The organism is Paraburkholderia sp. SOS3 (assembly GCF_001922345.1).
In the GTDB taxonomy this organism is placed as follows: Bacteria; Pseudomonadota; Gammaproteobacteria; order Burkholderiales; family Burkholderiaceae; genus Paraburkholderia.
On sequence record NZ_CP018811.1, the window covers coordinates 345010 to 402266 of the forward strand.

Consider the following 57257-nt stretch of genomic DNA (forward strand, 5'->3'; position numbering starts at 1 on the left):
GTCAGGCGTTTGGGCGGCGACTAAAGCGGCGCGTCGGCGACGATGTGGGATAAACGCTATTGGTAGTGATCCCACTTACTCAAAAAAACCCCACAAATTAATTTGATGGCCTACACTTGCGCGCTGGTACGAAGACCACCTGCCACAAACAGGCTGGTTGACGTGCTTGCCAAGTGCATAACGATGCATCCGGCGCAGTCGTCCACGGGATTTGAGCGACACGTGAAGGACGCGGGGCACAAGGGCGATTACGTTGATTTGGGACCGAAACTGGAGACTTACATGAACATCAAGATTCAAAAGCTGTTGCCGATTAGCGCTGCGGCGATGCTGTTTGCGACGTTGGCGACGGGCGCGGTGGCGGACCAGACCGTCAAGATCGGCCACGTCGCTCCGTTGACGGGCGGCATTGCACACCTGGGCAAGGACAACGAGAACGGCGCTCGCCTCGCAGTCGAGGAAATCAATGCGAAGGGGCTCACGATCGGCGGCCAGAAGATCACGCTGGTGCTCGATGCGCAAGACGACGCGGCCGACCCGCGTACGGCCACGCAGGTTGCGCAGAAGCTCGTCGACGACAAGGTCGTCGCCGTGGTGGGCCACCTGAACTCCGGTACGTCGATCCCGGCTTCGAAAATCTATAGCGACGCGGGCATCGTGCAGATCTCGCCGTCGTCGACGAACCCGGCCTACACGCAGCAAGGCTTCAAGACCACGTACCGCGTGGTCGCGACCGATGCGCAGCAAGGCCCGGCACTCGCGAACTATGCAGCGAAGGGCCTGAAGGTGAAGAGCGTCGCGATCGTCGACGACTCGACCGCTTACGGTCAGGGCCTCGCAAACGAATTCGAGAAGACCGCGAAGTCGCTCGGCCTGAACGTGATGTCGCACGACGCGACGAACGACAAGGCTGTCGATTTCCGCGCGATTCTGACGAAGATCAAGGGTGAGAACCCCGACGCGATCATGTACGGCGGCATGGACGCCACGGGCGGCCCGTTCGCCAAGCAGGCGAAGCAGCTCGGCCTGCGCGCGAAGGTGCTGGCCGGCGACGGCGTGTGTACCGACAAGCTGGCCGACCTCGCCGGCGACGCGACCGACAACATCGTGTGTTCGGAAGCGGGCATGGCGCTCGAGAAGATGGAAGGCGGCAAGGCATTCGAAGCGAAGTACGAAAAGCGTTTTGGCCAGCCGATCCAGATCTACGCGCCGTTCACGTATGACGCCGTGTACATCATCGTCGACGCGATGAAGCGTGCGAACTCGACCGATCCGGCCAAGATCCTCGCCGCGATGCCGAACACCGACTACAAGGGTGTGATCGGTGAAACCACGTTCGACTCGAAGGGCGACCTCAAGCACGGCGTGATCTCGCTGTACAACTACAAGTCCGGTAAGAAGACGCTGCTCGACGTCGTCAAGATGTAAGAGCAGAGACAAGACGGATGACGGATCTGCTCGCGCAGTTTCGTCATCTGTCAAACCGTCGGTTCGTTTGCGCGAACGGCGTATGCAAGGCACGCGGCTTCCGGCTCGCGTGCCTTTTTTGTTGAGCCGCCCGCGCGCTGTGGCGACATGGCGGGCAGCGTCGTCAGATACCGAGGCGCCGCAGCACCTTCGGTCCCGCAAACGCAATCAGCGCGGCGCAGATCGCGACGACTGAAAGACCGATCTTGAGGTTGGTCGCCTGCGCCACGCCGCCGATAATCACCGGCCCGAGCAGCAAGCCGAAGTAGGCGAGGCCCGCGACGTGCGCCAGTCCTTCGGCCGCGTGAATGCCCTTGACGCGCGCCGCCGCCGCGAACAGCACCGGCATCATGTTGGCGAGGCCGAGTCCCATCAGCGTGAAGCCGGTCATCGCGGTGATCGTATGCGGCAGCAGCAAGGCGCCGATCATCCCGACGCACGCGAGCGACGCGCTTGCCATCACGAGTTGCGGCGCGCCGAACCGCGCGCGTACCGCATCGCCGGCAAAGCGCGCCGCGGCCATGCCGCCGGAAAACGCCGCGTACGCGGCACTCGCGACAGCCGGCGTGGCGACGACGACGTCGCGCATATAGATCGTCGCCCAGTCGTACATCGCGCCTTCCGCGATCAATGCGATCAGCGCAACGATGCCGAGCGCCCAGAGCGCCGGCGAGCGCCAGCGGTTCGCACGCGGTGTGTGCGCATCCGGATGCTCTTCATGCGGCACGTGCGGCAGCACGGACGGGCACGCAACGAGCAGCACCGCGGCGCTCACCGCGGCCGCAAGCAGCATATGGACAACCGAGCTCATGCCGTGCGCGAGCAGTGCGCCGCCGGCCGCCGCGCCCGCCATGCCGCCGACGCTGAACATGCCGTGCAGCGCCGACATGATCGGACGGCCGAGCGCCTGTTCGACCGCGCTCGCTTCGGCGTTCATCGCGACATCGAGCGTCGCCATGCCGGCGCCGAAGCAGGCGAGCACGACGAGCAGCATCCAGTACGCGGGGACGAGCAGCATCAGCGCCGCGCAGACCGACATCGTCAGGCCGCCGGCGAGGCACGCGCGGCGCGTGCCGGCGCGGGCGATCCACGGACCGTTCGCCGTCATCGCGGCAATCGAGCCGCCCGCCACCGCGAACAGCGCGAGCGACAGCAGTGCCGGGTTCAGTTCGAAGCGGTCGCGCACCGTGGGCACATGAATCCCCCACGTGCCGTACATCATGCCGGCGATAAAGAACAGGGCCATCGTCGCGTAGCGCGCGCGGTTGCGCGCGGCCACGGGCAGATCGCGATGCGCGGCGGGAAGCATCGCGATGTCGGGCGGTCGGTCGGACACAGGTGGTCTCGTCGTAGAAGGGGGGGAAAGCGCGGTGAAAGCAAAGTCCCGATTCTAGCGAAGCGAGCCGTACCGCGCTGACACGCCGCCGCACTAATATATCGATCGGTTGTCTACCTCGTTTCGCGCGAGGACCGCGTATCGGCTGTCAGTTCGTACGCACGCGGTATGCGCGTACGAATGCTTGAGAAAAATCCGAGGCTGCCTTGAAAATTCCCGCTCACGCTCCGCTCAATTTGCTGCATCGTGTCGCGCTCGGCACGCTGGCCACGCATTCGCGTCAGCCGCAGGGTTTTCCGTATCCGACCATCCTGCCTTTCGCGCTCGATGCGCGCCATCGTCCGACCATTCTCGTGAGCCGTCTTGCCGAGCATACGCGCAACCTCGAAGGCGACGCGCGCGCGGGCTTTCTCGTTGCCGATGCGCCGGACGGCAATGTGCTCGACGCACAACGCGTGACCCTGCTCGGGACGTTCGAGCCGATCGACGCATCCCCGCTCTTCGTGCGCCGCTATCTGCGCTTTCAACCCGATGCCGAACGCTACCTCGCGCTAGGCGATTTCGCGTTCTGGGCGATGTCGATCGAGCGGCTCCGGTATATAGGCGGCTTCGGCATGATGGGCTGGCTGGACGGCAGCGAACTCGACCCGCTCGAACCGCTCGCATTGGACGAAGAAGCCGCGTTGCTCGAGCGCTTCGACGCGCATCCTCGCCACACAAGCGACGTGGCATTGCTTGGCGTCGACCGCTATGGCGCGGACTTTCGAATCAACGGCGTGCGTACGCGCCACACTTTCGAGTCGCCAGCGACCGAATTCGCAACGCTCGATGCGGCATTCATGACGTGTACTGCGGCCATCCTCGGCGGTTAAGAAGATTTACCGCGCAATGCTTAAACGATCTGATTGTCGCGGAAAGTTTTCACAAAATGAAATGATTTCCTGCCGCATGGTCGAATACGTTTCATTTTTCGACAATCAAAATGAGAATCTATTCATTTGGGACGCAACTTTTCTGACAAAATAACAATCAATGTGCGGCGTTGCCCGAGCCGCTTTCGTCACTTCGTTGAAAATTTAGGAAATCGCAATTAATTAATTTGGGCGAGCCCCTATTCGCGGCTTTATATTCTGTGTTAATCTCGCCTGCAAATTCCGAGGCATGATCACCTTCAAAGGACTAAATCGGCTCAAGACCGGCCCGTCCATTTTCCAAATGACAAGGGAACCTATGTCTTCCTACAAAGAACTCCTCGCGCAGCGCGAGAAGCTTGAAAAACAGATCGAAGAGGCGAAGGCGCGTGAATATGCCGAAGTGCTGAACGAAATCAAGCAGAAGATGTCCGACTACGGCATTACGCTCGCGGAACTCGGCGGCGGCCGAGGTGCGAAGAATGCGAAAGCCGGGCGTGTCCGCACGGGCGTCGCGCCGAAGTATCGCGATCCTGATAGCGGCAATACATGGTCGGGCCGCGGCAAACCGCCGCGTTGGATCGCCGGCCAGGATCGCGAAAAGTTTCTGATCCAGAAATAATCGCAAGACTTCGTGTAATCGAATTGTCGGATACGCGAACAATAAAACCGCGCTGCTGGAACCAGGCGCGGTTTTTTGTTTGCGCATGCACTATCGGCAGTTTGGGGCACGCCGATTGAGCGGTCCTTTGACCGATCTCTTTGCCAATCCGGTTTGCATGAGCCCGTTTGCGCGCACTTAAAAGAGAATTCAAATCGAGTCACTGTCAAGGCGTTCGGCGGTGGCGACGGCGCGCGCCGCGCTCGCCGGACACCCTGATACGAATGCTTCGCGTTTAGATAACCATCTGATTCGAAAGCATTTTTGGGTTGGCTTAACTGACGCAGAACGCGCCGGCGCGTAGAATGAAAGGGTTCAATCCTGCCCTATTCGTATGTCGCCGAGCACTACCCTCTCTCCCGCGGAAAAACAACAGGTCGCGCGCAAAAGCACGTTCGTCAGCATCGTGCTCAATATCGTATTGATGATCGCGCAGGTTGCGATTGGCGTGTTTGCCCATTCGCAGGCGTTGATCGCCGACGGCGTCCATTCGCTGGCCGATCTGATCTCCGATTTTGTCGTACTGTTCGCAAACCGCCATAGCGCCGCAGAGCCCGATGCCGATCACAACTACGGCCACAGCCGCTACGAAACGGTCGCGTCGCTTTTTCTCGGCGGCCTGCTGATCGCGGTCGGCGTCGGCATGCTGTGGCGCGCCGGCATGCGGCTCACCGATCTGCAGGACATTCCACCCGTGCATGTGAGCGCGCTCGTCGTCGCGGTCGTCGTGCTGGTGTCGAAGGAAGGGCTCTTTCGCTACATGCTGCATGAAGCGCAACGCGTGCGCTCCGCGATGCTGATCGCGAATGCATGGCATGCGCGCTCGGACGCGGCATCGTCGCTCGTTGTTGCGCTCGGCATCGTCGGTAGTCTGTTCGGCGTGCGACTGCTCGATCCGATCGCGGCGGCAATCGTCGGCTTCATGGTGGCGCGGATGGGCTGGTCGTTCGGCTGGGATGCGCTTCAGGACCTGTCCGACCGCGCGCTCGACGAGCCGGCCGCGGCCGAGGTGCGCGCGCTGCTGTTATCGACGCCCGGTGTGCGCGACGTGCATCAGCTGCGTACGCGCAAGATGGGCGACCTCGCGCTCGTCGATGCGCATATCCTCGTCGATCCGTTTATTTCCGTGTCCGAGGGGCACTTCATCGCGGAGTCGGCGCGCGCGCGCGTGCTGACCGACAACCGCGTGCTCGATGCGCTGATTCACGTCGATCCGGAAAACGACGCGGTCGCGCAGCCTCCCACCGGATTGCCGCCGCGCGAGCGCGTCGTGGAGCAGGTCGAGACGGCGTTTGCCGAACACGGTTTGAAAGCGGTGGCGGTGAACCTTCACTATCTGAGTACAGGGCTCGACGTCGAAGTGACGTTGGCGCCTGCGTCGTCCGGTGAGGCGCATGAAGACGAGGCGCACCGTCTTGCGCGCATCGATCTTACCGATCTGCAACGCAGGCTCGGCGCGCGCACGGTCGATGCGCGACGTGCGCTGGATTTACCTGTGGCAGATGCCGCCGCAAACGATGCACGACGCGAAATCGAACGATAGCGGGGAACCCCGGTAGGTCGCGCGACGCCGTTCGACCGGGCGCGAACGGAACCGACGCATCGCGCGAACCGCGCGGCGTTTGCCCGACCCGGCGACGCTGCGCTCAGTCGCGGCTCAAAGCGTCAATGCTTAAAGCGGCAATTGCGTATCGAACTTGATTTCGCGCAGTACGACACTCGTGCGAACCTGCGCGACAGCCGGAATCTTGAAGATGCGTTCGTGCAGAAACGTGTCGTAAGCCTTGATATCGGGCGCGACGATCTTGAGGATATAGTCCGATTCGCCGGTCGTGCTGTAGCACTCGGTCACTTCCGGGCACGTGGCGATTTCCCGTTCGAACTGTTCGACGCCGCCTTCGGTATGACGCGTCAGATGGATATGCGCGAGCGCGCAGACGTGCAGCCCGAGTTTCTCCCGGTCGAGCAAAGCCGTGTAGCGCTGGATGATGCCCGACTGCTCCATATCCTTGATGCGGCGCCAGCACGGCGTGCTGGACAAACCCACCTGGTCGGAGATCTCCTGCACGGAACGGCGAGCGTCCAGTTGCAAGAGGCGCAGGATCTTTTGCGAGAACGTATCGAGTGTCAACTGCGCCTCCGTTGGCGTCGCCGTATTCCGTCATGGTAGAGGCCGCGAAAACGAAACGCAATCGAATCGCCGGTTTGTGAGGCGTATTGTCTAATTTGCGGGTTAGTCGGCGGCGTTTCGTCCTGAGCCGTCCCCATCATTGGCGTCGAGCGCCGCCACGGAGCGCGCTTCGCGCAGATCCGCCAGCATGTTGCAGAAGAGCGCGCCCTGCTCGATTGCGTCGTCGAGCGCCACGTGCGTATGCGGCAGGTCGTCGAACCAGTGCTTCGGCAGCCGCGGTTTGATGCACTTTCGATACGGCAGGCCGGTCATCGCGAACGCGAGCGTCTTGATATCGAGCGCGGACCACGAGAAAGGACAGCGGCCCGCGAACCGCATCATGTACCAGAACATGAAGGTGAAGTCGAAGCCCGCGGGCATCGCGACGAACACCGGCTTGCCGGGCAGCGCCTCGACCCATTCGACGTAGGCGACCAGCGCTTCGGCTGGCTGGCGCAAGTCCTTGCGGCACGCCTCCCACGCTTCGGGCTGCGTTTTCCACCATGCTTCCTGGACCGGGTGCGGCGCCGAGCCTTCGAGCACTTCGAGGTTCGCCGAGAAGGTGGCGATCAGTTGCTTGTCCGCTGTGTAGGCGGCGGACGCAAAGCTCAGCATCGAATGCGGTCCCGGAATCGGACCGTCCGCTTCGACGTCCGTGCTCACATAGATCTCATCGTTCATACACCGACTCCGTCGGCAACATAGGGATTCGTGCGGCGCTCGTCGCCGAACGTCGAAGTGGCGCCGTGGCCGGGCACGAACGTGACGTCGTCGCCGAGCGGCCAGAGCTTGCCGCGGATCGAATTCACGAGGTCGTCGTGATTGCCGCGCGGAAAATCGGTGCGGCCGATCGAACCCGCGAACAGCACGTCGCCGACCAGCGCGAAACGATGCGCGCGGCTGAAGAACACAACGTGGCCAGGCGTGTGCCCGGGGCAGTGATAGACCTCGAGCGTCTGCGCGCCGACCTGCGCGGAGTCGCCATCGTGCAGCCAGCGGTCCGGCTCGAATGCAGCGGCGGCCGGGAAGCCGAAGCGCGTGCTTTGCTCGGGCAACTGGTCGAGCCAGAATCGCTCGTCCGGATGCGGGCCTTCGATCGGCACGCCGTAGTGCGACGCCAGTGCTTTTGCGCCGGCGCAGTGGTCGACATGGCCGTGCGTCAACAGAATCTTTTCGACACTGACGTTCTGACGCGCAACCTCGCGCTGGATGACCTCGAGATCGCCGCCCGGATCGACGACGGCGGCGCGTCCGGTCGTCTCGCAAACGAGCAGTGAGCAGTTCTGCCGGAACGGCGTGACAGGGATCAGGGTGACTTTCATGAAGGCGCCGGGTGCGGTGCGCAGAGAGCAAAAAATCGATTGTACCGGGGCCTGCTTTGCGTCGCGCAGAGCCTTGCCATCTGAATCGGCCGCCGTAACGGGACCGACGTTGAACAGCCGCCGCACAGTCGCGCGATCGGGTATTCTTACAAGGACGGTAAAGATTCTGTAAAGATTAGTGCACTTGCGCTACCCTTGATTTCGTTTTGGGTATAATGCGCCCATTGCGTGCGGAAGATCGCACCTTCACCGGTTGACCAAATCCCGGTTTCGACGTCTGCAGTATGGTCGTCAGAAAGCGGAATGAACGTTGCCTTCAAGTAAGTGCCGTTGTTGTCAGACGGCAAATCCGAGCATCGAAACCTTCGATGCACACGTCTTGTCCAGCCAGGCGCGATGCGCCTGCTACGGCCTTGCTGCCGTGACGCTGGATGGGGCCTACGCCGCCGTTCCTACGTACCGCTGTCCGGGTGCAAGAACGTGTAGCCATGTTCGATGGCGGCGTGTGGGGTCTGGCCAAAGCCTGCGGGGACAGGTTGTGTCAGACGTGAAAGCTAACCGTGCGGTAGCGGCCTGAATGGGCCGTGTACGGGCTTGATCGTTCCGTGCCATTGGCGCGGCGCGCGGTCTCGTCTTGCCGTCCGGGCCACAGTGCAACACGCCGTCAATCGCGTGATGTGGCTCGCCTTTGTAACATCGTTTGTCTTATGAAAACTCGGCTAACCCGACGTATTGGGGGTCTTTTTGCCTTTTCGATCCTGGCGGGCTGTGCGATGCCGCCGGGCTCGGGGGATCAGGTCGGCAGCGCGCCGCTCAGTACCAAAGCGACGCAGAATGCGACCGCCATGGCCCCGCAAGCTTATGGTTCCGCCAGCAACGTGCCGGCGCCCGCTTCGGACGCGGATTCGAACTCCGCTTCGAGCCCTAAGGGCAAGCTCGCCGACGCGTCCGCGCTGACCGATGACGGCCCCGATGTACCGAACTTCCGTCAGACGGGTCGCGCATCGTGGTACGGCAAGCTGTTTCACGGCCGCCGCACCGCGAATGGCGAACGCTTCAATATGAACGCGCTGACGGCCGCGCACCGCACGCTGCCGCTCGGCTCGTACGTGCGCGTGACGAATCCGGCCACGAACGATTCGGTCGTGGTCCGCATCAACGATCGCGGACCGTACGTGCGCGGGCGCGTGATCGATTTGTCGTTTGCCGCGGCGCGGATGCTGCATCTGCAGCACGCGGGCACCGGGCGCGTGCAGATCGCGGGTCTGACGCAGAGCGAGGCCAAGGTCGAACAGGCAGAACTGCTCGCCGCGAACGGCAATCCAAGCGTCGAGAAGTAAGCGACGGTCTTCGCGCTCACGCCTTGGTTGAGCGCGTTGCCGCACGAAGGGCCGCTGCGCGCGGCCCTTCAGTCTTTTTTGAGCTGCAGCGCGCGCGCGTATAGCGCGTTACGCGGTGCGCCCGTAATGGCGGCCGCCATCTTTGCCGCACTGCTCACCGATACCTCTTCGAGCAAGATGCCGAGCAGCGTGTCGTGTTCATTTTCGCCTGCCGCTTGCGGCGCGGCGCCTTCCACCACGAGCACGAATTCGCCGCGTTGACGGTTCGCGTCTTCCGCGAGCCATGCTGGCCCTTCGGCCAGGGTGCAACCGTGCAGCGTCTCATGTAACTTCGTCAGCTCGCGTGCAATCAGCAGACGTCGCGCGCCGCCGAATGCATCGGCCAGTGCGTCGACGGTTTCGACGATTCGATGCGGCGCTTCGTAAAACACCATCGCATGCGGGTGCGCGGCCAATTGCTGAAGCTGCGCCGCGCGTTGCTTTGTTTTCGACGGCAGGAAGCCGAGAAACGAGAACGTCGCGACCCAGTCGCCGGCCGCGCTGAGTGCGGTCGCGAGCGCGCTTGCGCCAGGCAGCGGCACGATCGGCAGGTTCGCTTCGCGCACGGCATCGACGAGCTTCGCGCCCGGGTCCGAGATGCCGGGCGTGCCCGCGTCCGACACATATGCCACGCGCTCGCCCGCTTGCAGATGTTCGACGATGCGCAAGCCTGCGGCGCGCTCGTTGTGCTGATGCACGGCCATCAACGGTTTCGAAATGCCGTAGCGCGCGAGCAGTTGACCGGTGTTGCGCGTGTCTTCCGCGGCGATGCGATCGGCGAGTCCGAGCACGTGGAGCGCGCGCAGCGTGATGTCGGCGCTGTTGCCGATCGGCGTGGCGACCACGTATAGCGCGCCCTGCGGATAGTGCTGCTGTTGCGCGAGTTCGGAGAGAGAGGTCATGAGACTGAAGACGCAGACTGACGGAAGGAGCACGCCATTGTGCCACCACGCCGATGGCGGGAAGGCGGCGGCCACGCGCGCGGGCGCCAAACGCATCGCGCGATCGAACGCGACCACGGCGAGCGTCGGCGCGAAGTTCGAAGCGCACGCGCTTGCCTATCTGCAGCGGCAGCGCTTGCGCTTTGTCGCGCGCAACGTGGTGTGCCGCGGCGGCGAGATCGATCTCGTGATGCGCGACAGGGACGGCACGCTGGTGTTCGTCGAAGTGAGGGCGCGCGCCCGGACGCGCTACGGCGGCGCGTCCGCGAGTGTCGGCCGGCATAAGCGCGAGCGGCTCGTGCGTGCCGCGCAGTTCTACCTCGCGCGGCATCCGCACGAAGCTGCCGCGTGCCGTTTCGACGTGGTCGCGTTCGAAGCGGGGCGTCTTGTCTGGTTGCGCGATGCGTTTCGCGCAGACGATAGCTGAACTGCGCAACTGCAATCGTCAATCGTATGACGCGGGCGGCATGCGCCGCGCCCGAAGGCATTTGCTGCGCGCGAGGTGTTGAGCTGCGCGATAGGCCTCGCGAGTACGTTAAACTTGCGCCACGCGCATCGGGTATCGAACGCCGCGCCGCGAAAGCGGTCTGATGCTCGCAAGCGCAGGGTGCTCGACAATCTGCGCGCGAGGCGAATTCGCGATCGCAACGCGCTTCGCCGTATGGGGTCCCGCGCGATGCTCGACGCCCGCCCGATGCACGGTGCCAAGAGACGCGCAGTACAGAACGCGCAGTACAAGATAGAGAGTCGATGTCAGTCGAACGTATTCAACAGCACTTCCGCGACAGCGCGGCAGTGAACCTTGCCGCGGTGGACACCCTCGCGCTGCCGATTGCCGCCGCGGTCGACACGATGTTCGGCGCGCTTGCGAACGGCAATCGTATTCTCGCGTGCGGCAACGGCGGCTCGGCCGCTGCTGCTCAGCATTTCGCGGCCGGACTGATCGGCCGCTTCGAACGCGAACGGCCGGGAGTTCCGGCCGTTGCGTTGACAACCGACACATCGGTGCTCACGGCGCTCGCCAGCAATTACGCGTACGACGAGATCTTCGCGCGGCAGATTCGCGCGCTCGGCCAGCCCGGCGACGTGCTGCTCGCGATCACGACGTCCGGCAATCCGGCCAACGTGCTCGCGGCGATCGACGCCGCGCACGAGCGGGAGATGGTCGTGGTCGCGTTGACGGGCAGCGGCGGCGGGAACGCGAACGGCGTGCTGACCGACATCGATATCTCAATCTGCGTGCCGTCGGAACAGACCGCGCGCATTCAGGAAGTGCATCTGCTGACCATCCACTGTCTGTGCGACGGCATCGATGCGATGTTGCTGGGCGAAGAATGACTTCGAAGGAGAGCTAGTTGATGAGCGCATATCGCGTGAAAAGTACGCTTGTGAGGACCACGCTCGTGGTGGGGCTGGTTGCGGGCCTTGCCGCGACGCTGCAAGGCTGCGTGCTGGCAGTCGGGGCCGCCGCGGGCGGCGGCGCGCTCGTCGCGACGGACCGGCGCACGCTGGGCGCGCAGACCGAAGACCGCGAAATCCAGGTGAAGGCGATCTCGCAGATCAATGACGCTCTCGGCGACGGGTCGCACGTCAACGTGGCGGTCTTCAACCGGCGCGTGCTGCTGACCGGCGAAGTGCCTGACGAAGCATCGAAGCAGAAGGCGGCGACGATCGTGCGCGGCATCAATAACGTGCATGCGCTCGTCAACGAGCTGACCATCGGCCAGCCCATCGATTTCTCTGCGCGCACGAACGATACGTATCTCGAAGGGCGCGTGAAGACTGCGCTGATCGCCGAGAAGGATCTGTCGGCGAACAATTTCAAGGTGGTGGCGGAGGGCGGGGCGGTCTATCTGATGGGCCTCGTGACGCCGGACGAAGGCGCGCAGGGTGCGAATGTCGCGAGCCGCGTGCCGGGGGTGAGCCAGGTCGTCAAGGTGTTCCAGTACATCGAGCCTTCGGAAGCGGTGGCTGCGGCGGCCGCGGCGGCATCGGCGCCGAGCGCGTCGTCGCCCGAGGCGGCGGCAGCGCCCGAGGGCGTGACGACGGGGGCGGTGCCCGATGCGTCGGTGACGTCGAAGCCGCTTGATCAGCAGCCGCCGGCGCCGGTGTCGAATTCGAATGTGCAGCCGGGTAGTTCGCAGGTGGTGAAGTGAGGCGTCTGGGAAGCTTGGGGGGCGTTATTGAGGCGATGCAGCGTGCGGTGGTCGTGAGTGTGAAGACTGGGGCGCGTGCTGTAGTTGCTGGGTCGACGCTGATGGTGTTGACGGCGGCGGGCGCGGCGCACGCGGCTGAAACGCCGCGCGGTCTGCAGATCGCGCAGCGCAATGCATGCCTTGGCTGCCACGCGATCGATCGTAAGCTCGTCGGTCCGTCGTTCCAGCAGGTTGCGAGCCGCTACAAAGGCAACACGCAGGCGCAAACGATGCTCGAACATAAGGTGAAAGACGGCGGCTCCGGCGTGTGGGGGGCGATTCCAATGCCCGCCCATCCGGCGATGAGCGATGACGATATTCGTACCGTCGTCGATTGGGTGCTGGCCGGGGCTCCTTTGAAATGAAGGTTCCGGCCGTGGTCATTCTAAAAAAGCTTGTGCTAGAATTGCGCGACTCGTTGGGGCGGTAGCTCAGCTGGGAGAGCGTCGCGTTCGCAATGCGAAGGTCGTGAGTTCGATCCTCATCCGCTCCACCAAGAATTTCCTTTAAAACCGGTCACTTAGGCCGGTTTTTTCTTGCCGTTTCACTGTATTAGCCTCGGTCTTTTTTGGTCCAATCGGGTCTATTGATGTCCCGGATTTGTCCCGTTTGAGACGCGTTGCCGTGGCAAGCGGTGTCCCACGTGTCGTCGACCATAGTGACTCTGCCTTGACTCATCTAGTCAGACCAAAGACAATCCAGCTCGTAGTTATCCTGTACCCATGTGCCTTGACTTGGATCGGGAGATCCAAGGCCCACGTTGGCAAGCGCCGCCTGCGGGGGTTAACGACATGCAAACCGGCTATTACGGACGGAGCCGGAGCGACAGCGAGACAACGCACGCGTGCATGTCGAGGGACCGACAGAGGGCCACTCGGCCCGCCACTGGTACAACGCTTCTGCGTCTAGGCCGTTGGCTGGCGCGCACGTTCGGTAGCTCGCACGCTTTTGGCGTGTGGGCCGCCGGAGTTCGCCCATGTCAACAAAATTTCCCGTCGAACTGCTGACGCTCGGTCAGCTGTGTCTTCTTCTTCACAGAAAGCCCGCAACAGTCTATTCAGACATTGCAGCGAAACGCTTCGATCGTTTGCCGCCGATCGTGCGATTGCCCGGCCAACGGAAGTTGTTCTGGCGCAAGCAGGACGTGCATGACTGGATTGATCGACACGTTCAACCAGCAGTGGCGGCTACCGTTGATGTCCTCAGATCCCGCAAAGCGGCGTCGAAGGCCGACGGAGCAGCCGAGCCACAGGAATCACGTCGAAGCGGACGACCGACGAAACAAGAGCAGCTTAAACGTCGGGCAGCCGCGCGGGAGGGCCGATGAACTCCCCGGATGAGCAGACCTTGCCCCTGGTCCACGGGAGTGTTCGTCCTCGTCTTTCTCATCGTCAACAGATGAGCGCCGTTGTCGACCACGCGACGTGTCGCGAGCGAGCGGCGGCCGCGCCGATGAAATCTGCGGCTGATGCTATCTTCGCGAATCGGCCTGAGATCGTCCAGCGGGCCGCAGCACAAGAAGCGAAGCAGGCCGCGCAGCAAGCAAAGCTGGACGCGACTTTAGCTGAGAGTGTTGCCAACCAACAGCTTTCGCTCCCGTTCTGGCCGGCGAAGTGCCGCGCACTGCCGAACGAAATTTTCAGATCAGCTCTCTTCAACGCACGGAATAAGAGCAAGACACGCGAGCATCTGAAAAATTGTGAAATCTACGTCATAGGTGACGGTCGGATCACCTACACGGGAGAGGAGCTGCGGCAGGATGATGAGACGGTATGGCTTCAACTGATTCAGCTCGCGAAATCCCAGCCGCTTGGCGGAACAGTGAAGTTCACTGCGCGCTCTTTTCTCGTCGCGATCGAATGGCCGGTCAAAAGCCAAAGCTATACCCGTTTGCGCGACTGCCTCACGCGAATGCAAGCCACGTCCTTGCAAGTGATAGGAAAGCGCCTCGACAGCAGCGACGAAATAAGCGAGGAAAACGGCAAGGCGATGTCGATGATCCCCGCATTCGAGTGGCGTGACCCGCACACCGGTGCCGCACTCAAACAGTATCGGGTGCAATTGGCCCCGCAACTGGTCGACCTGTACGGCGGAAAGGGCTATTTCACCCGAGTTGAGTGGGCGCAGCGGCTCGATCTACCGCCTGGACTCGCAACATGGCTACACGGCTACTTTGCCAGCCATGAAGCGCCGTTTCCGATCAAGCTGGGGACCATCAAGGCGGGGGCGGGGCTGACAACCTCGACACAGAAACATCTGCGCGAACTCGTCAAAACCGCCTTGGACGAGCTCAAACGGGTCAAGTTTTTAAGAGACTGGTCTTGGGGTCCGGACGATCTCGTCAAGGTCGAGCGCCTAAGTCGGGACCAGCACCAAGTTTCGCCGCGTGACCTTTGACCGACCGACGTGTGACCTTTGGCCGACCGGGCATGACTCTTGACCGACTGGCGTGTGACCTTTGGCCGGCCGGACCATGACCTTTGACCGACCCTTGATCTCGTCAGACGACCTCTGGAAAAGGCTCGGCGGCCGCTTTCTCCAACCTCTAACCGTTTACTAACATCTCTTTAACCGTAAACCGTTAACGTGCTGTGGAAAAGCTATGGATAACTTATCGGTCAATTCCGCGCTGGCTTGCCTCGTCGCATCATGGGGAAAAAACAAGTGCGCGCCTTCGGCGCGTGGTGAGTCCCAGACGAAACACAGCTGGTCCGCAACCGCCCAGCCGGATTGCCCGGCCCTATGGGCCGGTCGGCACTCTCCCACCGCCCTGCGGGCGGCGGTGCCCGTGTGCCTCAATCCGGGCTCGTGGCACTCGCGATCCCGAATCATCGATCAACGGCTTGGGCTTGCAGAGAGGGGCCCATGGTCGGCAGACCTTCTCGCTAGGGCAAGCCGCATTGCGGCGCGTCAGGCCGAAGGCAACGGTCGCGGGGAGCCGGTGGGCGGGTGCAGCACGCCGGCTCCCAAGCCGGCGCTGTCCACACCCTTGTGGTGTGGGCAGTGCTCCCGTCCACGGGCGGGCGCGAGATCGACGACTGTCTCCGCACATCGGCGGGTTCTCGGCCTGACCTAATGGGACGGGCGGCCGGTGGCGTTGAAGATGGTGCGCTCCAAGCCAAGGCGCGACCACATAACCTCAGCCGATGGGCGGAGAGAAGGGAAGACATTCGATCGTCGAATGTGTGTGGTTCCCGCAGCGCACCAGTTGCACGAGCAAACGGGTGCACTGCGGGGTGGTGACATATGCGCGGCGCGCTCGTCCGATCCCCAGCTTCTTGCCAGCTCCTTCTCTGCCCGCGCTCTTTTCATACTTGCCCCACACGGCCGTGCAGTGCTTGTTGCTACGCAAAAAAAGAAATCTCTTCACAAATTTGTGAAAACATGTACAATTCTGTTATCTACAAAGACGGGTCACGTCCATGAGGAGCTGCCATGAAACTTACACCGTTTGGCGAAGCGGTTCGCCACCTTCGGATGCGGCATGACGCATCGCTGAAGTCGATGGCGGAGGCGATGGGTATCAGTTCTTCGTATCTGAGCGGTATTGAATATGGCGAACGAAGGCTGTCGCAGAAGCACATTGACGGAGCGTTGGCGTTCTTCAGCGACAAGGCGAGCCCGGCTGAGCTGGAGAAGATACGCGAAGCAGCCGAGCAATCGAAGGACTTTGTAGCATTGGAAAGCTTGTCGCCCGATGCGCGTGGACTGGTTGCTGCTTTTGCGCGCCGCTTACAGGAAGGCGGAGTGCCGACACCCGAAATTCAAGACTGGATCGAAAAGAAATCGAGGCGCAAATGACGACACTTGGAAACGCATCGCGCGGCGCCCGCACCCCTTCGGGAATGAAGGTCGCGCCGATGAGCTACGAAAAGTTGGAAAGCGTTGCCGACGACCTACGTCCGCTCCTACCGAAGCTGAACGGACGGGGCCGGTCTGGCGAAGCGATCGATTGCCTGCGCGTGCTTGAGACAACTCTGCCGAAGGCACGCTTTAACTATATGTACGTTGAAGTTGACGAGCTGCAAGATTGCGCGGCGTTCACTATCCCGGAGCGAAACATCGTGGTGCTGCGAGAGGACGTCTATGAGGGCCTGTTTGACGACTCTCCGTTTTCACGCAGCACTGTGATCCACGAACTGTCTCACATCGTTCTGCGTCATGCCGTTACCCTTCACCGGGGTGCAATTTTGGGGCAGCACAAGTTCTACGAGGATTCGGAGTGGCAGGCGAAGGCACTGACGGCAGCGGTGATGATGCCAATTGAAGTCTGCCGCGCAGCGCGATCGGCGCACGAGCTAGCTCAGATGTGTGGTACGAGTGCCCAAGCGGCAGGTTACCGCATTGAAAGCCTTGCCAAACGCGGCTTGATCGAACAACCAAGGGAACAAGGGCTATTCGACAACGAGATTTGATATGAGATAACGGGAAAAGATAAGGGCCGCGAGCGCTGCGAACGCTCAAGACCCTCTTGGGAAAATGCTGCGCTCAATTGATCCCATGAGCAATGCATCTTGACTGCTTGGTTGTAGCGACCTGCATGATAGTCACACATTAAGTGATTGTCAAACGTCAAGTTCGATGCTGGGATCGCCCTTGTGGAGCCAAACATGCCCAAGAGCGACAACGATGAGCAGGTCATCTACCGGATGACCATCACGGTCAAGGGACGAGTAATTCGTCGTCCCAATGGCCAACCGTTCCGGATCGTCCTGCGTAACAAGAAACAGAAGTAAGACGACCGTCCTGCGGCCCCGAGTCTTCAACTCGGGCGCCGCAGGTTATCTGCGGGATATCGCGAGATGACCCATAGCTTTCCCAACATAATCGAGTACTTGAATGTTTCATTTTTCTATCGGAACCTTGACGCTGCTAGCCCCAGTCGCCGCAGTAGCCCTTTACCTCCTCGTTTTCATGCTTCGACGCATCGAAGCATGGCTACGCCGGAACGACCCGCCCCGTGAGCGGGTTGGCGTAATCTGTGTCCTTGTTGCTGCGCTGGGCTTCTTCATCGGCGGTGCAGCACAAGGCATGTGGGATAACAGCGCCGCCTGTCGCGCGACAGGACAAGCTCCGGGCGTTTGCCTCTTCTTCCCGCCTAGGGCATAACGCACAGAAGGCTGCGTCGGCGAGCGTCCGAGCGCTCGCCGGACGCTTTCCATGGCTGCCGGAACAGCGGTCGCTTAACGCATGCTTCAGCGAGGCGGCGACCGGCTCGTTTCCGTTGTATTGAGAACGGTCACCGAGCGAAACGCCGTCATACTTTTGGCAAGGCTGCCAAAAACAAATCAAACACGAAGCCTGGTCAAAGGTCCATCGCTGGACCGAGGTAATCAACGGTGCAACACGCGTAGCAGTACCAGACATAACAGCGCTTATGTCAGATTACGACGCACCATCGTCATAAACATAACGTTGTACATGGTCGCCAGTTGCAACGTCTGGCCAAGCCTACTCGCGGGAACTACTACAGGCGCCGACGCGTGACCCGGCTGACGGCATTTGGAGGCGAGGTTATCTGGTCGCGCTAATCGCCTCGCGTCGAGCAAGGGATCTACCGTCGAGAAGATGGTTATAGCGGGATCGACTGATAACACCTGTTATGCCGGATCGCCAGGCGGCAGTAGCCCAAGCTGCTTGGCCGTGGTGGTTGGCAAGCGCAGAAGCACCGTGCCCGCCTTTGTCCATGCGCTGTCGATCATTATTACGTCGGCTAGCACGCCTTCCAGTTCGAGATAGACGACGTCGTCTTTCTCGAAGGCTTCCGCATAAAGATGCCAGGACGGCTCCCCGGCCTCGCCGTGGTGATATTTGATTGATGCCTTGGTGCTCATAGGATGACCGTCGCTGTAAGGGTGACGATTGCCAGTGTAGCGGGGGCCGGGCGCACAACCGACCGACAAGTTTCGTTTTTATCGATCTGCGTGGCGTATGTTGGCGTCGCCAAGTGCGGCGATGCGCCCAAGTCACGGCCGCCCGCTCGCAACTGCGCAACAGAACCCGCCAGAAGCTCAGCGTTAGCCGGAGAGCGCAGCATGTGGGCCGTCTCCATCGAGTCCCGATAATGCTCAACGAGAATGTTCAGTATCTCCGACCTGTCGACTTCCTGCGTGCCGGGTTACTGGGTCATGATCGACCAGTGCGGACACTTCCACCAGCGCCGCACGATAGTCATCTTCAGTGTGCAGAGGTCGAATGTCCATTTTTGCCCCGAAGTGTCGCATGCACCGCAGTGTAGCGGTTCCGGCTTGGCCACAGTCGGCGTGAAAAAGGCGCATGCGAGGTGATTGTGCCGACATGGACGGGATGTTCATCGGCCTGTGCGCAACCGTGAGGTTATTTGGTCGCGCCTGCGCAGCGCGGGAGGTGAAATCAACACTTTCGAGGCTCCGGGAAGCCGGCGTATGCTTGCAAAAAAGGAGAACACGCCATGCCAGCCGACAAACTAGGCCGCTATATGCGGAGCCCCGAGTTTCTGAAGCGAGCCAATGAAGCCGTCGCTGAAGCTGTGCGCGATCTGGAGGCGCACGGTATCCGGCCTGTTTATCTCGATCGGAAGACAGGCCGGATTGTCGGCGGCAGCGATGACGCGTTGCGCGAAGATGGCGCTTGCGAGGGTCGCCGGCTTCCCGATATATTGAAACGTCACGTCAAATCGGAAAAGGCCGAGGAATGATCGACAATGGAGCCGCCCTCGGTAGGGCGTTTGCGTCTGAACGGAACGCGCAGGACTGGAAAGCCTATGCGAAGAAACTGGAGCAACAGCTTCTGGTTGCCCAAGCCAACCTTGCAGGCCATAAAGCGCTCAAAGAAATCGCGATCCGCGAACTGACGAAGGTCGCCCCGTCCCATTTCTTGACGGTTCAACAGAACAGGCAACGCTTGTTCGATGAGCAGTTCGACGCCGTGGTGTTCGGCGATCGGCGCACGGCATAGGTCGAACGGACGGCCAGCCAAGACGGGATACAGTTGCTATGCGTTGTCTCGACCACCGATGTCCGCGGGTGATTTGGGAGGGCTGTCGGGACTCCCTCTTCCAAATGCAGAGGGCACTTGGCTGCGTGCAGTGCTGCCCCCTTGGCCGACGCCTGTTCCGAACAAACGGTTCACACGGTCTTCCAGTTCGGGCATCCGCGACGCCATTTGCCCGCCAACCCAGGAGAACACTTGGTCGGGCACGATATGGATGAGGCTGAACGTGTTGTTGCACAGCGTTTGGCACATACCGACGTAAAGGACGATGTAGCCGATGATGCTCACGACGCCGGTCGTGGAGTCATATTGGGCGTTCGCCATAGCAACGCCGAACATAGAATTCAGCAGCGTTCCAAGCACCACGATCCCCGCTGCTGCCAGTACGAAGCCGATTTCCATGAAGACCGGCCGAAACATGACGTTCAACAGGAAGATGTAGCCGTGCGTCGGCCTTTGTCCCAACCCTTCCCCTTCGCCATCGAGGTGCGTCATTGCCCAAAGTGGTGACGCGACCATCGACTCACCGACGACGGCGTACCACGACACGACTCCGCTAAACCAGATTATGAACGGCAGCATCGGAATATAGACCGACAGCATCGCGCCGAAGAAGAACATCGTGATGAGCATAACGACTAAGAACGGACCGAGCGCTTTCAGGGCACCGCTAGCGGCGCTTGATACGACGTCCGAGAGGCCAAAAGTGGCGACGGACATTGCAGTCGACACGAGCTTCCCGGCGGTGGTCTCCTTGGCCGCTGCTAGGCCTTCCAGCGCGATGTATCCGGCAAGTGCGGTCCACCCGGCATCAAGGATGTAGTCGCCGAGGTTCTTCATGCCGATGAGCGGATTGGTCGCGCCTCCCTGTGCCTGGCCGGAGTTCAAATTGACCACCCGCCTGATCCAGCCTTGGCCGTCGAAGATCTTCCCGAGGATGCTCTTCGCGTCGGTCATGCCCGTAATCCCGCTTCCCGACAGGTTGGCGGGACCTTGCGAAGTCGTCACCGATGCGTCCTGCTGGTTCTGCTGCGCATAGGTCGCGACGACCTTCCGATATACCTGTGGGTATGGCATGTTATCGGGATCGGTGCCCGGCACAGCGGTTGCCGTCGCGTTCGCGAGGCTCGTGAGCTGCGAGTTGGCCTGCGCGAACGTTTGGTACCACGCGCCCATCATGATCCAACCATCGCGTTGAAGGTTCGACTGGATGACGCTTGCGAGCTGACTGATGCCACTCGATGAGTCTGCGATCGCCTTCGTGATCGTGGCTTGGTATTGCAGCGCTGCTTGGTTGATGGCGTTCGCAGGGGCGGCGGGCAGAGCCTGCCCGTTGATAGCAGACACATAGGTCTGCGCGGCAGCGGCCAACGTTGATTGCATTGACGTGAGCGCGCTCTGGTGCGCGGCAAGCAGTTGCGAATATGCCAGGTTCGGATCGTTCGCATAAACGGCCATGCCGTCGTATTGCGGGATCGACGGCGGGGCCGCAATGTCGATTTCCGCTCCACCGCAGGAAAGGCCGCGCTGGTTCATCAAGACAATCTTCGTGCCGGTCGCGAACGGGGCGAAGCTTTCCGCGGGATCGACCGACACGCCTGTGTCGTTTGGCATGTTCGCGATTGCCGTATTTGCGGCCTGCGCACACAGATTTGCTTCGAAAAGCGCTTTTGCCAAGGTAGTTGCTTGCGGCGCGGCAGGGGTCGCGATCATCGAGCCGCCACTGTTGAGCACGGCTACGGCTGTGTCGAGCGACAGGTTGGCTATACCCACGCCGGCCATCGTTCCCCAAAGCATCGCCATCTGCGCGCCACAGTACCCGCCAAAGATCGGCACCAGACCCGAGAAGCCGACGCCTAGGCGGATGATGAACCAAGGCGAGGACTTCTTCTGTCCCATGAACTCACCGTCCTGTCCGGTTGCGATCATCGCGGAGCCAAAATGATACATGGCCCAAATTGTACCGACCGCAAGCATGCACGAGTTCAGCACGAGAAACAGTTGCGCAATCACGCCGCCCGAGCCGCCACCGGCTGCAAGCGGGTTGTGTACGATCGATCCGTAAACCAGCTCGAGCAGCGACATCGACTTGTCGCCGCTTCGGTTTGCGGCGTTCTGGATTTCTCCGATCGTCACGGATGATTGAGCAAATGATGTTGCCGACATGAGCGTGATCGATGCTGCTGCTGCGGTCCGCTTGACCTTATCGATTGAAACGACTTGGCGGAGGTAGCGGCCAGCATGCGCCAAACAACGGCCACTGAGGTCTTTGTTCAATTCCTTTCGGCTCATCATTGGATCTCCCTCGCCACTGCGTTTTCGAGCGCTTTGTATGCTTGTTTCAAGAGGAACCACCAGAAAAAGACGACCAACGCGATGGCCATAGCGACACCGAGCCAGTTCATCCAATTCATTGGGTCGTCGTCGTGGCTGCGCGCCCACCACAGCGAGGCGGGGACGAAGCAATGCACGAAGACGCAAATCTGAAGGATCAGGCAAGCGTCCTTGAACTGCTCATGAGTGAGCCCTCCACGTGCGCGGCGACGGCGCAAGACGCGCGGAAATGCCGCGAACACGCGGAATACATCGTTGATAGTTCGCGCCATCGCATCACCTCGCGTTCGTTGTGCGCACGCGCTGTAGCTGCGTTTCGATTGCGATGCGATCCGTTCCGCGCTCATTGGCTGCGAGCAGTTGCCCCAACAGCACATTCGCTTGCCGCTGCAACTCGACGTGCTCGTGCGTCTGGTCGGCCAGGAAAGCCGTTGTGAACAGCAGTTCCCGCATGAGCTTGGTAGGGTCGGCGATCGCACCAAACTCGATTTGCCAATAAGGGTTACGCCAACGGCGGCCGGCCTCGAAATCTTCGAGTTCGGCGAGACTCATCGTGCCGGTGCTCTTGGCGACGCTCGATGCGGTCGCGTTGAAATACTGCGCGGCGGCGTCCGACTGCTTGAGGTCCTGAATCAGTTGGTCGCTGCCTTTGAACGGTTGTCGTGAGGAAATCAGGTCATTGATCGGCTTGATCGCGCTCGACATGTTGGCTTGGTAAGCCTTCTGCATCGCGATATACAGCTTGCCTGTTTCGGTCCCTGCCTCGGCCTTGTTGATACTCTCGGGCGGTTGCGGGTCGATTGACATGCGCGCGTAGGCGCGTGCCGCGTCCTGTTGCTGCTGCGTGAACGTCAGATCGGCGCTTTTTCCTGGCATCCCCGCGCCAATGAGAACGGTGTCCACGTCCGCATCGGCGTCGGGCATCGTGGAAGGCTTGCAGCCCGGATAGCCAAGCTGCAACTCCAGAGGCGTGCAGTAGTTATCGGCGTGGATGCTCGCCGAAGCGCGACGTGATGCCTCCACAGACGGGGCCGGGGAGTTCAGCGCCTTGTCGAGTGGCGTATAGCCGACGTGTGAGCCACCCGGACGCAGCGACGAAGAGGCCGAGGCCGCGCCGCGAACAGCCTGCAAGGCGTAGTTGCTTGATGACGTGGCGCACGGGTCGAGCGGCAACTCTGTTTCGCGGGCAACCTGATCCATTTCCTGCTGCCGCTGGACTTCGAGCGCCATTTCGCGCTGCGAGTCGGACGCCTGCGTAACGGCGTTCGAGACCTTCGTGCCAATGCCCGCAATATCGGTGTCAATCTCGTTGAATAGCGTCGTGAACGATGTACCGAGCGCCTGGATGATGTTGCCGAGCGTCAGTGCCGATTGCTCGACGGCGCTCACCACGCACCCGTCGCACACGGCATAGGCGCTGCTGGTCGAAAGCATGGTCGAGCCGGCCAGCGCAGCGCATAGGACAGTTTTTCTCAACTTCATAGTGGCTTCTCAGTGGCAGGCTGAAAGCAGACGCATCGCGGTCGGCGCAGACACGAACGTTTCGAGCACCCCTGCCTTCATGGCAAGGGCCTTGCCTTCGTTCAGGTACTGCCGCACCGTCGTTTGACGGTAGACGGATACCCCGTTCATGCAGTCACACACCGTCACGACACGATCCATAGCCGTGTCGTCATGGGCGTTGAGTTGCGCGATTACTTCCGCGTGGTGAGCATCGGCCGCAGCCTGAGCGGCTGCGATCACATCAGAAACGCCCTGCTGGTCGGCAAAGGCCGACGCCGACGCGGCAACGAGCAGGCATGCGCAAATGACTCTTCTCATGTCAGCGCCCCCGCGTGTAGACCACGGCTCGGCGCATATCCAAAAGGCCAAATAGATACCCGCGCTCTTCGGTGCCGGGTTCCGTTTCCTCGATGAGGCTTTCGAGCCGATCGAGCGGCATATGAAACGGATCGCTCAACTCGAACGCGATTGATAATTCGCTGTCGCTCGAAAGGGAAGACAGGGGGTGACTTGCTAGAATGCTATTAGCCATTGCGGAGCCTCTCGTACAGGTGACGTGGTGGTTAGGTGCGACGGCCGGTGCCAGCCGATCGTCGCACCACTTTTTTAAGGTTTTCTAATTAAAGATAATCAATTATCACCCTTTCAGATAATCGGACAATAGGCGGGTTGCGCTATAGTTCAATGTCGGCCAATTTTTTTTCTGTCCGTTGTGAAATTGCCGAAGTTCCCCTGTTGTTAGATGCAAGGTCGACTCACGAGAGGCATCCTGTCCGCCACCGCAAAACTTAGGCGGAGGGCAAAGTGGGCTGACGTATGCATGCAGCCAAAACGCCTGATATCAGCGAAATGAGAGTTGATGAATGCGCACAAGTGCTCTTCGTCAACTATCCGTTCCGGGGCGTTGATCGCCGGACGGGTGCTTGCATTTGCGCAGTCGGTTTTGCGGTTTGGACTTGCCTGAATTCAGACCAAGCGCTGCGGCGCGGCGCATAGTGTCGGCGCGCAGTGCGGATCGATCGATGGCCGAGGAGAGCGGCAACCTCCTCTGCGGACGCGATAGCCTTCGCGTTCGCCGAAAATTGATGGCGAGCGGAGTAGAGCGCGTATGTTCGCTTGGCGTCGCTAGGCCACAGAGCGGCGCACGTTCGGCGAATTGCTTGCGTGCATCCCTTCTGAATCACGGAATACTCGAGCCCGCGAGCGAGAAGCTCTCGGAGTGACTCGAGGTGAGCGCGGACTACTGGGAAGTCATCGACGTTAACGGGGACCACTCGGCTTATGCCAATCGCTCGGCCGTTGGTAGCTTTTGCGTTCAGGACGTTGAGAGTCCTGCCGTCTTCGGACAGTTGTGCGTTTTCCCATTCGCAAGGACGCAACCCCGTCGCGAGTCCCGCCATTATCCAAAGTGCGGCGCGTTTCGAATAATCGCTAGCGCGGGCTGGATTGGCGAGGTTTGCTACCAGCAGATCGTAGTCGCGCTTGGGAATGCCTTTTCGTTTGCGCGATGACGTGTGACCGGGTTCGCGGTTCGACCGACAATCGGCGCACGGAAGGCTGCGGATCTCTTCTGCAGTCTCCTGGAACAGCGGATCTCGGTTTCGCTCGAATTCGATCTCGTATCTGCAAACGAGGCTGGCTTGGTACTGCCGAAAAGTCGCCCACTTCCAGTCTTTGGCGCGCCGCTTCATATAGGCAACGACATCGCTTGGTGCCGGATAGGCATCCTCAGGTAACTCCAATTCTTCTGCAATCCGACATAAGAGGCCATGGGCGCGCGCCAGGTATGCAGCGATGGTCGGCTTCGTCCGGGTTTGATTTCTGGCTGTTTGACGTGGGTCCTTCATGATGTGGATCCGGCTTCCCTTTCGGTGGCAGTTGGTGAGTGGTCGGCTTGGCGTGATCGAGAAGTTGCGGTTTCAAGGCTATCAGTTTTCGAATGAATTTTGCGTGCTGCCCGATCGTATTCTGGCTGCTTCGGGATTCGTTACACGGTGAGGTATCACGTAGCGGCTATATTTCATATAGCCGCGTTACAGCTTCACTTGCAGTGAGCTGTAACGACCATTAGGTGTCTAAAGGGCTTCAGATACCGAGTGAGATCGAATCCCGCAATAGTCGGCTTTCCTCTATATCTTGGTTCACGTCCAGATGCTGCGGTCGCGATGACGGGTAACTTGAAAAGGTGTAGACCGCGCATACCTGGATGCGTCGAAGTTGCGTCGTTTGACTTTGCTCCCAAGACTCGGCCGCTGGATCGTGTGAAAACGACGCAAACTTGCGTCGTTTGGCACTATCGGATTTCTGCCGGATGTGTGCGACGACGGAAAGTGCGTCAAATTTGCGTCGTTTTTGATCGTTCGGAGGGGCTCGGCGTGAAAGGCGGGGCATCTAGGACTCGCCGGAAGAGGGCGCACGCACGGGTAACGCCTGGCGCTGGTTTGGCAGGGGTGCCAAGAAAGCGACTGCGATTGCGGTAGAGTCCGAGTGCGATACACGTCGATTGATACCGACGGACCCACGATAAATCGGGCTGACCGCAGCGAGTACCAAGATCACCGAGTCCGTTCCACCCTGCGGCGGGTCGAAGGGGAGGTACCCGCTAGGGCTCGTGGTCGGGCGCGCGTGTACTGAAGTCAATACTGACGATCTTAGCGGACCGACCAAACGGCACGGTGAATGCGACGAAGCATCGTGCCAGGTGGCCTGAAGCGGCGAGAGTTAGCAACTCCTGAAAATGGCCCTCCGCCATATCGACGACTCCCTGCAATTCGGGATTGATCGATATGAATGCGCCAACTGTAGGCAGGTCGGTATTACCTATATCCGGCTTGTCTGTCGACGAGACTTGGATCAAGAACCGGGTCACTTCGCCCACCGGTTCAGTGAACTCCCCCTTCAACTGAATCGACGCGCGGCTTTCGCGCCTGGGAGGAACACCGCGAGGCCGTTCGGCACACTCCGATAGACTCGCGTGCCAACTCGTAACACGCCCGTACCGACTCAGCAGTTCGCGCTCACCGTGTTGATGCTTCCGACTGACCATGGCCTAGTATCCGGATCACCCTTGAACTAAGACATCGAATTCGGCCGACCGTGCGCCGACTTATGCAGTCCTCCGTCGTCGCGCCACAAGTGCTTTCGCGATAATCGCAACGTACGCAATTGATCGATCCACTGGATGCGGCCCGTCGGCTAAGGCCCGAATGTGTTCCCCGATAATCCTACTATCGAAATGAGAGTGGATGGCCTCGGTTGTAAGTAGGTCGAGATCGTCTAGGCTGTGAGCCGTGCCAGAGTTCGTTGTTGCGTTACCTTTCTCCTGCGCAAGCTTTATCTCGGGGCCGCTCGCATTTTCCACAGGTGCGTGTTTAGGCTCTCCACTCTGCGTCGAAGGACTGTCCGACACTTGTCCAAGTAGCTCCCCTTGTCGATGCGTTGCAGGCTGCCGCTCTGCGCCCGACAAGCGTCTCTTGACTAATGCTGTTTGCCCGAATTCGAATTTGATCCATTGATACCCATAGGCACCCTTTGAACTTGGGACATCGAGAGGCGGATCAATCGGAGTCGCCCTGCCGAGCGCCGCTACGATTAACGTGTCATCGTCAGTTGCGACAGCATCGAGCGCGCTCCTCGGCGGCTCCCAACCGAGCAAGCTAGGGTAACCAAATGACCCAACTGTCTTTCGACGAGAGATATCGAACAAACGCTGGGCGTCGCGGACTATCCAGTCCGCGTCTTGTGGCTGCTCTGGAGGCGGCTCCTGAGTTACGGCTCCGATGAGTGCCCCTGCCATAGTTCCAATTGAGTCGGTGTCCGTACCCAACGTGTTGACGATCTCGAACAGGATTTCGTCAGGCTTTCGATCGTTCAGGAGGATAGACATCGCCGACGCAGCCACCGCTGTCGCAGTACCGGACCCACGAGTCGAAGCATCGTCGAGCTTGAGGAGTTCCACTAGTTCGGCATACGGAGCGAGCGGAGCGCGTGACACCCAAGTGGTTGCCTGATCCACCTGTCGTTCGAGTTCGCGCACGACATCTTTATAGCCTTCGTCGACGGACTGTTTAGCTTCGTCCTCCCACCTAGGTAGCCAGAAATCCCTTAGATAGTTGTCTCGTCGAATGGTGGACGGAATATATCCAACGCACTCCACTGCCTCCGCGAGATCACTTGCGGAAAGCGGCGAGAGCCGAGTCATTGCACGTCCTAGGCAAGCCGCATGAAATACCGCTCCAGCGACGGCTCTCGGATGACCATGGGTGCATATTGCGTTCTTGACGACTTCTGCCAGATAGCTCGACGGAACTAAGGGCGATCGCGATGCCCAAACATGGGGCTGTATGCGCATAGCTGCGCCGTTACCACCACTCGTAACGTAGCTCAGCCCCTTTTCTTCATAGAAGTTTGCGAACCATTGCGTGTCACGCCGAGCGAGGTTGCTGGCCGCCGTCGTGGTAGCTCTGCCCGCACCGAGCGCATACGACAACCAGACGGGCAACTCCACCTTGGAGAATGCCTCGACGTCAAAGTGTCCGTCGCCTTGGATCGCTCTCGCTGTCGCTAACCTCAACTGAGTGTCATCCGAGTACGCACCCACCGGCAAGGGCGCCTCAATCCCGAAGCGGCCGCCAATGCGTCGCTTCCACGGACGCAAATTCATCACTGTATCCACACCGGTACGCCTGCGGACTAGGGAGCGATCGGCAAGTTCCGTCATGAAACCTAACGCGTCGCCGTAAGCGGCCCATAGGGCCGAGCACTGAATAGCTTCTATGATTTTGTCGGTCATGACGGCTGTTGAACAGCAATAAACTTGCTTGGGTCGAGAATCACAAGCAGATTGGGCTCGCCTACGGCGGCGAGAATCGCGTGCACCACGTTCTCCTCATCCTCTGTTCGGACGTAGATCGCCTTGAGATATTCTATCGACACCGCGCCAGGATAAAGCACTTCCGCTTGTGGACAGGTTGTCCACCCCATAGGGTGCGTCAGAGTGCGGCGAATCCGCTGTGAATAGCGCGCGGGGACCTCATCGGCGAACATCGCGTCGAATGCAGTCAGATCATCGCCGCGCCTGCACGCTGGATAGATGTTGTTCGTGGTCGTGAAATGAACACCGTTGTGTGTCATCAGGGCCGCGTCGAAGGAAAGGAGCACCCAGAAAACGTCGTTGTGCCATGCCTCAGATTGCTCGAAAAACGTATGATTGATCCTGCTTATCGAAAGGTTGACGTGATCGAGCCAAGCTGTGTCACGCCTAAACTTCGAATTTACCCGCAGGATGTACTCCAGGGTGAGTTCATCGCTAAGAGCTGATCTGGGGAGCAACTTCCCCGTCGACACGATTCCAATAAGACCCACGTTCGTCGTGAAGTGCACGAGGTCGGTGATCCCACGAGCTGCGATTCGGTCGGCAACTGTCATACTTTTTTCAGGGTGAATGTGCCCTGCTTCATAAGCTCAACAAGCTTCGGCCGGTTATCGGCTTTGTAGCCGATCGTCACCGTCTTTCGCGCACGCGTGATGCCCATTGCTACAAGCCGGCGCGCGCGTAGATACTCCTCATCCTCATCTTCTTGGCCGTGCGAGAAGCATTCATCGCTCAGTCCAAGCATAAAGACGTGATCGAACTCTAGCCCTTTCACCGAATGTATCGTGGACAGGGCAATGGCCTCGTCGCCGGGCGGCCATTCGTTCACTCGCGTCAGCTCGGCGAAGTCGAGCCCTGCGCCTTCAAGTGCTCCCCGAAGGTAGTCGAACCATCCGCCACCCTTTGCGTGCAAGAAGCCAACGGTCTCAGTGGCCAGATCGACCTCTGCATCAATGTACGCCAATGCCTGCGTGACTTGGGCACTGTAACGCCCTTCGAGGACGACCGGCAGCCGGCCATTCGCTGTAGCCTCCGTCGAAGACGGCAGCGTACCGTCTTCGTCGAGCCTCGTCCCGTGCAGCAATTGCGCCGCGAACACCGCAATCTCTTTTGAGTTGCGGTAGTTGCGACCGAGTGTCACAACGTTCTCCGGCCGAATTTCTAGTCCGACCTCGCGCCACGTAAAGCCCCGTGAGTAGATTCGCTGTGCCGTATCGAGGACGAACGCAGCATATGACGGCTGCGCGAGTTGACGGATGACCGCTCGAAGCTGGTTCGCAGAGAAGTCCTGCGTCTCGTCCGCGATAAGAATGTCGATAGATTCCGGCTCTTCCTCGCAGAGCATCAGTGCAACGTCGTTCCAATCAAGTCGCCGGGTAGACTTTTTGTAGCTGACGTACGGGGCGATCACGTCGTTCAAAATCTGCAGCCGCAGCTTCTCGTCAACTCGTGGTGCCGCGCCACGCCCTGTTCGATCAGCCTTGACATAGTCGGCGAGACTATCCGCCGGAAACCGACCCAGCAGGTACTGAACTTCCCCTGCGAGGAAAGAGGGATCAAGTTTAATCCCAGCCTTCAAAGCAGCGCGCACAACCCATGAAGCCTGGTCGCCATCGTTGATAACGTTGCTAGGATTGATCTTCGGCAACCTGTTCAATGCGTACTTCGACAAGGTCGTTACGGTCACATCCACGTCAGCTTCGCTGCCGCCCGCCGCGACCACCACATCATTCACGAATGCGGTAATGTAGGCCGCCAGTGTACGGTTGAACGTGAAGACGACAGCCCTGATCGGGGTATCGCGCTTCGATCGCTTCTTTTCTGAGAGGAGATACCCTAGCGCCATGCGTAGCATCAACATGGCGTGGGTGGTCTTGCCGCTGCCGGCCGCGCCTCGGACGATCCGGATTCCAGGCTTGGCCGACAGGATGAGCCTGAGCTGTTCAGGCGTCGGTTTTAGTACGGATAATGGTCTCATTGGTCTCTCGCTTTTTGTGATTCTGTCCTGCGAGCTGGAATTGTAAGGCCAATCGTCCAGACGCCTGAAAAGCCAAGTGCGGCGGGCTACGGGCAGCGGAGCAAAGTTGGGGGGCAGCTTTGGGGGCATCTCCGCGTTCTCGTTCGGGAGGCGGTTACCTGTATTGCGGTCGGGAGTTCGATCCTCGCGTTGAATCGGCCGATAAGTCCGCTGGAACTATTGGGTGGTGCTCGACTGATGCCAAGGGTCGACTTCTAATCAAGTTTTTTGGCGAGGTCTTCGGCTTTGGGGTGGTAATACCGCATCAGCATCTTCGTGTCGCGATGGCCTGTAATTTTCGCCAGCTCATGGAGGGGAAATTTCTCGGCAAGCCGAGAAGTGGCCTCATGCCGCAAGTCGTGAAAACATAAGTCGATCAGAAATTGGGGGTCGGGCGGCACGCCATTGTTGGCGCAATCCCCCTCATAAGTCTTACGTGCTCGTGCGACCGCTCTTTCGAAGGCCCGGGTCACTGCGTCGGCGCGAAGAGGGAAAAACAATTCACGCCCATCTTTGCTTAGCTCTTCAAAGACGGCAACCGCTTTGCTCGAGAGCGGAACGTCTCGCGCAGTGCCATTCTTCGTCATGGCGAGCCGAGCAACGCGCTTTGTTAAGTCAACTTGTGCTGGGCCGAGCGAGATCATCTCACTTCGTCGCATCGCTGTTTCGACTGCAATGTCGATGAGTGCTGGCAAGTAAGCAGACGCGGACGCTGCCTTTACGTAAGCAAGTTCGTCGGTCGACGTGCCCCTTTGTGTGTCTGGTTCGATGTTGGAAATTCGGCGGATGCGCTCATTCTTCACTGTCGGCTTGCGAACTAGCTCGACCGGGTTGGAAAGGCTTTCCAGTCCCCACTCCTTCCGCGCAATCGTGAATAGATGTGAAATGACCGCGAGGCGGCGTACAACGGTTGCGGGACTGTGCGTCTCGCACCATTCGTCGCGCAACTTCGCGATGTCGGCACGCCTTACTCCAGCGAGCGATCGCTTGGCCAGCCATGAGTCCCGCAACATGCGAATGATTGATTTCTCCTGTACTGCGCCCCGCTTGTTCGACGCAATCTCGCGCTCATAGCGGTCGAGTGCCTCTGTGAATGTCGTGCTTTCAGCCTCCGTGCTGCTGACGAAGCGACCGCGGTCCATCTCTCGTTCGATGGCACGTGCCCATTTCTCTGCATCAGCCCGGGTGTCAAACGTTTTTGACTGTTGGGGGTAGCCTTTCCGGCGTATCTTTGCTTGCCACTGAAGATCGCCGCGCTTGGTGAACGTTGCCATGGTCGCTGGGAGTGGATTGTCCCGCCAGTGTCCCAAAAATTCGAATATGGGTCAACAAGCCTTTAACACAGCGTGCGGCCTTCTGATTCGCAATGCGAAGGTCGGGAGTTCGATCCTCCTCCGCTCCACCAGAGAATTCCAAGGGTTACAGGTGATTTGCCTGTAACCCTTTTCATTTACGGGTGCTGTGTAACCAGCATGTAACCGGACTCGATCCGTCTGGAACCATCTCGATCTGCCCCTCTCAGCGGGCGGAGGGCGCCGGCGAGGGCGGGGGTGCCAACCCTGCGATGGCTTTGGTCAAAGTCATCGGCAATCCTGCGCGCCCAGTCCCGCCACTGCTCATAACCGTCTGTCACATAGCTTCCAGCCGATCGACGGTTGTCTAGGACGGAAAAGGTAGGCACGGATTAGCTCCGCTCGATGCCAGTCCTCGACTTCAGAAACAAGTGCTAGACGGCGGCGCGCTTCCTCGTCGGCCTTTTGCTGGATTTCTCGGTCCTTCACGTTCTGTTCGCGCCTCCTGTGCTCCGTCTCCTCGGTATCCCGCTTTCGTTGTGCTCGTTCAGCAACATTCGCTAGTGACCTTTTGGTGCTAATGGATGACTGCAGCCAGAATCTCCTTAAGTTGGCGGGAAAAGCGCTGAATCTACCGAAGTAGATGTTGAGATACCGATATAATTCAACGATTCTGGGGGAAGTCCGCCCGTCGCCGGCCAGTCTTGACAGCGATGGCTGTCCCCCATCACGAGCAAAGTCAAAAGTTGCACATATGGCCAACAACAACGAAGTCGCTTACACGGACACGCTTTGGAAATCGGCTGACGCCTTGCGCGGTCAAGTTGACGCCGCCGAGTACAAGCATGTCGTGCTTGGACTCCTGTTTCTCAAATATATCTCCGACTCTTTTGAGGCACGGCGCGAAGACCTCAAGGCCGAGCTGACGGCCGACGGAATCACGGGGGCTCAACAGGAGACGTTGCTCGAGAGCCGCGATGAATACACGGCTGAGCGCGTGTTTTGGGTGCCCCCGGAGGCACGCTGGGCTAGCCTTCAGAACCAAGCCGCCCGCCCGGACATCGCAACGCTTATCGACGACGCAATTCTTGTTATCGAACGCGATAACCCGAACCTTAAGAACAAGCTTCCACGCGACTATGCTCGCCGCGGGATCGAGCCGATCAAACTCAAGGGACTGATCGAACTCATCGCGGACATAGGCTTTAAGGGTGATCGCGCGAAGGCGCGTGACACCCTCGGCCGGGTATATGAATACTTTCTCGGGAAGTTCGCTCAGGCCGAGGGTAAGCTGGGTGGTGAATTTTTCACGCCACGCAGCGTTGTCCGGGTGCTCGTAGAAATGATCGAACCCTACGAGGGGCGGGTCTACGATCCTTGCTGCGGCTCAGGCGGTATGTTTGTGCAATCCGAAAGCTTCGTTGAAGCACATGGTGGCAACAAAACCGCCCTTTCCATTTTTGGTCAAGAATCGAATCCGACGACATGGCGGCTGGCCCACATGAACCTCGCCATTCGTTCAATTGAGGCCAACCTCGGTCCCCAACCTGCCGATACCTTTCTGCGAGATCTCCACCCGGATCTGAAGGCTGATTACATCCTTTCCAATCCGCCTTTCAACGTATCCGATTGGTCTGCCAAGCTACTACAGGACGACGTGCGCTGGCGCTACGGCGTACCGCCGGCAGGCAATGCGAACTACGCGTGGATTCAGCATTTTATTCATCATATTGCGCCGCCCAATGGACATGGTGGAGGCGTTGCCGGTTTCGTCATGGCCAACGGCTCGCTTTCCAGCAATATCGGTGGCGAAGGCGAAATCCGGCAGCGTATCGTTGAGGCGGACTTAGTAGATTGTATCGTTGCCTTACCTGGCCAATTGTTTTTTACAACTGGTATTCCCGTGTGTCTCTGGTTCGTGACCCGTGATAAGACCGGTCGGAATCTCAAATACGGTGGCCGTGATCGCAAGGGCGAAACGCTGTTTATTGACGCTCGTAAGCTGGGCACGTTGCAGTCCAAGACGCTGCGGGTGCTTAGTGGCTGCGAGGATGGGGAAACAACGTTGCCTGGTGGCTCGGGGGATCCTAATCGGGACACGGATATCGGCCGCATTGTTTACGCTTTCCGTCAATGGCGCGGTGAGCCGAAGCCTGATTGGTGGGGCGACGAGACCCACGGCCCGTGGAACTATCGAGACGTCCCTGGTTTCTGCAAGGCTGCCAACTTGGAGGACATTAAGAAGCACGGCTTCGTCCTGTCCCCGGGGCGCTATGTTGGTGCGGAGGCGCAAGAAGAGGATAGTGAGCCGTTTGTGGAGAAATACCCGCGACTACTTGCAGAACTGGAGGAGTGTTTCGCCGAAGGGGAAAGGTTGACAGCGGTAGTGCGTGAAACGCTGGGGAGATTGCGGGATGGCGAGTGAGAAAGTGGACAATTTTTTGAGCGATGTTTATGAATTTCGATCTGGATTATCAAAATCCGGATCTGAATTCGGTTCAGGGTATCCATTTCTCACTTTTAAGGACGTTTTCTACAATTTGTTCGTTCCGGATGAGCTTGGCGATTTGGTCAACTCAACGGATGCGGAGCGTATCGCCTGCGATATCCGACGAGGGGACGTTTTCCTCACCCGAACAAGCGAAACAATGGACGAACTCGGTATGAGCTGCGTGGCTCTCCGAGACGTTCCGTTCGCGACATTTAATGGATTTTCGAAACGATTGCGGCCCAAACCGGGGAGCAATATCGTGCCGGAATATGCTGGCTACTTCTTTCGCGGCCCGCAATTTAGGCGTGATGTCACGGCAATGTCCTCTCTCTCTACGAGAGCGAGTTTGAACAATGACATGCTTTCTAGGCTGCGAATTTCGTTGCCAAGCATGGAAGTGCAAGCTGCTATTGGTAATGCACTGAAAAATCTCGATGACAAAGTTGCTCATAACCGGAGGATTACGCGCTTATTGGATTATTTCGCTCGAGCGATTTTTCGTGCTTGGTTTGTCGACTTTGAGCCAGTAAAAATCAAGGCTGCCGGCGGAAATTCGTTTCCTTCCATGCCGCCATCCGTCTTCGATGCGCTCTCAACTCGCCTCATTGATTCGGAATTTGGACCGGTACCGGAAGGGTGGGAAGCGAAGCCTTTGAACCAAGTGGCCCACCTTACGATGGGGCAGTCACCATCTTCTGAGTTTTATAACTTGGATGGTGATGGATTGCCGTTCCATCAAGGCGTTTCAGATTACGGATTTCGCTTTCCGACACACCGTGTTTATTGCACGACTGACGGAAGACTTGCAGAACCACGTGACATTCTTCTTTCTGTACGTGCGCCTGTGGGGCGTATCAACGTCGCGGATCGCCGTCTTGTCCTTGGCCGTGGTTTGGCGGGCTTGCGGCATCGCAATGCTCATCAGACGTTCTTGTTTTATCAGCTCGCACATGTTTTTGCGGAAGAAGATGCGATTGGAGATGGAACGATTTTTAAATCTGTTACGAAGCAATTTCTCTCCAATATGCCGTTCCTTGTGCCCACTGAAAATATCGAGAAGGCATTTGAGGACCTGGTGCGACCATTTGACGAATTGGTCGCGACCAAGGAGGCGGAAACTTGTAATCTTTTGATTCTTCGTGATTATCTGCTGCCCCGACTTTTGAATGGAAATGTGCGTGTAGAGGCTGCTCATGGCTGATTCCATTACGGCACATTTTCGCTTTCAGATGACCGGGGCTCGTGCTGCTTTGGCAGAAGGCCCGATCGCAGAGGCGATTGAGCAGCAGATCACAGCGATCGAGAACACGTTGGAGAGCGTACCCGACTTTGCATTTGATCTCTCCAAAACACTAGTGGAGTCGGTTTGTAAGACTGTCCTCGCGGACATCGGTCAGCCGGCCGATCCTAACTGGGACGCGCCGAAGTTGTTACGCGAGACAACGAATCGGCTATCCCTTCTTCCGCGCAACCATCCAGATCCGCAAAAAGCGCGCGAGTCAGTAGAAAAGACCATTCGTGGACTGTTGCAAACCATCCAGGGGTTGTGCGAACTTCGAAACAACTACGGGCTGGCGTCGCATGGACGAGATACCTTTACTGCTCGACTTGACTTGCGGCAAGCCACACTTGCTGCCCAGGCCGCTGACACTATCGTCTCGTTTCTATACCGCATTCACCGGGATGCGCTGGTCCAAGCGCCCGGGGTACGTGTGTACTACGAGGATCACACGGACTTCAACGACGCCTTTGATCGTACTTATGAAGTTGTCAAATTCGGCGAGCTGGAGCTGCTGCCGAGTCGTGTGCTGTTCCATGCTGACCGTGAAGCATACAAGACGGCATTGAACGAATTTCTTGAGCGTGAAGGAATGAACGGCGGGGACGATGCCAACGCAAATGGGGCATTGGAATGACTATGACCTCACCAACTGAGCGACTCGTTGAGGATGTCGCTACGGCCTATTTCGGGGTGCTTGGGTATACGACAACAAGCGGCGCAGACGTCGATAACGCCGGCGAGCGCGGCGATTCGTCGCAATGTATTCTCCAAGGGCGGCTCAGCGCCGCACTCCATCGACTGAATCCGATGCTCCCACACGATACGTGTGAGCAGGTCATTCGGGCAGTGTTTCGTCACCCGCACTCGACACTCATACAGAACAATCGTTGGTTCCACTCGCTACTTACCGATGGTGTAGAGGTGGAGTACCGCGACAGTACAAGTGGCGAAACCCGCGGTAGGCGTGCGCGTCTGCTGGATTTGGAGGACCCCCGCAAGAATGATTTGCTGGTGGTGCGTCAACTTACGGTGGTCGCATCGTCGGGAAAGGTCATCCGTCCGGATCTAACCGTGTATCTGAATGGTCTGCCCGTCGCAGTGATCGAACTTAAGGATCCGACTGATCCCAGTGCAGATTTGAACGGCGCGATCGATCAGCTTAAGCGCTATATGCAAAGCGCTCCCGACTTGTTTGTGCCGAATCTGTTGGTGGTTGCTTCCGATGGCCTGCTCACCCGAGTGGGTTCGATTACTAGTGGTCCGAGCCGATTTATGCCTTGGCGCTCGGCTCAAGGCGGTCGCCCGACGCTAGAGGCTCTTATTCGAGGGCTGTTCGAACCTTCGCAGTTGTTGTATTACCTGCAGGGCTGCATAACTTTCGAAGAGGATGAACGCGGAGGGATCGCGAAGAAGATCGCTGGATATCATCAGTTCCGCGCCGTTCGCAAGGCGTGTGAGAGCGTGCAAGCAAACTTGAAGCCCCCCCTCGGGGTGGGTGATGGTCGCGGTGGCGTGGTTTGGCACACGCAAGGTTCGGGCAAATCATTGACTATGTTGATGTTGGCTGGTTCCTTGATTCGCGAACCGGTGATGGCAAACCCGACTATCGTTGTGGTTACTGACCGGAACGATCTGGATGACCAGCTTTTCAGCACTTTCGCTGCGGGTCGAGCATTGCTGCGACAAACGCCGATCCAAGCGGAAAGCCGAAAGCATCTGAAGGCGTTGCTTGACCGTGCTTCAGGTGGCGTAGTGTTTACGACGGTTCAGAAGTTCACGGAAGCTCACGGCAAAATCTCCGATCGCTCGAATGTGGTGGTGATAGCCGATGAGGCGCACCGCAGTCAATATGGTTTCGTTGAAGGGGGGGCGCGGTGGATGCGCGAAGCCCTTCCAAACGCAACCTTTGTCGGCTTTACCGGAACTCCGTTGGAGCGCGACGACAAAAACACCATTCACGTCTTCGGTGAGTATGCGGACGTTTACGACATTCGTCAGGCAGTGGAAGACGGCGCGACGAAGCCGCTGTACTACGAGTCTCGCATCATCAAATTAACGGTGGATGACGCCGGCGCAGCAACTGCGGAAGCCGAACTCGAGGAGGCCGCTAAAGCAGATGCCGCAGGAGAAGAAGTTGCTAATCAGATCCGCATCCCACTGGAAGCGCTGGTAGGAGCGCCAGAACGACTTGAGCGGATTGCCGAATTCATCGTAGAGCACTGGGAAAAGCGCCGTGCTGCGATGGAAGGCAAGGCGATGATTGTGACAATGAGCCGGGATATCGCTGCGCGTTTGTATGAGGCGATAAAAGCTTTGAGGCCGGAGTGGCACGATTCCGACGACGAACGTGGTGTGATGAAGGTTGTAGTGTCCGGCGAGAATGGCGAACCTGAGCCGCTGGGTAGCCATATTCGTAGTAAGGCCGCCCGCAAGCGGTTGGCGGATAGGTTCAAAAATCCGGATGACGAGTTCCGACTGGTGATTGTTTGCGATATGTGGTTGACAGGGTTTGATTGCCCCCCTGCGCATACGATGTATCTGGATAAACCACTGGCCGGCCACAACCTGATGCAGGCGATCGCTCGCGTTAACCGTGTGTATGGCGACAAGCCCGGCGGCCTGATCGTCGACATGCTTGGTCTTGCAGACCAGTTGGCTGACGCGCTAGCAATTTACACTCAAGCTGGTGGTACCGGCGAGGCGGTTCAGCAGGTGCAGGAAGAGGCTGTGCCAGCTATGTTGGCCGCGTTCGAGAAGTTGCGCGACTTTTTCCACGGCTGCGATTACGGCACCGCGCTGAATGCTGATCCGCACACAGCGTTGCAAGTGTACCTAGCAGCCGTGGACCATGTTTTTGCGCAATCAGATGGTTGGCAGCGTCTGCGTGTCCTGGTGAAGGAGTTGTCGAAAGCTTTTGCATTGGCCGTACCGCGTGCCGAAACAGAAGCGATAGCCCAACATCTGGCATTTTTCCAGCATGTTGCAGCGATCATTCGAAAGCGGTTGGCGGATGAGTCGAGTAGTTCGGGACGAGTGCATCAGCGTGATGTGGATATGGCGGTCCGACAGGTTATCGGCGCTGCCGTCGACGCAGACCAGGTCATTGATTTATTCGCGGCCGCTGGTCTCGATGCCGCGCGCCTTGACATTCTGAGCGATGAATTCCTGCAGCGGGTCGCAGCGCTGGAGCAAAAGAACTTAGCGTTGGAGACGCTGCGCAAGCTGTTGACTGATCAGATTCGAGTCACTGAGCGAACCAACATTGCCCAGAGCAAGAAATTTCGGGAGGCGCTTGAAGATGCCATGTTGAGATACACCAACAAGGCAATCACGACGGCCGAAATGATTTCCCGCCTCTTAGACTTGGCAAAATTTATACGCGAAGCTCAGCGTCACGGTGAAGAGCTCGGTATGACCTCTGAGGAGGCAGCCTTCTACGACGCCTTGGCGGAGAACGGGTCGGCCAAAGAGGTTATGAAGAGCGACACGCTTAGGCTAATGGCTCGAGAACTGACCGAAATGGTAAAGAAGATGCCGAAGCTTGATTGGACGCAACGCGAATCGGTGCGGGCTGGGCTGAGGAGAAGCGTGCGCCGGCTGCTCGCCAAGTATGGATATCCTCCTGACCTTTCGGAAGATGCGACGCAACTCGTCCTACGCCAGGCAGAGTCGTCTGCAGCCGAGGCTGACGAAGAATGAACCGCACCGGATTTTGTGAAGGCTCCAACTCTTGAGACAATGGAGCCATGAACAAGAAGGCAACCAAATTTTCCCCAGAGGTTCGCGAGCGTGCAGTACGTTTAGTGCGCGAGCAGCGTAGCGAACATCCGTCGATGTGGGCAGCGGTCGAATCGATTGCGCCGATGATCGGGTGTACGCCGCAGACGCTGCACGAATGGATCAAGCGTGATCAGGTTGACCAGGGCGAGCGCGATGGCGTGACCACTGACGAACGCGAACGGCTGAAGGCCCTGGAGCGCGAGGTCAAGGAACTGCGTCGCGCCAATGAGATTCTCAAGGTTGCGAGCGCGTTTTTCGCCCAGGCGGAGCTCGACCGCCGTTTCAAATCCTGAAGGCGTTCGTCGATCAGCATCGCGACACCTTCGGGGTCGAGCCGATCTGCAAGGTCTTGCGGATCGCCCCGTCGGGCTACCGACGCCACGCGGCACAGCTTCGCGATCCGTCCAGACGCTGCGCCCGCGCGAAACGCGATGAGATTCTGCAACCCGAGATCAGGCGTGTCTGGCAGGCCAACATGCAGGTCTACGGAGTGCCAAAGGTCTGCGCGAGGGCATTGTGGTCGCGCGCTGCATGGTCGGTCGGCTGATGAAGCTGCAAGGTCTGCGTGGTGCGGTTCGCGGCAAGCGGATTCGCACCACGATCGCCGACAAGAGCGCACCGCGCCCGCTTGACCGGGTCAACCGGCAATTCAAGGCGCAGCGGCCGAATCAGCTCTGGGTGTCGGATTTCACGTACGTTTCGACGTGGCAAGGCTGGCTTTACGTGGCGTTCGTGATCGACGTATTCGCCCGCCGTATTGTTGGCTGGCGCGTCAGTTCGTCGATGACCACCGACTTCGTTCTTGATGCGCTTGAACAGGCGTTGTACGCACGCCAACCAGGCGCCGACGGGACCTTGATACATCACTCCGATAGGGGGGCTCAATACGTCAGCATTCGCTACAGTGAACGTTTGGCCGAGGCGAGTATCGAGCCGTCCGTCGGCAGCCGTGGCGACAGCTACGATAACGCGCTGGCTGAAACGTATGCGGTCAATTAATGACACCCTCGTAGCGACCGACGATATATGAGAAAAGGGTGTCCACCTAGATAGGTGGACACCCATGACTGACAATCACTCAGAGTTAAGAGTAGTACGGCAGAACCGGGATGGACGTCGCCGATACGACGAGAACGCAAAGCGCGCGCTGGTCGAAGCCGCGTTGAGTTCCGGTACATCAGTGGCGCGACTCGCCCTGGAGCACGGGATCAATGCGAACCTGCTGCGCAAATGGATGACGAAGTACCTCATGCAGCGCGACAATGCTGCGCCATCGTCGCCTCAGTCGGGCCGCGTGGAGTCGGGATCATCAGCCACGATTGAGATGGCCGAGCCAGTTAAGGTAGAGGTCCCGCATGCGTCGATGCAAAAGCCATCGGCAGAAAGAGCACGACATGCATTTGTTCCCGTTGTTACTACGGCACCGGCACCGCCGACTGTTCCTTGCGTACCCCGAGCATCCTCGCAGTCGATGACCGTCGCGTTACACGTGCGGTTGACCAACGGCGTCGAGTTCGACCTGGGGGAAGCGAACGTCGAAGAACTGACGGCAATCGTCCAGATGCTCGGGAGGCTGCCGTGTTCCGGTTCGACGAAGGGCTGAAGGTCTACCTGCATCGTGATCCGGTCGACTTCCGCGTGGGCATCAATGGACTGTCGATCCTGGTTGAACAGGCGATGCGCCTGAACCCAATGACATCGGCTCTATTCGTGTTCGGCAACCGGCGTCGTGACCGTATCAAGATTCTCGGCTGGGGCGGGAATGGATTCTGGCTGCTCCTCAAGCGGCTCGAGGCCGACCGCTTCATATGGCCAGATGGAAGCGACACGGTCACACTCAGCGTCGAGCAACTCCACTGGTTACTCGACGGCATTGACCTTGCCGTTATCCAGAAGCATCCCCGACGTTATTACGAACGGATCAGCTGAACGTGCGCCGCGGCAGTACGGTCTAACAGACCATGCCAAACGATGTCACGCTGAGTGCCGAGGAGTATCAGGCGCTGCTCGCCGAGCGCGATGCGTTGCGTGGCGAACTGCGATTGGTCACAGCCGAGCGGGATCTGGCGGAGGAACGGCTACGCGCCTACAGGCATGAACTGTTCGGAGCATCAAGCGAAGCACGCGATGCTGACCAGCTCGGCCTGTTCAACGAAGCGGAGTCCCTGGCGTCAGGCGCAGCCGTGCAGGCCCGCGAGGACGAACCCTCCACACGGGTCGCAGGGCATAGCCGTAGTAAGCGCGGTCGCAAACCGCTTGATGCAGGCCTGTCTCGCGAAGTTGTTCGGCACGAGCTGCCACAATCGGAGCGGTTCTGCGCACACGACGGTCATGCGCTCATCGAGATCGGCATCGAGACAAGTGAGCAGCTCGACGTGGTTCCCGAGCAGGTACGCGTCATTCAGCATCAGCGCGTCAAATACGCATGCCCCTGCTGCGATCTGGGTATCAAGGTCACGCCAGCGCCGGCACGGATCATCCCGCGCGGGCTACTCACGGAATCGGCACTGGCGTGGATCATCACCGGCAAGTATCAGTACGGCATGCCACTGTACCGGCAGGCGACGCTGTTACGTCGCTTTGGTGGCGACATCTCGTCGAATACGCTGGCTGCCAGCGTGGTGCGCGTAGGGCAAGCTGTGCAGCCGGTCATCAACCTGATGCGTGACGTGCTGCTCGAATCTGAGCTCATCCATGGAGATGAGACGACCTTCCAGGTGCTGAAGGAACCGGGACGACGACCACAGGCGAAGAGTTATTTGTGGGCGCAGGTCAACGGCTCGGGACCGCCCGTGCGGATGTTCTCGTACTCTCCGGGACGAGGTGCACAGCACGCGCAGCGGCTCTATGCTGGCGTGAAGCCCGGCACCGTGCTGATGACCGATGGTTACGAGCTGTACAACGGCATCGCGCACGATCACCAGCTTGTGCATCTCGGATGCTGGGCGCATGTGCGTCGCGGCTTCATCAAGGCAGAAGAGAACGTGCCGAAGGCGGCTCGCACACGAGACCTGCTGGCTACGCGGTTCATCGTGCTGATCGGCAAGCTGTTCGCCGCCGAGGCGCGCAGCACAAAGTGGAAGCCTGAACGTCGGCAGCGGCTACGTGCTCGATATAGCGCCCGCGTGCTTGCCATCATCGAACGCATGATGATTGAGCATCTGCTGACCGTCATGCCGTCGAGTCTGCTCGGCAGAGCTCTGCAATACATGAGTGGGCAGTGGCCCAAGCTGGTCCGTTACATCGACGATGGAAGCTGGCCGATCTCAAACAACCTGTGTGAGAACGCGATCAGGCCATTCGTCATTGGCCGCAAGGGCTGGTTGTTCTCGGACACCGTCGCCGGCGCGCAGGCCAGTGCAAATCTCTACTCGCTCGTCGAGACCTGCAAGGCGAACGGCATCGATGCGTACCGTTATCTCGCCTGGCTGTTCATGAAACTGCCGCTCGCTGAAACGGCCGACGACTACGCCGCGCTCTTGCCCTGGAGCGAGCCTGTCCATCGACGGTCGCAAACTCTCGCTGCCGGGGAGTCATCTCAATCGACTGTGTCGTTGCTGCCATAGACGCAGCAGTTCTCCCTGCTGGCCAGGTTGCGTTTCGAACTGCGCAACACCTTCGGGAATGGAGAACCACGACTGCTTGCTCCGTACGTAGAGGTGTGCGACGGGCTCAAACTCGCTCTGATTGAGCAGGACGCCGGGTCTCAGGACGGCTATGTCGGGCTTATCTGCAGGCTCTGCCCACAATCGGGTATCACATCGCTCGCATAGCTTGCTGCGCCGTTGCTTTCCATTGCCCAGATCGAAGACCCGAAGGGCTGGCACACCGTCAATGACTTTGATGTCAGATCGACGAACCCACATTACAGGCAATGCTGCGCCGCCCGTTCTGCGCTGACAGTCTGTGCAATGACAGACATAAAACGTTAACGGATCGGCGAGAAGCTCGAATCTGATCTGTCCACACAGACAGGTACCGAGATAGGGTGCCGGCATCGTGACTTGCTCCCATGACTGACTTGCCAGAACGCTTTGACCTGCTACCGGTCTGCCGCATTCTGAAGGTCATCGGCGACACACGCAACCACCCTACCAGCGCATTGGGCGTTCCGATCGAGAGGCGTCGTTAAATGACCGGATACGCTGAAACGATCAACGGCCTGTACAAGACGGAACTGATTCATCGGCGCGCCCCATGGAAGACGAGGGAATCTGTCGAACTGGCAACTCTCGAATGGGTCGCCTGGTACAACCATTGTCGGCTCATGGAACCGCTCGGCTATATCCCGCCCGCCGAGGCTGAGGCAAACTACTACAGGCAACTCAGAAATGCCGCTGACGTGCCTGCATTAACTTAACCCAACCGGCCTCCACGATTCCCGGTGCGGTTCAAACAGCTTGACGGCATCTGCTTTCCGGACGACATCGGGCTTCCCGTGACTTGGTGCGTGTGCCGACGATATCGTGCGCCTCTGCCGCTGCGACCCCCGAAGGTCAACGAGATTCGGGGGATCGGGTGAAATTACGCGGAAATTATATCTTTTACTATATCCCGGTATTTGGGTTGCCCCCCAATGCCACCTTTCATTGCGATCTTGTATTGGGAAACCAAGTTTAGCAGCAGCGGTGTGGACTGGTTACTTTTACCAAGTTGATCCCACTTTAGGAAACTATTTAGATCGCTGCCTTTTTCGAGGAAGGTGGGTTCTTTGAAAATTGAGTATTCATGGCCGGGCGTCAAATAGTCGTCAGCTATCGAAACGGAAAAATCAAGAAGTGCCTCCAGGGCGGTGCTGTCGCTGTGCATAAAAAGTTTGGTAAATCCAGACGTAATATTCTTGTTTGTGATTTGAATGTCGGCCGCGATCAAGCAGTCTTTCAATAGTTCCGTTGCCAGCATATAGAATAAATGCCTAGTCTGCCCACGCTGTTGAACTTCTGCTCCTCTGCCAAATTTAAAGCGATTTCCCGCCTTGTAAAGACGGTAAGCCGCATATAGATCATCTAATCCGAAATCATCTTGATTTACAATTCGGTGGAATAGGGTGCCACCCGGCGCAAAAGGCGGGTTTTTCCCATAAGAAATTCCAGCTTCACCAAGCCAAGCTGCGCCGTAGACTTTTAGCAAATCGAAAGCGTTCACGTACTCCGAGAATGACTTGGTGGACGGATTTTGCTTTTGGTAGGCCTTCTGGGAATCCCATCCTCCACGCTGTATTTCTAGGAAAACATTATATTTGGTCGCCATATTTTTCGACCATTTTTGAAAATCACTTTCAAGGGCAAGAAAGTCTTTTTCACTTACTGCATTTTGACTATTAGTATACCTTGTGGTTTCGGTAAGTAACTCCTCACCCGTTGTGCCGACCTTTACGATCTTGACTACTACAATGCCCTTACCAAGATTTTTCTTCCACTTTTCTAATTCATCGTCCAATCCAGTTCCACCCGCTTCGAGCTTCTTGTAAAGCACCTCCCATATGGTTCGCGTGGTCTGGCAACCATTGACTACGAATGGTTCAGTTAGCTCGTATTCAATGTTGTTCGGAAGTTTCTGGAATTCCTCAACTACGATTGTTATGCCATTATTGTAAAGGCCAAAACGCTCAGGTTTTTTAAGTATGGTTTCTTCAATACCTTTGTTGACTTTTCTTCTGTTTCCAAGGAATCTTCTTACATTTTTTTCGTATAACAGATCAAGATCGCCACTCGCGGATTTATAAGACTTCAGAAAATCGAATAATTGCATTAGTCCGACGGAACCGACAAGCATTTCCTCCCCGGATGGGACGAGGTGCGCTGTTATTCGTGCTTGGGTTTTCTTGACGTGACTCAATTCGTCTAGCGTTCTGTGATAGATCGTTTCGAGGCTGATGGCTTCAGTTTCAAAACTTGCGCCGAGTCGATTCTTCCCCATTGCTCGAATGTCTTCCACGGCTTGCCGCTCGCTTTCAGATAACGGGCGCTGCGTGGCGAATACCAATACCAACTTATCCTTACTTGAACACTGTTTTCGGAAGGTTTGAAGTCTTTCGACTAGTCCCGCCGACAATGAGGAAAGGTTATTTCGCTTCCCGTCGAGAGTGTCAATAAGCTTCTGCGCTTCATTTAATAAAGTGCTAGTTCCAGAAAATGCAGAACCGTATTTGCTTTGAACGAGATACCAAACATCCCCGTTGTCGGCAGAATCGTCAGAATCGTCGCTGCGTTGCAAACAAGCGATATCGATTCCGCCGTCGCCAGCGCCGTCGCAATAGCAGATGTCGTCGGGCGAATCGCTATCCTCCGCAATTTCTAGCCATTGCGTCACGAGCTTGCGGGAAAATCGATTGCCAAGCTCGACGGTACTTGGTGCGCCCGCCCGAATCTCAGTAAGCCATTCCTTTTCAAAGGCATCAAACGTCAACTCTTCACTCATTGTTGATTCTCTTTTTGGGTTGATAGCAACTCGGGAGGCGCCGCTATAACGCTGACCGTCCGAGAAGTTCGCGGAATCCCTCTGTCAGCTCAGGCTTGATCGTCCGCTGGCAGTGGGCACTGGACGTCAATCAATCGTTTCCTTGCAACCGCAAGCTGTTCTGCTGTAAACAGATCACGCCACGGCTTTTGAAGGACAAGATATTCGACGCTGAGGCAAAGGTTTTCCAGGCCCCTGAGGAACAGTTGTGTGAAGCCCTCGGATGGATTGCGGGTTGCCAGCAGCCGGTTGGCGGCTTCCTTGCCGCCATGCTCGTTCACCATGCGCAGGAAAAGGTTCGCGCGATACGGTGGGTTCAATCTAAGCGCCGCATCGTAGATGCCTCGCATTGCGCGGTCGAATTGTTCGAGGGTCGCGTCGGTCATGGTCTCCCCTATATGTTGGTGCGCACAATCTTATCGCGACGGCAGTTGCTGTGACATGACGAATCGGTCCCGATCTAGTCACGGCAAAACGAGGCTCGACCGGTGCCTTTCGGGTATGCCTTTCGCGAACCGTCCGTCCTTGGTTCGATATACCTGATTAACATACCCTAATCGAACCAGCATCGTGCGAACCAACTAAAACGAACTGACGGGGTGATTCATGGGCATTGCGCGCTGAAATATCGCTCGCCGCGCGAGTTCCGACGCAGAACCGATTCATCGACCTTAGTGTGAGATGGTGTCCGGAAGTACGGGGACAAATCCAACTGTTGCGCTATCGCTTGCGTTTCCGAGACTGAGTAAAGGGTTTCGACCTTCCATCACGGACTTGCCCACGTTAGCGCAGGCTTGGCCGGAGTGCCCATTGCTCACCACCGTCGCAACACCGCCCGACGACCTTTGAGTGTCTCCATTGGTGTCACTGCATTTCGCGAGCGCGAAGGTTGTCATTGAGCAGACTGCGACGAGCTTGCCTAGGCGGACCGACAAGCGGGCGCTCACCACGAATTCGTGAACGGCGGATCCAATCCCAGTAGTGGAACATGCCAAGGTGACGGTCAACGTAGCATCACTGCGGACCGGAGAGCCTGCCTCCCCGGCCCTATCTCTCTAAATCAAGCGGGCGTTATAACAAGCTTCCCCTTCTCCACTTCCACCCGAACTTTCCCAGAAATATCAAACCCCGCCTCATTCAGCCAGCGCCCCGAAAGACGAATCCAGGGCACGGGCGGATAGTCCTCGTAGCTGCTCTTCCAGGACGGCCAATGCTTAGGCCGATTAAACGGCTGGCGTAGTTTCGACACGGTCAAGTAGCGAACCGAATTTCCGTTCTCTGTTTTATGATTGCGTTCAGCCATGGTCAACTCCCTAAATGAGTTGGTTGTGGTTAGCGGGTCGTTTGGGTTGCCCCCCATTCGGCCCGCGCTTCTTCTCCTTCCTGTCCTCTCTTATCGCGAAGTTCATCCCTTGCCGGGACTACGTTCGAATTAATTAGCGATCCAATCAATTTTCCTTGATAGTTTTGGATAATGCAAACCAGCTACCGAAGATGGGAAGGATCCGAATGTTCTGCTCAAGACGTTTGAATAACTAGGACAACATCTCTCCAAATCTTCATTCGTTAGCCTTAGCGATTAGCGCCACGCCACGCCACGCCACGCCGCGCACTGTCAAACGTTGTCCATCCAGTCCGTTCCGAACTGGCCGCTCGGAAAAAGTTCGAGCCATCGACGAGAATCCGCTAAGAGCTACCAGCGTGAAGACGGCAATCGGGGCCTTGTCCGCCTCCCGCAGGATCGCGACCATCTGCTCTTCGGTAAACCGATTCTTCTTCACGACTTCGCGCGAAAACGCCCTCGCCAAGCAACCCGAATTTCGCGAAGCAAGTCACAACTTCGTTCGCCGTTTCACCCGCACCTTCCCGCGCACGCATCGGCGCCAACTTTCAAACGCACCCGTCGCGGCCATCAGCTCGCGCGCACGACGCGCGCGGAGATTTCATTCTGTCAGCCGACGTCGCGCTCGCCTGCAGCCAGTTACGAATCGGTTTAGCCTCACATGCACGCTTCGCGCTTTTCCTTGTAACCCGCGACACTCCCCCGAGACTTCCCATGCCCCCCCGCCGAGGACGCTCGATCGAAGTGGACTTCTTTCGTGGCGTCGTACTGATTGTCATCGTTCTCGATCACATACCCGGCAGCGTGCTGTCGCATTTAATGCTGCACTCATATGCGTTATGCGATTCCGCCGAGGTGTTCGTGTGTCTCGGCGGCTACGCGTCCGCAGCCGCCTACGATGCGGTGCTCGAGAAGCGCGGCCTCAACGCCGCGCGCACGCGCTTTTTCAAGCGCGGTTTCGAAATCTACCGCGCGTATCTGCTGACGGCGGTACTCACCTTGCTGTCGGGCGCCGTGCTCGCGCTTTTCCATTTGAACCGGCCCATGGTCGACATGACAGGCTGGCCGTCGTTCTCGGCGGCGCCGCTGCGCGCGGCGTTCGATATCGCGGTGCTGCGCCAGCAGCCGTATCTGTCGAGCGTGCTGCCGATGTATGTTCTATTTCCGTTGACCGTGCCTTTCATGGTGCCGCTCGCGCGGCGCTCGGCGGCTTCGGCGCTTGCGCTGAGCATCGCGGTCTGGCTTGCGGCGCGGCCGCTCGCGGCGTTGCTGCGTATCGACGATGTCGCCGATTGGGCTTTCAATCCGTTTGCATGGCAATTGATGTTCGTGCTCGGTATCCTGTGTCGGGTGCAGCCCGTGGGCGACGATTTCGTCGGATCGCGTGCGGGACGGTGGCTGACGCGCGTCGCGCTGGCTGCCGCCGTCGGCTTTGCGATCGTCAAGCTGTTTATCCTCACGCAGCCGCTGCCCGGTCATCTGAAGCAAACTCTATCGGTTGAACGCGTGATCAATTTCCTTGCGATTGGCTGGCTTGCAGTCTGGCTCGTGCGAAACGGTTACATTGCGCAACTCGCGCAGCGTTTGCCCGGCATCGTCAATGTCGGGCAATTGGGGCTCGTCTGCTTCGTCGGCGGCACCGTGATTTCGCTCGTCGTCGATACGGCGACGCCGCGTGCATTGCACGGCGTCGCGCACGGCCTCGCGGCGCTTGCCGGCGACCTCGTCGCGATCATTGCGGTGCTGATGCTCGCGCGTCTGTGGCGCGACTGGTCGAACCGCCGCCATTCGAGGCGCCCAGCGGTGCGCGGAGCCGACGTGTGACGCGCGGGCATCCGGCCACGCTTCACGCGGCGCGCTCGCCCGCTCGTGCCGAAGTCGATGCCTACACTCGTGCCGAAGTCCGTGCCGAAACTCGTGCCGTAATGCATGCCGCCGTTCATCTTCGCGCCGCGCGTATCTGCGCGCGCGGCTTCGCATCGCTGCTGTTATTCGTGTCGGGCATGCAAGGATGCGCAGCGCAACAACCGCTCGTTCCACCCGCGCCCTCCGCTGCGATTCCACCCGCATCGAAGCTGCACTGCTCGACGCTGACCAATCTCTCGCTGCCGCCGAAAGCGATCGGCTTGCCGACCAACGGCGTCCATATCGATTCCGCGACGCTGATTCCCGCAAGCGCCGCAGGCAACGAAGCCGGCGACTATTGCCGCATTACCGGCAGCATCAAGGCGCTGAAATCCGCGACGCCCGATATCCGCTTCGACCTGAATCTGCCGCGCAACTGGAACGGCCGCGCGCTGCAGCTCGGCGGCGGCGGATACAACGGCGTCGTCGTGAGCGGCCTCGGCACGATGCCGTTTTCGCCCGAGCACGCGCCGCTCGCGCTCGGATACGCGACATTCGGCGACGATTCGGGACACGTGGGCAATTCGTCGCTCGCAGTGTTCGGCCTGATCGACGAAGCGGTGATCAACTTCGGCTACGCGCATCTGAAAAAGACCCACGATGCCGCGCTCGCGCTGATCCGGCTCGCCTATGGACGCGCCCCCGACCGGATCTACTTCGCCGGCGGCTCGACCGGGGGCCGCGAAGGCTACACCGTCATGCAGCGCTACCCCGACGACTACGACGGCGTGATTGCCGATTCCCCCGCGCTGAACTTCACCGGCGTGCGGCTCATCGGCATCAAGGTCGGCGAAGCGGAGTACGCGACGCCGGGCGGCTACGTGCCGCCGACGCTGCTCGAACGCGTCTACGAGCGGTCGATGGCGATGTGCGACAAACTCGACGGCGCGGCGGACGGCATCGTCAGCGACGTGCCCGCGTGCCGCAAACGCGAGGCCGAAATCGTCGACGCGCTGCGCTGCAGATCCGCGAGGTCAGGCAGACCCGCCGGCATCGCCTCGAAGACGCCGCAAGACGACAATTGTCTGACCAACACGCAGCTCGCGACGCTCTTCGCGCTGCGCGACGGCTTGACGCTGCCGTATCACCTCGCATGGGACGTCAGCGGCTACCATGGCTACAACGTCTTTCAGGGCACCCGCCTGACAGGCGGCCTCGGGCTCGGACGCGACGCCGCACGCGAGCGGTCGCCGACGTTTGCAACGAACGGCTATCTGTTCACGCAAGGCGACGGCTATCTGCGCTACTTCGTCACGCAGGACGCGGCATACGATTCGCTGACCTTCGACGTGCTGCATCCGGGGCGTTATCAGTCGCAACTCGTCGAGCTGTCGGAGACGATCGGCGCGATGAACACCGACCTGTCGCGCTATATCGCGCGCGGCGGCAAGCTGATCACGCTGCAAGGTCTCGCCGACGAAGTGATCAGCCCGAACCAGACCATCGCGTATCGCGATGCGCTCGTGGCGCGCTTTGGGCAAGCGAGCGTCGATTCGTTCATGCGGCTCTATATGGTGCCCGGCTATCAACACGGTAGCGGCGTGTTCGTGCCGTCCGTCGATCTGCTTACGGCGCTCGACGCGTGGGTCACGCACGGCGTCGCACCCGAAACGCTGACCGCCACCGATATCGCCGCCGCCACCAACGGCCGCACGCGGCCGCTGTGCCGCTATCCGCTCTTTCCGCGCTACGTCGGCAAAGGCGATATGAATCGCGCGAGCAGTTTCATCTGCTCGCCGACTTAAACGCCCTCGCACTAAAACGCAGCCACTCGAATAGCGGATCGTTTATCGCTGCAATCACCCTTTTACGTGTTGATTCGCGCGTAGCTGCATAACCGTTTCATGCTCAACCGGCGCGGCACTGTGTAATATTGGTTGCTCGCGCAATCGCTTGCTGCATAAGGCTGTCACGGCAATGCCATTCGGTAATGTTGCCCTATAAAGTGCGCGCAAACGATTTGCGCGAAAGTAAATCAAGCAATACTTACTTGTCGTCCTTCACCGGAGAATCCATGAACCAATCGAAAGGCGCCGCATTGATTGAAGTGCTGACGCGGCACCGCGACACGCTGTTGACCGACTGGCTGAACCAGCATTTGTCCATCGCGCTGCGTCGCGGCCTGACGACCGAAGCGGATATGTCGGATCAGTTCCGCAATTTCCTGAACATATTCGTCGATACGCTTTCGAGCGCGGATACGCTGGATGCGAGCCGTCCCGAATGGGAGCCCGTGCGTACGTTTCTCTCGGAGATGTCCGCGCATCGCGCGCGCCAGGGGTTCACGCCGGCTGAAACCGCAACCTTCGTGTTTTCGCTGAAGCAGCCGCTCTATACGCGTTTGCGCGACGAGTTGCGCGATAACGCACTGGAACTCGCGGAAACGAGCTGGGCCGTGAACCAGTTGCTCGACGCACTCGGCCTCTTCACCACCGAAGTGTTCCAGCGCAGCCGCGAGGCCATCATTATTCGTCAGCAGGAAGAGCTGCTCGAACTGTCGACGCCGGTCGTCGAGCTGTGGGAAGGCATTCTTGCCCTGCCGCTGATCGGCACGCTCGATTCGGCGCGCACCCAGGTCGTGATGGAAAGCCTGCTGCAGAAAATCGTCGATACCGGCGCCTCGATCGCCATTATCGACATCACCGGCGTGCCGACCGTCGATACGCTTGTCGCGCAGCATCTGTTGAAGACCGTCGCGGCCGCGCGGCTCATGGGCGCCGATTGCATCATCAGCGGCATTCGCCCGCAAATCGCGCAGACCATCGTGCACCTTGGCGTCGATCTCACGAACGTCACCACGAAATCGACGCTTGCCGATGCCTTCGTCATCGCGCTGCAGCGCAGCGGCTCGAGCATCGCCGCGCGCGGCGAAAGCTGAGGCGGCCCGACATGGACCGTATTCCGATTTTGCGGATGGGCGACTGCCTGATCGTCGCGATTCAGGTCGATATGCATGACCGCCTCGCGATCGCCCTGCAGGACGACCTGACCGCGCGCATCGTCAAGGATCGCGCTAAGGGCGTGCTGATCGACATTTCGGCACTCGATATCGTCGATTCATTCATCGGCCGGATGATCAGCAACACCGCGGCGATGGCGACCGTGCTCGATGCGCAGACGGTGGTCGTCGGCATGCAGCCTTCGGTGGCGATCACGCTCGTCGAACTGGGTCTCACGCTGACCGGCGTGCGTACGGCGCTCAATGTCGAGCGCGGCATGGCGCTGCTGCAGCAGCGGCGCCGTTGACGACGGAAGCCTTATATATGGATTTAACCGGCGTCACGGTGTTATCGGCAATGGAGGTCGGCTTGCGCTCGGATCAGGAAATCGTCCGGCTGCGGCAGATCGTGCGCGACCAGGCGATCGCACAAGGCTTCTCCCTGGTCGATCAGACGAAGTTCGTCACCGCTGCGAGCGAACTGGCACGCAACACGCTGATTTACGGCGGGGGTGGCGACGCACAACTGAGCGTGCTCATGAACGGCGCGCGCAAAGGGCTGCGCATCAGCTTTATCGACCAGGGAGCCGGCATTCCCGACATCGAGCGGGCGCTGCGCGACGGTTTTACGAGCGGTTCGGGCCTCGGCCTCGGGCTCGGCGGCGCACGGCGCCTGTCCGACGAGTTCGACATCCAGTCCGCGCCGGGCAAGGGCACGACGGTCACGATCACGAAATGGAAACATCGTTAAGCGGTTTGCGCGGGATGCATGCGTCGTTCGAAATCGCCGACGCAAGCGGCGTGGCATTTGCGCGCCGCGGCGCGAGCGATGCCGCGCGCAAGTGCGGGCTCGACGAGACCGACGCGGGGCGGCTCGCACTGATCGTCACCGAAGCGACCACCAATATCCTGAAGCACGCGCAGCACGGCGAAGTGCTCGTGCGCGAGCTGCCGCCGCAGGCGCCAGCGGGCGGCGCGCGCAGTGCGGCGGGCGGCATCGAGGTGCTCGCGATCGACCGCGGCCCTGGCATCGCCGATGTGCGCCGCGCCTTCGACGACGGCCGCTCGACGGCCGGCACGTCCGGCACCGGGCTCGGCGCGATCCGCCGGCTGTCCGACGCGATGTCGATCTATTCGCAGCCCGGGCTCGGCACGGTCGTGCGCGCAATCGTGCGCGGGGCGGGGCCGGGAGCCGCTGTGAATCTCGCCGATGCGCGCACCGCGTTCGGGGGTACCGATCGGCCCGCGTCGGGTACCGATATCGGCGGTGTGTGCGTGCCGTATCCGGGCGAACACGTATGCGGCGATGCGTGGGGTGTCGAACCCGATCAGCACGGTTTGACGGTGACGGTGGCGGATGGCCTCGGGCACGGACCCGATGCGTATGTCGCCTCCGCGGGGGCGATCGCGGCCGTGCATCGCCGCGCGGGCCGGCCGCCGGCGGCGCTCATGCAGTACGCGCACGATGCGCTGCGTTCGACGCGCGGCGCGGCGGTCGCGATTGCGCGCCTCGATCTCGCCCGCTCGGTCCTGTCGTTCGCCGGCACCGGCAACATCGCCGCCGCGGTCTCGGGCGCGAGCCGTCCGGCGCTCGTCTCGGGACAGTTCGGGCAGATACCGACGAACGCCTCCTCGCCAAGCGAGCGCGACAGCGAGCGTCGAATCTGGCAGCTCACGTCGCGCAACGGCATCGTCGGGCACACGATGCGCGATGCGCAGGAATTCGAAGTGCCGTGGACGCGCAATGCGATGCTGATCCTGCATTCGGACGGCATCGGCACGCGCTGGGATCTGTCCGCTTATCCGGGCCTGCAACTGCAGCCTTCGGTGATGATCGCGGCGGTGCTGTATCGCGACTTCGCGCGCCGCCGCGACGATGCGACCGTAGTAGTAGTCAAAGCAGACCAAGGGGTACATTTCACGCATGGCAGCCCAGCAGATACTGCGAATCCGGCTTGAGGCCGAAGAGGACGTGGTCGCCGCGCGCCGCCGGGCGCGCGCGATCGCGGCCGGCCTCGGTTTTACGCCGCTCGATCAGACGCGCATCGCAAGCGCGGTATCCGAAATCGCGCGCAATGCGTTCGAGTATGCGGGCGGGGGTGAAGTGATTTTCGCGTTCGACGCGAGCGCGAAGCCGCAAGCGTTTCTGATCGACGTGCGCGATCGTGGGCCCGGCATCCGCGATCTCGAATCCGTGCTCGACGGCACCTACCGTTCGCCGACCGGCATGGGCCGCGGCATCGCGGGCAGCCGCCGCCTGATGGATCGCTGCACGATCGAATCGTCGCCGCAAACGGGCACGACGGTGTCGATGGCGCGCGTGCTGCCGGCCGATCGTGCCGACCTCGCACCGGCGCAGCTCGATGCGATCGTCAGAAATCTGATGCTGGATCTGGCGCGGCCGGGCGCAAGCGCGAGTGCGAGATCGCCGCACGCGCACGAATCGCTCGAGGAGGTGCAGCAGCAGAACCGCGAACTGCTGTCGACGCTGACCGAACTGCGCGACCGCCAGGAAGAACTGACGCGGCTGACGCAGGAGCTCGAAGCAACGAACCGCGGCGTCGTCGCGCTGTACGCCGAACTCGACGAGCGCGCCGACGAACTGCGCCGCGCGGACACGATGAAAACGCGCTTCCTGTCGAATATGAGCCACGAGCTGCGCACGCCGCTGAGCTCGATCCGCGCGCTGTCGAATCTGCTTCTGAACCGGCTCGACGGCGAGCTGACCGAGGAGCAGGAACGTCAAGTGCTACTGATTCGCAAATCGGCCGAAGACCTGACCGAGATCGTCAACGACCTGCTCGATCTCGCGAAGATCGAGGCGGGCAGAACCGATGTGCTGCCGGTGTCGTTCAAGCCGTCCGGACTCTTCGCGGCGCTGCGCACGATGCTCACGCCGCTTCTGACGGACCCGGCGGTGCGGCTGATTTTCGAGGACACGGAAGGACTGCCGGCGATCTTCACCGACGAAGCAAAACTCACGCAAATCCTGCGTAATTTCGTCTCCAACGCGCTCAAATTTACCGAGCGCGGCGAGATACGCGTGGGCGCGCGCGCCGAGCCGGACGGCGAGCACATCACGTTTACCGTCGCCGATACGGGCATCGGCATAGCGGAGGAGCATCAGCAAGTGATTTTCGAGGAATTCGGGCAAGTGCAAAGCCATTTGCAGCAACGCGTGAAAGGCACCGGCCTCGGCTTGCCGCTGTGCCGCAAGCTCGCGGCGCTGCTCGGCGGCTATGTGGGCGTCGAGAGCAGGTTCGGCGTCGGCTCGACTTTCTATGCGACGCTGCCGATGCGGCTCGTGCCCGCGAGCGACGCGGCGGCGCAGCTCGCCGCATCGAACGGCGCCGATCGGGCCGGCGCGGTCGATGCCGACGCCGAAGTCGCGGCGCGCGGAGACGGCGCATGACCGGTCCGCTGATTCTGAATGTCGACGACAACGACGGCGCGCGCTACGCGAAAACGCGCGTGCTCGTGCACGCCGGTTTCGAGGTGATCGAAGCGGCGGGCGGGCAGGCCGCGCTCGACCAGGTGCGCGCGCGCCGCCCGGCGCTCGTGCTGCTCGACGTGAAGCTGCCCGACATCAACGGCATCGAAGTGTGCTCGCGCATCAAGCGCGATCCGCAGACCCGCTCGACGCTCGTGCTGCAAACGTCGGCCGCGGCGGTGCAGTCGCTCGACAAGGTCCGCGCGCTCGACGGCGGCGCCGATAGTTACCTGACCGAACCGATCGAGCCGGCCGAACTCGTCGCGAACGTGCGTGCGCTGTTGCGGCTGCATCGCGCCGAAGAGGCGCTGCGCGACGCGGACCGCCGCAAGGATCAGTTTCTCGCGACGCTCGCGCACGAGCTGCGCAACCCGCTCGCGCCGATCCGCAACGCGGTCGAACTGATGGACCCCAAATATCACGCGGCCGAGGCCGTCGTACGCGATGCGCGCATGATCGCGCGCCGCCAGGTCGAGCATCTGAGCCGGCTCGTCGACGATCTGCTCGATGTGTCGCGCATTACGCACGGCAAGATCGCGCTGCGCATGGAAACCGTCGATATCGCATCGGCCGTGGCGACGGCGGTCGAAACGAATCAGCCCGCGATCGAGCGCAAGCATCACACGCTGAGCGTGAAGATGCCCGAATTGCCGTGCGTGATTCGCGGCGATTCGATCCGCGTCGCGCAGGTCATCGCCAATCTGCTGTCGAACGCGGCGAAGTACACGCCCGATGGCGGCACGATCGAACTCGAGGTGCAAGTCGTCGAAGGCTCGATTGCCATCCGCGTGGCCGACAACGGCATCGGCATTCCGCCTGCGGAACTCGGCGAGGTGTTCAACCTGTTCATGCAGTCGGCCGACTCGCTCGCACGCTCGGAGGGCGGCCTCGGCATCGGGCTGTCGCTCGCGCGCACGTTGACCGAACTGCACGGCGGCACGATCGAAGCGCGCTCGGAGGGTCTCGGCAAAGGCTGCGAATTCGTCGTGCTGTTGCCGCTCGCGATGTCGCCCGAATACGCGGCTGCGGCGGCGACGCGGCAGGCGGCGGCCACGCAGACGCCGCCGTCGAAGCGGCGCGTGATGATCGTCGACGACAGTGTCGACGGCGCCGAATCGATGTCGGTGCTGCTCGAAATGCTGGGTCACGAGGTGCGCGTCGTCTACGACGGTGCGTCCGCGTTGTCGGCTGCGCCCGAGTTCAAACCGGAGGTCGTGATTCTCGATATCGGCCTGCCCGATCTCGACGGCTATCAGGTGGCGCGCGCCTTGCGCCTGCAGCCGGAGACAGCAGGCGCGCTGCTGATCGCGCTGACCGGTTACGGACAGGAAAGCGACCGGCAGCGTACGCGCGCGGCCGGCTTCGATCATCACCTCGTCAAGCCGGCGTCGCTCGAAGACGTCGAACGCGTGATCGCGACCGATAGCGGAAACGGGCAGCCGCGCAATCCGGGCGTCGAATTGCCGACAGACGCAGCGGAATAAGCGGCCCTCGAGAGCCCGAAGGTCGATGTGCGGCCGATGAGTGGCTCAATGAGCGGTCGGACGAACCGCTGGACAACGGGAGACGACACGTTCGCGCAAGCAGGCCGCCGGCGCGGACGTTTCGGGACAGGTCTGGAGGCGACGTCTATTGCGGGCTCTGCGCCGGTAACACACAGCACAGCGAGGTCAGGAGAAGGCGTTGATGAAAGCGGACAACTCGATGGCGGGCGCGCCGCCAGGCGGCGAGGCTCCGGCATTTCTGCGCGGCGGCGGCGAGATGGGCGCGTTGATCGCCGCGCACGACTGGTCGAAGACGTCGCTCGGTCCGCCCGATCGCTGGCCGCAAGGCCTCAAGACCGCGATCCGCATCATGCTGACGTCGCGCCAGCCGATCTGGGTCGGCTGGGGCCCCGACCTGCTGTTCTTCTACAACGACCCGTACAAGTCGATCATCGGCGGCAAGCATCCGGTCGCGCTCGGTCAGCCGACGTCGGCCGTCTGGCGCGAAATCTGGCAGGACATCAGCCCGCTGCTCGACACGGCGCTGACGGGCGTCGAAGGTACGTACGTCGAGCAGAAGCTGTTGATCATGGAGCGCAACGGCTACCCCGAGGAAACGTACTACACGTTCTCGTACAGTCCGGTGCCCGACGACGACGGCAGCACCGGCGGCATCATCTGCGCGAACAGCGACGAAACGGCGCGCGTGATCG

52 protein-coding genes, 1 tRNA gene, 2 pseudogenes and 1 other annotated feature (1 of these 56 running past the window's edge) are annotated in these 57257 nt (G+C 59.7%); of the genes and pseudogenes, 35 read left to right on the top strand and 20 right to left on the bottom strand.

Features of this window, described 5'->3' with window-relative positions; genetic code table 11:
- Positions 1-282 precede the first annotated feature (282 nt).
- The gene (locus BTO02_RS01540) at positions 283-1428 is read left to right on the top strand and encodes a branched-chain amino acid ABC transporter substrate-binding protein (RefSeq protein WP_075155519.1); all 1146 of its coding nucleotides are present in this window, start codon (positions 283-285) and stop codon (positions 1426-1428) included.
- Positions 1429-1591: 163 nt separating this feature from the next.
- Here the strand turns inward: BTO02_RS01540 and BTO02_RS01545 are convergent, their stop codons facing one another.
- Positions 1592-2803, bottom strand: coding sequence for an MFS transporter (locus tag BTO02_RS01545; protein WP_075155520.1), 1212 nt, complete (start codon positions 2801-2803; stop codon positions 1592-1594).
- 206 nt (positions 2804-3009) lie between these two features.
- Between BTO02_RS01545 and BTO02_RS01550 the strand changes: the two genes are divergently transcribed.
- The 3 genes from BTO02_RS01550 to BTO02_RS01560 all read left to right on the top strand — a co-directional run bounded on the left by BTO02_RS01550 (position 3010) and on the right by BTO02_RS01560 (position 5918).
- A complete protein-coding gene (locus tag BTO02_RS01550) occupies positions 3010-3675 on the top strand; it encodes a HugZ family pyridoxamine 5'-phosphate oxidase (protein ID WP_075155521.1) in 666 nt (221 codons plus the stop codon).
- 358 nt (positions 3676-4033) lie between these two features.
- Positions 4034-4336 (top strand): H-NS histone family protein, encoded by a 303-nt coding sequence (locus tag BTO02_RS01555; RefSeq protein WP_075155522.1) that lies wholly within the window; start codon positions 4034-4036, stop codon positions 4334-4336.
- Between the two features lie 373 nt (positions 4337-4709).
- The gene (locus tag BTO02_RS01560) at positions 4710-5918 is read left to right on the top strand and encodes a cation diffusion facilitator family transporter (RefSeq protein ID WP_075155523.1); all 1209 of its coding nucleotides are present in this window, start codon (positions 4710-4712) and stop codon (positions 5916-5918) included.
- 129 nt (positions 5919-6047) lie between these two features.
- Here BTO02_RS01560 and BTO02_RS01565 read toward each other — a convergent pair whose 3' ends face one another.
- The 3 genes from BTO02_RS01565 to BTO02_RS01575 all read right to left on the bottom strand — a co-directional run bounded on the left by BTO02_RS01565 (position 6048) and on the right by BTO02_RS01575 (position 7867).
- Entirely contained in the window at positions 6048-6506 is a 459-nt protein-coding gene (locus BTO02_RS01565; protein ID WP_075155524.1) for an Lrp/AsnC family transcriptional regulator, read from the bottom strand.
- Between the two features lie 102 nt (positions 6507-6608).
- Positions 6609-7226, bottom strand: a complete 618-nt coding sequence (locus BTO02_RS01570) for an exonuclease (RefSeq protein ID WP_075155525.1) — start codon at positions 7224-7226, stop codon at positions 6609-6611.
- The gene (locus BTO02_RS01575) at positions 7223-7867 is read right to left on the bottom strand and encodes an MBL fold metallo-hydrolase (protein ID WP_075158517.1); all 645 of its coding nucleotides are present in this window, start codon (positions 7865-7867) and stop codon (positions 7223-7225) included. The genes BTO02_RS01570 and BTO02_RS01575 overlap by 4 nt, the downstream gene beginning before the upstream one ends.
- Before the next feature lie 707 nt (positions 7868-8574).
- On the opposite strand from BTO02_RS01575, the gene BTO02_RS01580 reads away from it, so the two are divergent.
- Positions 8575-9207, top strand: a complete 633-nt coding sequence (locus BTO02_RS01580) for a septal ring lytic transglycosylase RlpA family protein (protein ID WP_075155526.1) — start codon at positions 8575-8577, stop codon at positions 9205-9207.
- A 68-nt stretch (positions 9208-9275) separates the two neighbouring features.
- On the opposite strand, the gene rsmI is transcribed toward BTO02_RS01580, so the two are convergent.
- Positions 9276-10148, bottom strand: coding sequence for a 16S rRNA (cytidine(1402)-2'-O)-methyltransferase (rsmI, locus tag BTO02_RS01585; RefSeq protein WP_075155527.1), 873 nt, complete (start codon positions 10146-10148; stop codon positions 9276-9278).
- Here rsmI and BTO02_RS01590 point away from each other — a divergent pair.
- From BTO02_RS01590 to BTO02_RS35365, 10 genes are all read left to right on the top strand, one after another.
- A complete protein-coding gene (locus BTO02_RS01590) occupies positions 10147-10614 on the top strand; it encodes a YraN family protein (RefSeq protein WP_075155528.1) in 468 nt (155 codons plus the stop codon). The genes rsmI and BTO02_RS01590 overlap by 2 nt on opposite strands.
- Before the next feature lie 323 nt (positions 10615-10937).
- Positions 10938-11525, top strand: a complete 588-nt coding sequence (locus BTO02_RS01595) for a phosphoheptose isomerase (protein WP_075155529.1) — start codon at positions 10938-10940, stop codon at positions 11523-11525.
- Between the two features lie 20 nt (positions 11526-11545).
- Positions 11546-12343, top strand: coding sequence for a BON domain-containing protein (locus BTO02_RS01600; RefSeq protein WP_075155530.1), 798 nt, complete (start codon positions 11546-11548; stop codon positions 12341-12343).
- Positions 12344-12378: 35 nt separating this feature from the next.
- On the top strand, positions 12379-12747 hold the full coding sequence (locus BTO02_RS01605) for a c-type cytochrome (RefSeq protein ID WP_156883866.1): 369 nt from the start codon (positions 12379-12381) through the stop codon (positions 12745-12747).
- A gap of 55 nt (positions 12748-12802) precedes the next feature.
- Positions 12803-12878, top strand: a tRNA-Ala gene (locus BTO02_RS01610).
- A gap of 480 nt (positions 12879-13358) precedes the next feature.
- Entirely contained in the window at positions 13359-13709 is a 351-nt protein-coding gene (locus BTO02_RS01615; protein WP_075155532.1) for a hypothetical protein, read from the top strand.
- Positions 13706-14779, top strand: coding sequence for a plasmid replication initiator TrfA (gene trfA / locus BTO02_RS01620; RefSeq protein WP_083614943.1), 1074 nt, complete (start codon positions 13706-13708; stop codon positions 14777-14779). Before BTO02_RS01615 ends, trfA begins: the two co-directional genes overlap by 4 nt.
- Before the next feature lie 1038 nt (positions 14780-15817).
- Entirely contained in the window at positions 15818-16183 is a 366-nt protein-coding gene (locus tag BTO02_RS01625) for a helix-turn-helix domain-containing protein (RefSeq protein WP_083614944.1), read from the top strand.
- Positions 16180-16797 carry an ImmA/IrrE family metallo-endopeptidase gene (locus tag BTO02_RS01630; RefSeq protein ID WP_232243421.1) on the top strand — a complete coding sequence of 206 codons (618 nt, stop codon included), beginning with the start codon at positions 16180-16182 and terminating at the stop codon, positions 16795-16797. The genes BTO02_RS01625 and BTO02_RS01630 overlap by 4 nt, the downstream gene beginning before the upstream one ends.
- 195 nt (positions 16798-16992) lie before the next feature.
- On the top strand, positions 16993-17118 hold the full coding sequence (locus BTO02_RS35365; protein WP_269667984.1) for a hypothetical protein: 126 nt from the start codon (positions 16993-16995) through the stop codon (positions 17116-17118).
- Between the two features lie 864 nt (positions 17119-17982).
- Here the strand turns inward: BTO02_RS35365 and BTO02_RS01640 are convergent.
- Complete coding sequence (locus tag BTO02_RS01640; protein WP_075155535.1) at positions 17983-18216, bottom strand: hypothetical protein; 234 nt, start codon at positions 18214-18216, stop codon at positions 17983-17985.
- A gap of 596 nt (positions 18217-18812) precedes the next feature.
- Here BTO02_RS01640 and BTO02_RS01645 point away from each other — a divergent pair.
- Positions 18813-19058 carry a hypothetical protein gene (locus tag BTO02_RS01645; RefSeq protein ID WP_075155536.1) on the top strand — a complete coding sequence of 82 codons (246 nt, stop codon included), beginning with the start codon at positions 18813-18815 and terminating at the stop codon, positions 19056-19058.
- Positions 19055-19318 carry a hypothetical protein gene (locus BTO02_RS01650; protein ID WP_075155537.1) on the top strand — a complete coding sequence of 88 codons (264 nt, stop codon included), beginning with the start codon at positions 19055-19057 and terminating at the stop codon, positions 19316-19318. Before BTO02_RS01645 ends, BTO02_RS01650 begins: the two co-directional genes overlap by 4 nt.
- Before the next feature lie 36 nt (positions 19319-19354).
- On the opposite strand, the gene BTO02_RS01655 is transcribed toward BTO02_RS01650, so the two are convergent.
- The 9 genes from BTO02_RS01655 to BTO02_RS01705 all read right to left on the bottom strand — a co-directional run bounded on the left by BTO02_RS01655 (position 19355) and on the right by BTO02_RS01705 (position 31355).
- A complete protein-coding gene (locus tag BTO02_RS01655; protein WP_232243422.1) occupies positions 19355-21649 on the bottom strand; it encodes a DotA/TraY family protein in 2295 nt (764 codons plus the stop codon).
- Positions 21646-21960, bottom strand: a complete 315-nt coding sequence (locus tag BTO02_RS01660) for a hypothetical protein (protein WP_075155538.1) — start codon at positions 21958-21960, stop codon at positions 21646-21648. The genes BTO02_RS01655 and BTO02_RS01660 overlap by 4 nt, the downstream gene beginning before the upstream one ends.
- A gap of 4 nt (positions 21961-21964) precedes the next feature.
- Positions 21965-23170: a conjugal transfer protein TraW gene (traW, locus tag BTO02_RS01665; RefSeq protein WP_156883729.1), complete on the bottom strand. Its 1206-nt coding sequence runs from the start codon at positions 23168-23170 to the stop codon at positions 21965-21967.
- Between the two features lie 9 nt (positions 23171-23179).
- Positions 23180-23509 carry a hypothetical protein gene (locus tag BTO02_RS01670; RefSeq protein ID WP_075155540.1) on the bottom strand — a complete coding sequence of 110 codons (330 nt, stop codon included), beginning with the start codon at positions 23507-23509 and terminating at the stop codon, positions 23180-23182.
- A gap of 1 nt (position 23510) precedes the next feature.
- Complete coding sequence (locus BTO02_RS01675; RefSeq protein WP_075155541.1) at positions 23511-23723, bottom strand: hypothetical protein; 213 nt, start codon at positions 23721-23723, stop codon at positions 23511-23513.
- A gap of 2574 nt (positions 23724-26297) precedes the next feature.
- Positions 26298-27983 (bottom strand): ADP-ribosylglycohydrolase family protein, encoded by a 1686-nt coding sequence (locus tag BTO02_RS01690; protein WP_075155542.1) that lies wholly within the window; start codon positions 27981-27983, stop codon positions 26298-26300.
- Positions 27980-28618, bottom strand: coding sequence for a DarT ssDNA thymidine ADP-ribosyltransferase family protein (locus BTO02_RS01695; RefSeq protein ID WP_075155543.1), 639 nt, complete (start codon positions 28616-28618; stop codon positions 27980-27982). Before BTO02_RS01695 ends, BTO02_RS01690 begins: the two co-directional genes overlap by 4 nt.
- Entirely contained in the window at positions 28615-30042 is a 1428-nt protein-coding gene (locus BTO02_RS01700) for a 3'-5' exonuclease (protein WP_075155544.1), read from the bottom strand. The genes BTO02_RS01695 and BTO02_RS01700 overlap by 4 nt, the downstream gene beginning before the upstream one ends.
- Positions 30043-30296: 254 nt before the next feature.
- Positions 30297-31355, bottom strand: a complete 1059-nt coding sequence (locus BTO02_RS01705; protein ID WP_075155545.1) for a tyrosine-type recombinase/integrase — start codon at positions 31353-31355, stop codon at positions 30297-30299.
- Positions 31356-32127: 772 nt separating this feature from the next.
- Here BTO02_RS01705 and BTO02_RS01710 point away from each other — a divergent pair.
- From BTO02_RS01710 to tnpC, 8 genes and pseudogenes are all read left to right on the top strand, one after another.
- The gene (locus tag BTO02_RS01710) at positions 32128-33798 is read left to right on the top strand and encodes a type I restriction-modification system subunit M (protein WP_075155546.1); all 1671 of its coding nucleotides are present in this window, start codon (positions 32128-32130) and stop codon (positions 33796-33798) included.
- A complete protein-coding gene (locus tag BTO02_RS01715) occupies positions 33788-35065 on the top strand; it encodes a restriction endonuclease subunit S (protein ID WP_075155547.1) in 1278 nt (425 codons plus the stop codon). The genes BTO02_RS01710 and BTO02_RS01715 overlap by 11 nt, the downstream gene beginning before the upstream one ends.
- A complete protein-coding gene (locus BTO02_RS01720; protein WP_075155548.1) occupies positions 35058-35780 on the top strand; it encodes an abortive infection family protein in 723 nt (240 codons plus the stop codon). The genes BTO02_RS01715 and BTO02_RS01720 overlap by 8 nt, the downstream gene beginning before the upstream one ends.
- A 2-nt stretch (positions 35781-35782) precedes the next feature.
- On the top strand, positions 35783-38845 hold the full coding sequence (locus tag BTO02_RS01725; protein ID WP_075158523.1) for a type I restriction endonuclease subunit R: 3063 nt from the start codon (positions 35783-35785) through the stop codon (positions 38843-38845).
- A gap of 47 nt (positions 38846-38892) precedes the next feature.
- Positions 38893-39910: pseudogene (locus BTO02_RS34065) on the top strand (IS3 family transposase); the annotation flags it as partial.
- Positions 39174-39290: a sequence feature (AL1L pseudoknot), on the top strand. (Overlaps the previous pseudogene by 117 nt.)
- A 79-nt stretch (positions 39911-39989) precedes the next feature.
- On the top strand, positions 39990-40529 hold the full coding sequence (locus tag BTO02_RS01740) for a transposase (protein WP_075155549.1): 540 nt from the start codon (positions 39990-39992) through the stop codon (positions 40527-40529).
- The gene (gene tnpB, locus BTO02_RS01745; RefSeq protein ID WP_075155550.1) at positions 40505-40855 is read left to right on the top strand and encodes an IS66 family insertion sequence element accessory protein TnpB; all 351 of its coding nucleotides are present in this window, start codon (positions 40505-40507) and stop codon (positions 40853-40855) included. Before BTO02_RS01740 ends, tnpB begins: the two co-directional genes overlap by 25 nt.
- Before the next feature lie 32 nt (positions 40856-40887).
- The gene (gene tnpC / locus BTO02_RS01750) at positions 40888-42492 is read left to right on the top strand and encodes an IS66 family transposase (RefSeq protein ID WP_075155551.1); all 1605 of its coding nucleotides are present in this window, start codon (positions 40888-40890) and stop codon (positions 42490-42492) included.
- Here tnpC and BTO02_RS01755 read toward each other — a convergent pair.
- A complete protein-coding gene (locus BTO02_RS01755) occupies positions 42460-42924 on the bottom strand; it encodes a GFA family protein (protein WP_075155552.1) in 465 nt (154 codons plus the stop codon). The genes tnpC and BTO02_RS01755 overlap by 33 nt on opposite strands.
- Before the next feature lie 146 nt (positions 42925-43070).
- On the opposite strand from BTO02_RS01755, the pseudogene BTO02_RS01760 reads away from it, so the two are divergent.
- Positions 43071-43286: pseudogene (locus BTO02_RS01760) on the top strand (IS3 family transposase); the annotation flags it as partial.
- Positions 43287-43450: 164 nt separating this feature from the next.
- On the opposite strand, the gene BTO02_RS01765 reads toward BTO02_RS01760, so the two are convergent.
- The 4 genes from BTO02_RS01765 to BTO02_RS01780 form a co-directional block, all read right to left on the bottom strand.
- Complete coding sequence (locus tag BTO02_RS01765; RefSeq protein ID WP_075155553.1) at positions 43451-45346, bottom strand: AIPR family protein; 1896 nt, start codon at positions 45344-45346, stop codon at positions 43451-43453.
- A gap of 89 nt (positions 45347-45435) precedes the next feature.
- The gene (locus BTO02_RS01770) at positions 45436-45771 is read right to left on the bottom strand and encodes a hypothetical protein (protein ID WP_075155554.1); all 336 of its coding nucleotides are present in this window, start codon (positions 45769-45771) and stop codon (positions 45436-45438) included.
- A gap of 674 nt (positions 45772-46445) precedes the next feature.
- Positions 46446-46688, bottom strand: a complete 243-nt coding sequence (locus BTO02_RS01775; RefSeq protein WP_198039172.1) for a SymE family type I addiction module toxin — start codon at positions 46686-46688, stop codon at positions 46446-46448.
- Between the two features lie 256 nt (positions 46689-46944).
- A complete protein-coding gene (locus tag BTO02_RS01780) occupies positions 46945-47166 on the bottom strand; it encodes a hypothetical protein (protein WP_156883730.1) in 222 nt (73 codons plus the stop codon).
- 275 nt (positions 47167-47441) lie between these two features.
- On the opposite strand from BTO02_RS01780, the gene BTO02_RS01785 reads away from it, so the two are divergent.
- The 9 genes from BTO02_RS01785 to BTO02_RS01825 form a co-directional block, all read left to right on the top strand.
- A complete protein-coding gene (locus BTO02_RS01785; RefSeq protein ID WP_075155557.1) occupies positions 47442-48551 on the top strand; it encodes an OpgC domain-containing protein in 1110 nt (369 codons plus the stop codon).
- 101 nt (positions 48552-48652) lie between these two features.
- Positions 48653-50377, top strand: coding sequence for a tannase/feruloyl esterase family alpha/beta hydrolase (locus tag BTO02_RS01790; protein ID WP_075158524.1), 1725 nt, complete (start codon positions 48653-48655; stop codon positions 50375-50377).
- 269 nt (positions 50378-50646) lie between these two features.
- Positions 50647-51510, top strand: a complete 864-nt coding sequence (locus BTO02_RS01795) for an STAS domain-containing protein (RefSeq protein ID WP_075155558.1) — start codon at positions 50647-50649, stop codon at positions 51508-51510.
- 11 nt (positions 51511-51521) lie between these two features.
- Complete coding sequence (locus BTO02_RS01800) at positions 51522-51878, top strand: STAS domain-containing protein (RefSeq protein ID WP_075155559.1); 357 nt, start codon at positions 51522-51524, stop codon at positions 51876-51878.
- Positions 51879-51895: 17 nt separating this feature from the next.
- Positions 51896-52321, top strand: coding sequence for an anti-sigma regulatory factor (locus BTO02_RS01805; protein ID WP_075155560.1), 426 nt, complete (start codon positions 51896-51898; stop codon positions 52319-52321).
- On the top strand, positions 52306-53529 hold the full coding sequence (locus BTO02_RS01810; RefSeq protein WP_075155561.1) for an ATP-binding protein: 1224 nt from the start codon (positions 52306-52308) through the stop codon (positions 53527-53529). Before BTO02_RS01805 ends, BTO02_RS01810 begins: the two co-directional genes overlap by 16 nt.
- Positions 53495-54982 carry a sensor histidine kinase gene (locus BTO02_RS01815; protein WP_075155562.1) on the top strand — a complete coding sequence of 496 codons (1488 nt, stop codon included), beginning with the start codon at positions 53495-53497 and terminating at the stop codon, positions 54980-54982. The genes BTO02_RS01810 and BTO02_RS01815 overlap by 35 nt, the downstream gene beginning before the upstream one ends.
- Positions 54979-56544: a response regulator gene (locus BTO02_RS01820; RefSeq protein WP_075155563.1), complete on the top strand. Its 1566-nt coding sequence runs from the start codon at positions 54979-54981 to the stop codon at positions 56542-56544. Before BTO02_RS01815 ends, BTO02_RS01820 begins: the two co-directional genes overlap by 4 nt.
- Positions 56545-56746: 202 nt before the next feature.
- Positions 56747-57257, top strand: the 5' end (the start) of a protein-coding gene (locus tag BTO02_RS01825) for a response regulator (protein ID WP_075155564.1). It continues 4535 nt past the right edge of the window; only the first 511 of its 5046 coding nucleotides appear in the window; the start codon lies at positions 56747-56749; its stop codon lies beyond the right edge, outside the window.

Excerpts from the sequence above, each read along its gene's own strand:
- BTO02_RS01540 (WP_075155519.1), top strand. The coding sequence starts at position 283 with ATGAACATCAAGATTCAAAAGCTGTTGCCGATTAGCGCTGCGGCGATG.
- BTO02_RS01555 (WP_075155522.1), top strand. The coding sequence starts at position 4,034 with ATGTCTTCCTACAAAGAACTCCTCGCGCAGCGCGAGAAGCTTGAAAAA.
- BTO02_RS01560 (WP_075155523.1), top strand. The coding sequence starts at position 4,710 with ATGTCGCCGAGCACTACCCTCTCTCCCGCGGAAAAACAACAGGTCGCG.
- BTO02_RS01570 (WP_075155525.1), bottom strand. The coding sequence starts at position 7,226 with ATGAACGATGAGATCTATGTGAGCACGGACGTCGAAGCGGACGGTCCG.
- BTO02_RS01575 (WP_075158517.1), bottom strand. The coding sequence starts at position 7,867 with ATGAAAGTCACCCTGATCCCTGTCACGCCGTTCCGGCAGAACTGCTCA.
- BTO02_RS01580 (WP_075155526.1), top strand. The coding sequence starts at position 8,575 with ATGAAAACTCGGCTAACCCGACGTATTGGGGGTCTTTTTGCCTTTTCG.
- BTO02_RS01590 (WP_075155528.1), top strand. The coding sequence starts at position 10,147 with ATGAGACTGAAGACGCAGACTGACGGAAGGAGCACGCCATTGTGCCAC.
- rsmI (WP_075155527.1), bottom strand. The coding sequence starts at position 10,148 with ATGACCTCTCTCTCCGAACTCGCGCAACAGCAGCACTATCCGCAGGGC.
- BTO02_RS01595 (WP_075155529.1), top strand. The coding sequence starts at position 10,938 with ATGTCAGTCGAACGTATTCAACAGCACTTCCGCGACAGCGCGGCAGTG.
- BTO02_RS01600 (WP_075155530.1), top strand. The coding sequence starts at position 11,546 with ATGAGCGCATATCGCGTGAAAAGTACGCTTGTGAGGACCACGCTCGTG.
- BTO02_RS01605 (WP_156883866.1), top strand. The coding sequence starts at position 12,379 with ATGCAGCGTGCGGTGGTCGTGAGTGTGAAGACTGGGGCGCGTGCTGTA.
- BTO02_RS01615 (WP_075155532.1), top strand. The coding sequence starts at position 13,359 with ATGTCAACAAAATTTCCCGTCGAACTGCTGACGCTCGGTCAGCTGTGT.
- trfA (WP_083614943.1), top strand. The coding sequence starts at position 13,706 with ATGAACTCCCCGGATGAGCAGACCTTGCCCCTGGTCCACGGGAGTGTT.
- BTO02_RS01625 (WP_083614944.1), top strand. The coding sequence starts at position 15,818 with ATGAAACTTACACCGTTTGGCGAAGCGGTTCGCCACCTTCGGATGCGG.
- BTO02_RS01630 (WP_232243421.1), top strand. The coding sequence starts at position 16,180 with ATGACGACACTTGGAAACGCATCGCGCGGCGCCCGCACCCCTTCGGGA.
- BTO02_RS35365 (WP_269667984.1), top strand. The coding sequence starts at position 16,993 with ATGCCCAAGAGCGACAACGATGAGCAGGTCATCTACCGGATGACCATC.
- BTO02_RS01640 (WP_075155535.1), bottom strand. The coding sequence starts at position 18,216 with ATGAGCACCAAGGCATCAATCAAATATCACCACGGCGAGGCCGGGGAG.
- BTO02_RS01645 (WP_075155536.1), top strand. The coding sequence starts at position 18,813 with ATGCCAGCCGACAAACTAGGCCGCTATATGCGGAGCCCCGAGTTTCTG.
- BTO02_RS01650 (WP_075155537.1), top strand. The coding sequence starts at position 19,055 with ATGATCGACAATGGAGCCGCCCTCGGTAGGGCGTTTGCGTCTGAACGG.
- BTO02_RS01655 (WP_232243422.1), bottom strand. The coding sequence starts at position 21,649 with ATGATGAGCCGAAAGGAATTGAACAAAGACCTCAGTGGCCGTTGTTTG.
- BTO02_RS01660 (WP_075155538.1), bottom strand. The coding sequence starts at position 21,960 with ATGGCGCGAACTATCAACGATGTATTCCGCGTGTTCGCGGCATTTCCG.
- traW (WP_156883729.1), bottom strand. The coding sequence starts at position 23,170 with ATGAAGTTGAGAAAAACTGTCCTATGCGCTGCGCTGGCCGGCTCGACC.
- BTO02_RS01670 (WP_075155540.1), bottom strand. The coding sequence starts at position 23,509 with ATGAGAAGAGTCATTTGCGCATGCCTGCTCGTTGCCGCGTCGGCGTCG.
- BTO02_RS01675 (WP_075155541.1), bottom strand. The coding sequence starts at position 23,723 with ATGGCTAATAGCATTCTAGCAAGTCACCCCCTGTCTTCCCTTTCGAGC.
- BTO02_RS01690 (WP_075155542.1), bottom strand. The coding sequence starts at position 27,983 with ATGACCGACAAAATCATAGAAGCTATTCAGTGCTCGGCCCTATGGGCC.
- BTO02_RS01695 (WP_075155543.1), bottom strand. The coding sequence starts at position 28,618 with ATGACAGTTGCCGACCGAATCGCAGCTCGTGGGATCACCGACCTCGTG.
- BTO02_RS01700 (WP_075155544.1), bottom strand. The coding sequence starts at position 30,042 with ATGAGACCATTATCCGTACTAAAACCGACGCCTGAACAGCTCAGGCTC.
- BTO02_RS01705 (WP_075155545.1), bottom strand. The coding sequence starts at position 31,355 with ATGGCAACGTTCACCAAGCGCGGCGATCTTCAGTGGCAAGCAAAGATA.
- BTO02_RS01710 (WP_075155546.1), top strand. The coding sequence starts at position 32,128 with ATGGCCAACAACAACGAAGTCGCTTACACGGACACGCTTTGGAAATCG.
- BTO02_RS01715 (WP_075155547.1), top strand. The coding sequence starts at position 33,788 with ATGGCGAGTGAGAAAGTGGACAATTTTTTGAGCGATGTTTATGAATTT.
- BTO02_RS01720 (WP_075155548.1), top strand. The coding sequence starts at position 35,058 with ATGGCTGATTCCATTACGGCACATTTTCGCTTTCAGATGACCGGGGCT.
- BTO02_RS01725 (WP_075158523.1), top strand. The coding sequence starts at position 35,783 with ATGACCTCACCAACTGAGCGACTCGTTGAGGATGTCGCTACGGCCTAT.
- BTO02_RS01740 (WP_075155549.1), top strand. The coding sequence starts at position 39,990 with ATGACTGACAATCACTCAGAGTTAAGAGTAGTACGGCAGAACCGGGAT.
- tnpC (WP_075155551.1), top strand. The coding sequence starts at position 40,888 with ATGCCAAACGATGTCACGCTGAGTGCCGAGGAGTATCAGGCGCTGCTC.
- BTO02_RS01755 (WP_075155552.1), bottom strand. The coding sequence starts at position 42,924 with ATGCCGGCACCCTATCTCGGTACCTGTCTGTGTGGACAGATCAGATTC.
- BTO02_RS01765 (WP_075155553.1), bottom strand. The coding sequence starts at position 45,346 with ATGAGTGAAGAGTTGACGTTTGATGCCTTTGAAAAGGAATGGCTTACT.
- BTO02_RS01770 (WP_075155554.1), bottom strand. The coding sequence starts at position 45,771 with ATGACCGACGCGACCCTCGAACAATTCGACCGCGCAATGCGAGGCATC.
- BTO02_RS01775 (WP_198039172.1), bottom strand. The coding sequence starts at position 46,688 with ATGGCTGAACGCAATCATAAAACAGAGAACGGAAATTCGGTTCGCTAC.
- BTO02_RS01785 (WP_075155557.1), top strand. The coding sequence starts at position 47,442 with ATGCCCCCCCGCCGAGGACGCTCGATCGAAGTGGACTTCTTTCGTGGC.
- BTO02_RS01790 (WP_075158524.1), top strand. The coding sequence starts at position 48,653 with ATGCATGCCGCCGTTCATCTTCGCGCCGCGCGTATCTGCGCGCGCGGC.
- BTO02_RS01795 (WP_075155558.1), top strand. The coding sequence starts at position 50,647 with ATGAACCAATCGAAAGGCGCCGCATTGATTGAAGTGCTGACGCGGCAC.
- BTO02_RS01800 (WP_075155559.1), top strand. The coding sequence starts at position 51,522 with ATGGACCGTATTCCGATTTTGCGGATGGGCGACTGCCTGATCGTCGCG.
- BTO02_RS01805 (WP_075155560.1), top strand. The coding sequence starts at position 51,896 with ATGGATTTAACCGGCGTCACGGTGTTATCGGCAATGGAGGTCGGCTTG.
- BTO02_RS01810 (WP_075155561.1), top strand. The coding sequence starts at position 52,306 with ATGGAAACATCGTTAAGCGGTTTGCGCGGGATGCATGCGTCGTTCGAA.
- BTO02_RS01815 (WP_075155562.1), top strand. The coding sequence starts at position 53,495 with ATGGCAGCCCAGCAGATACTGCGAATCCGGCTTGAGGCCGAAGAGGAC.
- BTO02_RS01820 (WP_075155563.1), top strand. The coding sequence starts at position 54,979 with ATGACCGGTCCGCTGATTCTGAATGTCGACGACAACGACGGCGCGCGC.